Here is a 55,168-nt window from a genome sequence, read left to right on the forward strand (position 1 = left end):
GTCGTGCGAGCAGGCGATGCACTTGGTTTCCTTGAACAGGATGAAGCGGCCCATGAACGCGGAGGTGTATCCGGAGGCATAGCCGGTCAGGCTCCAGCACACGGGATCGTGCTGGAGCCCGAAGGCTTTCATGTGGGCGTCGGCCTCCCAGGAATTGCGCCAAATGAATTCGCCGCGCAACTCGCCCTTTTCGGCATCCATCTCGACCTGCACCGGAATCACCTGCACCCCGCCCTCCAGCATGTGCATTTGGGGGCCGGTGGCAAAGGCTTCTTCCAGTGACATCGTGCCGCGGATCTTGCGGGCCAGCTCCGCATCGCGCTTGCCCGACGCATAGCCCATCCGCGTGAACATCCGGCGCGTGTATTCCTCCCCCACCGTATTCATCATTTCCTCGCGCAGGCTCGCGAGGGAGGCCGCATGCAGCAGCAGCATGCGGCTCTCCGACAGCCAGATCGAACCGTCTTCCGCCGAAAAACGGATCAGGCGGCGCAGGTCCAGGTCCTGGGGATACTTGATCATCTTGTCTCCTCACGCGAGTCCCCAAGGCACCCGCAAAAATCTCGATATTTTTTGTTTTCCTGATTTTAACCATTTCATCAGCCCATCAGGCAAGCGAAAAGTGTGAAATCACCAAATGGTTAACATTCCCCCAGCGAAACATTTGACGCTGCATCGCAGCATCCAGCGCCCTTCCAGACGCCCTATTCCATAGGCGGTCTTCCCCTGTTGCGGCGCATGAGACGGTGATCGTTTTCACGCCTGGCGAGGCCTGGCAACGGGCTGGCACGCGGCTTGCAAATATCCCATGCAAAACACACACACAGGAGACAGGCATGCACCCGGATACCCACCCCGGGCCCGTGATGGACGTCGGCAAGCGCTACGTCCGCATCACCGGCGCCCACGACGGATTCGTCGAATTCGACTTCGCCATCGGCGATCCCGACATCACCGTCGAACTGATCCTGCCCCGGACAGCCTTTGACGAGTTCTGCCGCGCGAACCAGGCCGTGCAGCTTCAGACGATGACCCACAACAGTCCGCAACAGACGAGGACGACCAGCGAGGAGATGACATGACGATCGAACTCAAGACCCAGAGCATCAAGCCACTGCGCCATACCTTTGCGCACGTGGCGCGCGAGATCGGCGGCGACAAGCCGGCCTCGCGCTACCAGGAGGCGACGCTGGGAACCCAGCCCACCGGCCCCTTCCATTACCGCCCGATCTGGGCGCCCGAGCACGAGATCTTCGACCCCGGCCGCACCGCGCTGAAGATGAAGAACTGGTATGCGTTCAAGGATCCGCGCCAGTACTACTACGGGAACTGGACCCAGACCCGGGCCCGCCAGCAGGAAACCATGGAAGCGAACTTCGCCTTCGTCGAGTCGCGCGGCCTGGTGTCGCAGTTGCCGGGCACGGTCAGCGCCGCCGCGCTGGACCTCCTGATGCCGCTGCGGCACGTGGCATGGGGCGCCAACATGAACAATTCCAGCATCTGCGCCTATGGCTACGGCAGCACCAGCACCGCACCGGCCATGTTTTGCGCGATGGACCAGCTGGGCATTGCGCAATACCTGACCCGCATCGGCCTGCTGCTGGCGGATACGGAAGCGCTGGACCAGGGCAAGCGCGACTGGCTGGAAGCGCCGCGCTGGCAGGAACTGCGCCGCTACGTCGAAGACACTTTCGTCGTGCAGGACTGGTTCGAACTTTTCGTCGCCCAGAACTTCGTGCTCGACGGCCTGTTGTACCCCTTGGTCTACGGCGCCGTGATCAACGACTGGCTGTCGCAAAAGAACGGCACCGCGGTCGCGATCCTGACGTCCTTCATGAGCGACTGGACCCTCGAGCAGGCCAAGTGGGTCGATGCCCAGGTCAAGACTGCTTGCGCCGAGTCCGAGGAAAACCGCGCCCTGGTCGCGGGCTGGACAGACGCATGGCGCGACCGCGCCCTCACTGCCCTGCGGCCCATCGTCGAGCACGCGTTCGAGGATCCGGCGCATACCGGCGCCGTGCTGGAAGAAGTCACCGAACAATTCAACGCCCGCGCCGCCAGGCTCGGGCTGCCCCGATAAGGACACCCCATGTCGACCGTATTCATCGCATTCCAGGCCAACGAAGACACCCGCCCGATCGTCAACGCCATCCTGCGCGACAACCCGGGGGCCGTGCTGGAAGAAGCGCCGGCCCTGGTCAAGATCAACGCCGAAGGCCGCCTGACGGTCCGCCGCGAAACCGTCGAGGAAGAACTGGGACGCCCCTTCAACCTGCAGGAAATGCACGTCAACCTGATCACCATCACCGGGAACATCGAGGAAGACGACGACCAATTCACGCTCACCTGGGCGCACTGAGACGCATCGAGGATAAAGGAGAACGCCATGGATATGAAAGCCACCGCCAAGAAGCTGGGCCTGAAGGAACGTTATGCCTGCATGACCCGCGGCCTGGACTGGGAAACCAGCTACCAGCCGATGGACAAGGTCTACCCTTTCGACAAATTCGAGGGGATCAGGATCCACGACTGGGACAAGTGGGAAGACCCGTTCCGCCTGACGATGGACGCCTACTGGAAATACCAGGGCGAGAAAGAAAAGAAGCTGTACGCCGTAATCGACGCGTTCGCGCAGAACAACGGGCACCTGAACGTGACCGACGCGCGCTACCTGAACGCGGTCAAGCTGTTCATCCAGGCCGTCAGCCCGCTCGAGTACATGGCCCATCGCGGCTTCGCGCACGTGGGCCGCCAGTTCCGCGGGGCCGGCGCGCGCGTGGCCTGCCAGATGCAGGCGGTCGACGAGCTGCGTCACGCCCAGACCCAGATCCATACGATCTCGAACTACAACAAGTACTACAACGGCATGCATTCGTGGCGCGACTGGTACGAGAACGTCTGGTACCTGTCGGTGCCGAAGTCCTTCTTCGACGACGCCATCACCGCCGGGCCCTTCGAATACATCGTCGCCGTCAGCTTCGCCTTCGAATACGTGCTGACCAACCTGCTGTTCGTGCCCTTCATGTCCGGCGCCGCCTATAACGGCGACATGTCGACCGTGACCTTCGGCTTCTCGGCCCAGTCCGACGAATCCCGCCACATGACGCTCGGCCTGGAAGCCATCAAGTTCCTGCTCGAGCAGGATGCCGCCAACGTCCCGATCGTGCAGGGCTGGCTCGACAAGTGGTTCTGGCGCGGCTACCGGCTGCTGACCCTGGTCGGCATGATGATGGACTACATGCTGCCCAAGCGCGTGATGAGCTGGAAGGAAGCCTGGGAGATCTACGCGGAGCAGAACGGCGGCGCGCTGTTCAAGGACCTGGCGCGCTACGGCATCCGGCTGCCGATGGGCTGGGAGCAGGCCTGCAAGGAGAAGGACCACATCAGCCACCAGGCCTGGGGCACCTTCTACAACTACACCGGGGCGGCCGCCTTCCACACCTGGATCCCGGGCCAGGACGAGATGGCGTGGCTGTCGGAAAAGTACCCGGACAGCTTCGACAAGCTCTATCGCCCGCGCCTGGAGCACTGGGACGCGCAGGAAAAGGCCGGCAATCGCTTCTACAACCGCACCCTGCCGATGCTGTGCACGACCTGCACCATCCCGATGCTGTTCACCGAACCGGACGACCCGACAAAGATCTGCTACCGCCACTCGGAGTACAAGGGCAACCAGTACCACTTCTGCTCGGACGGCTGCAAACACATCTTCGACAACGAACCGGAGAAATACGTGCAGGCCTTGCTGCCCCCGCACCAGATCTTCAAGGGCCGCAACTTCAAGCCCGGCGTCGACCCGGGCGCTCCCGGCTTCGACCCGCTCGCCGCCGTGCTCGACTTCTACGGCGTCGAGGTCGGCCGCGACAACTTCGATTTCAAGGGCTCGGAAGACCAGAAGAATTTCGCCCAGTGGAGCGGCAAGGGCGCCGATCCCGGCCAGTCGCGCTAACAGGCTAACCGCTAACAGGAGGAGACCATCATGCCAGTCAAGGCCATCAAACCCTATGAATTCGCCCCGCAGGACGCGCTCGAGCACTTCCACGGCAAGCAGCTGCTGTACGTCGGCTGGGACGAGCACCTGATGTTCTGCTCGCCGCACACCCTGCCGCTGGCGCCCGAGATGCCGTTCGCGGCCCTGGTCGGCGAGGTCCTGCCGGCGGTCTACGGCTACCACCCCGACTTCGCACGGATCGACTGGAACACGGTCGAGTGGCTGAAATCCGGCCAGCCCTGGCGTCCGGAGATGGACAAGAGCCTGGCCGGCAACGGCCTGCGCCACAAGGACGTCCTGCGCTTGCGTACGCCGGGCCTGAACGGCCTGCAGGGCAGCTGCAACTGAACGCCGGGAACGAAAGGAGAACGCGATGGCTTACGAACTTACCATCGAGCCGCTGGGCGTGACCATCGACGTCGAGGAAGGACAGAACATCCTCGACGCCGCCCTGCGCAATGGCATCTACCTGCCGCATGCCTGCTGCCATGGCCTGTGCGCGACCTGCAAGATCCAGGTGGTGGATGGCGATATCGAGCATGGCGACGCCTCGCCGTTCGCGCTGATGGACTTCGAACGCGACGAAGGCAAGGCCCTCGCCTGCTGCGCCACCCTGTGCAGCGACGCCACCCTGGAGGCCGAGATCGACGAAGAGCCCGACGCCGAAACCATTCCGGTGCGGGACCTGCTGGGCAGCGTCGTCGCCCTGGAGCAGCTCACGCCCACCGTGAAGGGCGTGTTCATCCGGCTGGACGAGCCGCTGCGCTTCCAGGCCGGCCAGTACGTCAACCTGCACATCCCCGGCGCCGGCTGCACCCGCGCGTTCTCGATCGCCAGCCATGGCGGCGATCCGACGCTCATCGAGCTGAACGTGCGCATCGTCCCGGGCGGCGTCGGCACCACCTATGTGCACGAGAAGCTGGCCGTCGGCGAGCGCGTGACCATCTCGGGGCCTTACGGGCGCTTCTTCGTCCGCAAGTCGGCGCGCGCGCCGATGCTGTTCATGGCCGGCGGTTCGGGCCTGTCCAGCCCGCGCGCAATGATCCACGAGCTGCTGCGCGAGGATTGCACGCTGCCGATCACGCTGGTCTATGGCCAGCGCAGCCGCCAGGAGCTGTACTACCACGACGAGTTCCTCGAGCTGGCCCGGCGCCATCCGAATTTCACCTATGTGCCGGCGCTGTCGGATGCGTCCGGGGATGCCGGCTGGGATGGCTACCTCGGCTTCGTGCACGAGGCGGCAAGAGAGCACTTCGACAACGACTTCCGCGGCCACAAGGCCTACCTGTGCGGCCCACCGCCGATGATCGAAGCCTGCCTCGCCGCCTTGATGCAGGGCCAGTTGTACGAGCGCGACATCTATACCGAGAAGTTTATCTCGGCCGCAGATGCGCAGCAGGTCCGGAGTCCCCTGTTCAAGCGTGTCTAGGAGCGCCCATGGAGACCAAGATCGGACTGCAGGCGAACGCGCTGACGGTCAGCCTGGTGGAGACGAGCGAAAGCTTCCAGTGCCGCGACGGCGAGACCCTGCTGCAGGGCCTGGCGCGCCTGGGACGCAAGGGTATTCCGGTCGGCTGCCTGAACGGCGGATGCGGCATCTGCAAGGTGCACATCCTGTCCGGCGATGTCGAGTGCGGGGCGATGAGCCGCGCCCACGTCGGCGAGGACGAGGTCTGCCGCGGTGTGGTGCTCGCATGCAGGGCACGGCCGCGCACGGACGTGCAGTTGAAGGTAGTCGGAAAGATGTGCAACTCGGTATTCCGTTGCACGGGCAAGCAACACCCATAAAACACAACAAGGAGGAGTCATGGGAGTCATGAGAATCGGCCATATCAGCCTGCGGGTCATGGATATGGAAGCCGCCGTCAGGCATTACGAAAACGTCCTGGGCATGCGGGTCGTGCACCGCGACGGGAACGAAACGGTCTACCTGAAGTGCTGGGACGAATGGGACAAGTATTCCGTCCAGCTGACCGCTTCGGATTCCGCGGGCATGAACCATGTGGCCTACAAGGTCGAGCGCGACGCCGACCTCGACGCCATCAAACAGCGCATCGAAGCCTATGGCATGCAGGCCGAGCTGCTACCCGAGGGCCAGCTGCCCTTCTGCGGCCGCTCGCTGCGCTTCACGATCCCGAGCGGGCACCTGATGCACCTGTTCGCGCAGAAGGACTTCGTCGGCAAGGATGTCGGCACGGTCGACCCCGAACCCTGGCCGGATGGCCTGAATGGGGTCGGCGCGCACTGGCTCGACCACTGCCTTCTGATGTGCGAGCTGAATCCGGAAACGGGCGTCAACAAGGTGGCGGAGAACGTGAGCTTCTTCAAGGAGACCATGGATTTCCACCTGGCCGAACAGGTCGTGGCCGGTCCCGAAGGCGAGATCCAGGCCGCCGCCTTCATGTTCCGCACCTCGACGCCGCACGACATCGCCTTTGCCGGCGGCCCCAGGGCCGGGCTGCACCACATCTCCTTTTTCCTCGACAGCTGGCACGACATCCTGAAATGCGGCGACATCCTGGCGAAGAGCCGTACCAGGATCGACGTGCCGCCCACCCGCCACGGCATCACGCGCGGCGAGACGATCTACTTCTTCGACCCGTCGGGCAACCGCAACGAGACCTTCGCCGGCCTCGGCTACCTCGCCCAACCCGACATGCCGACGATCACCTGGACCGATCCGGCCCGCGGCATCTTCTACCACACGGGAACGATGGACGAGAACTTCCTGGCGGTGCACACCTGAGCGGCCGCCGAACCGTTTTGAATCGAAAAACCCTCACTCTGGAGCAGGAAATGGCTGAAGCAAACAATCGTGAACAGAACAATCCGGAAATCGCGCACAGCGTGGTCGCGAACGGCATCCGCACGAATTACCACGACGTCGGCGCCGGCGAACCGGTCCTGATGATCCACGGCTCGGGTCCGGGCGTGAGCGCCTGGGCGAACTGGCGGCTGCCGATGCCCGAGCTGGCGAAGCGCTTCCGGGTGATCGCCCCGGACATGACCGGTTTCGGGTATTCGCAGCGGCCCGAGGGCATCCGCTACGACCTCGATACCTGGGTCGGCCAGGCGGTCGGCCTGCTGGACGCGCTGGGCATCGCGCAGGCCAGCGTGGTCGGCAACTCCTTCGGCGGCGCGATCGCGCTGGCGCTCGCGATCCGCCACCCGGAGCGCGTCAAGCGCCTGGTGCTGATGGGCAGCGTCGGCGTCTCCTTCCCGATCACCGAGGGCCTGGACGCGGTCTGGGGCTACCAGCCAAGCGTGGAGAACATGCGCGCCCTGCTCGACATCTTCGCCCATGACCGCAACCTGGTGAACGACGAGCTGGCGCAGCTGCGCTACAAGGCCAGCATCCAGCCCGGCTTCCAGGAATCGTTCTCGGCGATGTTCCCGGCGCCGCGCCAGGACGGCGTCGAGATGATGGCCAGCCCGATCGAGGACATCCGCAGGATCGGGCACGAGACCCTCGTCATCCATGGCCGCGAGGACAAGGTGATCCCGCTGCAGAACTCCTACGAGCTGCTGCAGGCGATCCCGAACGCCCAGCTGCACGTGTTCGGCAAGTGCGGACACTGGACCCAGATCGAACACGCCGCGCGCTTCTCGCGCCTGGTCGGCGACTTCCTGGCGGAGGGCTGAAGCATGGACAAGCACAGCATCACCCGGCTCGGCGACGAGCTCTACGAGGCCCTGGCCGCCAGGAGCATGGTGGCGCCCCTCACCGAACGCGAGCCTGGCATCACCATCGACGATGCCTACGCCGTCCAGCAGCAGCTGCTGCGGCGCCGCCAGGCATCCGGCGCCCGCGTGATCGGCAAGAAGGTCGGCGTGACCAGCAAGGCGGTGATGAACATGCTGGAGGTCTACCAGCCGGACTTCGGTTACCTGCTGGACGACATGCTGTACAACGACGGCGACTCGATCCCGCGCGACAGCCTGATCCAGCCGCGCGCCGAAGGCGAGATCGCCTTCGTCCTGAAACACGACCTGAACGGACCAGGCGTCAGCGCAGCCGACGTGCTGCGCGCCACCGACTTCGTCATGCCCTGCTTCGAGATCGTCGATTCGCGCATCCGCGACTGGAAGATCCGGATCCAGGACACGGTGGCCGACAACGCTTCCTGCGGCGTGTTCGTGCTCGGCAATGGCGCCGTCGATCCGCGCCGCATCGACCTCGCGACCTGCGGCATGGTGCTCGAAAAGAACGGCGAGATCGTCGCCACCGGGGCCGGCGCCGCCGCCCTGGGCAACCCGCTGAATGCGGTGGCGTGGCTCGCCAACACCATGGGCCGCCTCGGCGTGCCGCTGCGCGCCGGCGAAGTCGTGCTGTCCGGCGCGCTGGCGGCGATGTTCCCGGCCGCGGCCGGCGACCACTTCCGCGTCACCATCGGCGGCATCGGCGGCTGCGGCATCCGCTTTCATTGAATCGACAGGGAGAACCAGATGAACAAGATTCGTTGTGCGGTGATCGGGCCGGGGAATATCGGCACCGACCTGCTGTATAAACTCAAGCGCAGCCAGGTCCTCGAACCGGCATGGATGGTCGGGGTCGACCCCGCCTCCGAGGGCCTGGCAAGGGCCGCGGCGATGGGCATCAAGACCACCGCCGACGGTGTCGACGGCCTGCTGCCCTTCCTCGAACAGGACGCGGTGCGGATCGCCTTCGACGCCACCTCGGCCTACGCGCATCCCGAGAATTCGCGCAAGCTGGTGGCTGCCGGCGTCAAGGTCATCGACCTGACCCCGGCCGCCATCGGACCGTATTGCGTGCCGCCGGTGAACCTCGACTCCCAGCTGTCGAACGGCGCCATGAACGTCAACATGGTGACCTGCGGCGGCCAGGCGACCATCCCGATGGTGGCCGCGGTGTCGCGCGTGCAGGCGGTTGCCTACGGCGAGATCGTCGCCACCGTGTCGTCCCGCTCGGTGGGCCCCGGCACGCGCAAGAACATCGACGAATTCACGCGCACCACGGCCGGCGCGGTGGAACAGGTCGGCGGCGCAAGGAGCGGCAAGGCGATCATCATCATCAACCCGGCCGAGCCGCCGCTGATCATGCGCGACACCGTGCACTGCCTGCTCGACGCCGAGCCGGACCGGGACGCCATCACGGCCTCGGTGCAGGCGATGATCCGCGACGTGCAGAAGTACGTCCCCGGCTACAAGCTGGTCAACGGCCCGGTTTTCGACGGCAAGCGGGTCTCGATCTTCATCGAAGTCGAGGGACTCGGGGACTATCTGCCGAAATATGCGGGGAACCTGGACATCATGACCGCGGCTTCGGCCCGCACCGCCGAACTGTTCGCCCAGCAGATGCTGGACCAAGCCCACGCCGCCGCGGCGGCCTGAAGGAGGACACACCATGACATTCTCGAATCAACGCATCACGCTGCATGACATGACGCTGCGCGACGGCATGCACCCGAAGCGCCACCAGATGACGCTGCAGCAGATGAAGGACGTGGCGCAGGGACTGGACCGCGCCGGCGTGCCGCTCATCGAAGTAACCCACGGCGATGGTCTCGGCGGCGCTTCGGTCAACTACGGCTTCCCGCGCCATACCGATGCGGAATACCTGATGGCTGTGATTCCGCTGCTGCAGCAGGCCAGGGTATCGGCCCTGCTGATCCCCGGGATCGGCACCGTCGACCACCTCCTGAGCGCGCGCGAACTGGGCGTGCACACGATCCGCGTGGCCACCCACTGCACCGAGGCCGACGTCTCCGAGCAGCACATCACGCTGGCGCGCAAGCTGGGCATGGACACCGTCGGCTTCCTGATGATGAGCCACATGGCGTCGCCGGACAAGATCGTCGAGCAGGCCAGGCTCATGGAAAGCTACGGCGCCAACTGCGTCTACTGCACCGATTCAGCCGGCTACATGCTGCCCGAAGACGTCCGGCAGCGCATCGGGCGCCTGCGCGAGAGCCTGAAGCCGGAAACCGAGATCGGCTTCCACGGCCACCACAACCTCGCCATGGGCGTCACCAATTCGATTACCGCGGTCGAATACGGCGCGACCCGCATCGATGCCGCCGCCGCGGGCCTGGGCGCCGGCGCCGGCAACACCCCGATGGAGGTGTTCGTCGCGGTCTGCAAGCGCATGGGCATCGAGACCGGGGTTGACCTGTTCTCCATCACCGACGTCGCCGAGGACCTGGTGGTGCCGATGATGGACCAGCTGGTGCGCATCGACCGCGATTCGCTCACGCTCGGCTATGCCGGCGTGTATTCGTCCTTCCTGCTGTTCGCCAAGCGCGCCGAAGCCAAGTACAAGGTCCCCGCGCGCGACATCCTGGTCGAGCTGGGCCGCAAGGGCATGGTGGGCGGCCAGGAAGACATGATCGAGGACACGGCGCTGACGCTGGCGCGCGAGCGCGCGCTGCAGGCATAGCGCTGCGGCCGACACAAGAACATCGAGGAGACAAGCATGAAGCAAGTCCATGCGGCCACACTGGCCGCCGCGCTGCTGCTCACGGCGCCTGCCTTCGCCACCGAAGGCGGCGGCGGCATCTATCCGAACGGCGCAGAGAATTTCCTGTCCGGCGCCATGCCGCCGCCGGGCTTTTACAGCCTCGTCTACGCCACCCGCTACCGCGCCACCGAACTGCGGGACGACGCGGGCAGAGACCTCGCGCCGGCGCTGGGCGGTTTCCGGGCCGAGGTCGATGCGGTCGTGCCGCGCCTTATCTGGGTGACGCCGCAACAGGTGCTGGGCGGCCAGCTGGCTTTCCACGCGATGCTGCCGCTGGTGGACGTGGACGTGCGGATCGGCCCGGTCCGCCAAAGCGAGCGCGGGATCGGCGACCTGAACCTGGCCGTGGCGCTGGGCTATCACGCGTCCGCGAAGTTCCATTACGTGCTCGCACTGGAAGCCAACGCGCCGACCGGCAGCTACGACAGCAAGCGCATCGCCAACACCGGACGCAATTACTGGAACATCGAACCGGTGCTCGCGCTGACCTACACCCAGCCGGCCGGCATCAACGCCGACCTCAAGATCATGGCCGACCATAACTTCCGCAACCGCGACACCGGTTACAGGTCCGGCAGCGAACTGCATGCCGACTATGCGCTCGGCTGGGGCTTCGGGAAGGGCTGGGTCGCCGGCGTTGGCGGCTATGTCTACCGGCAGCTCACCGACGACCGCGTCGCCGGCGCCACGCTTGCCGGGAACAAGGGACGGGCATTCGCCTTCGGGCCGTCGCTCAAGTACCAGGGCAAGGGCGGCTGGTTCCTGACCGCGAAGTTCGAGCGCCAGTACGGCGTGCGCAACCGTCCGGACGGCTCGGCATTCTGGATCAAGACCATCCTGCCGTTCTGAGTCAGGACGGCGGGCCGCCCGCCAGCCACGCCAGCGCTGCCACCACCATGGTTTCGATCCCGGTCTCGAGCGTCGGGTGCAGCACCGGCGCGAAGAACGGACTATGGTTGCTCGGGATCTTGTTGACTTCGCCCGCCGCCTTGGCCTTGGCATGGACCGCCGGATCGGTGCCGCCGACGAACCAGAACACCGCCGGCACCTTCCATTCGAGTCCGAAGGAGCCGAAATCCTCGCTGGCCGAGGTCGGACCGGTCTGGTGCACCCGCTCGGCGGCGAAGTATTGGCGGAACACCGCGCCCACGCGTCCGCTCGCGTCGCCGTCGTTGACGCCCATCGGGTAGCTGTCGAGCATCGTGAACTCGGGCGGCTTCGGCGCGCCCGAGGCGGCCGCCTCGGCGTTGACGATGCGCTCGATGGCATCCAGCACGCGCTTGCGCACCTGGGGATCGTAGCTGCGGACGTTCAGCTTGATGATCGCCTCGTCGGGAATCACGTTTTCCTTGGTGCCGGCCTGCAGCGAACCGACGGTGACGACCGCGGCCTCGTTCGGCGACAGTTCGCGCGACACGATGGTCTGCAGGCGCATGACCGTGGCTGCCGCCATCACCACTGGATCGATGGCCGCCTGCGGCATCGAGCCGTGCGCGCCGCGCCCGAACAGGCGGATCTGCATGCTGTCGGCGGCAGAGGTGATGGTGCCGGTGCGGCCGCCGACCTCGCCCGCCGAAGCGACCATGACGTGCTGGCCGAGCACCACGTCGGGCTTCGGAAAGTATTTGTACAGGCCGTCATCGAGCATGGCGCGCGCGCCTTCGGCGGTTTCCTCGCCCGGCTGGAACACCGCCGCCAGCGTGCCGCTCCAGGCCTGGCGCGCCTGCGCCAGCAGGGTCGCCGCGCCGGCGAGCCAGGCCACGTGCATGTCGTGCCCGCAAGCATGCATCACCGGCACCGTCTTGCCCTCGCGGTCGGTGGCCGTGACCGTGCTCGCATACGGCAGTCCGGTCGCCTCGGCGATCGGCAGCGCATCCATGTCGGCGCGCAGCATGACGGTCGGGCCGGGGCCGTTGCGCAGCACCCCCACCACCCCGGTGCCGCCCACGCCGGTCGTGACTTCGTAGCCCGCCGCGCGCAGGCGCTCGGCAGCCAGCCCGGCCGTCCGGTGCTCCTGCATGGACAACTCCGGGTGCGCGTGCACGTCGGTGTACAGCGCCTCGAGCGCCGGCAGCAATCCGCCTAGCGGCGCAAGCACCTGGCTTGCGGCTTGCCTCAGCTGGTCGTTCATATGCCCTCCCGCCTGATTGTTCGGCGAGTATAGATCCACGCGTAGCGGCGCGGCGCGCGCACAAGGCCGCCGGTCCGCGCGCAGCCCCCGCCCAGTCTCTCCATACCTTTTCAGCATGGAAGCGATACCAAAACGGTGTTGGACACCCGTCACCCGCGGGAATATCGTCTCGACACCGCAATGCATCATGCCTATTGCATATGGTGCGGACGTCGACAAAAACAACAGGCAGCCTTGGAGCAGACAATGGAAACGAGACTGATGATCATCGGTGCGATCACGGCGGGCTACTTCGCCCTCATGTCGTACATCACCTACAGCGTGCGCAGGCACGCCAACAGCAGCGACGGCATGACCGCCGGCGGTCGCAACTACCCCGCTTACCTGATCGGCGCGCTCCTGCTGTCCGAATTCATCGGCAGCTCGGTCAGCATCGGCACCGCGCAGAAAGGTTTCGAGCTGGGCATCTCCGCGGTCTGGAACCTGGTCGCGCTGGCGGTCGGCTTCCTGCTGCTGGCGCTGGTCCTGGTCCGCAAGTACAAGGAGAGCGGCAAGTCGACCATTTCCGGCATCCTGGCCGATGCCTACGGCGAGCCGATCCGCTATGCCGCTTCGGTGCTGACCATCGTCGCCCTGTCGATCGTCGCGGTCGCGCTGTACGCCGGCGGCGGCGCCGTGCTCGCCGCGGTCCTGCACATCGACAAGACCGTCGCGATCCTGCTGGTCGGCGCCATCACCGTGGCCTACGTCAGCCTCGGCGGCATGCGTTCCGTCGTCTACACCAACTTCGCCCACTCGATCATGAAGTACCTCGGCATGATCCTGGCGCTCGCGTACGCCCTCGAAGCGAGCGGCGGCATCGGTACGCTGCAGGCCCGCCTGCCGGCGGCGATGTTCGACTGGACCGCGATCGGCTGGGGCCAGATCTGCGCCTGGATGATCGGCGGCATCGGCTCGATCTTCGCGACCCAGTACGTGATCCAGGCCCTGGTGAGCACCGACAACCCGGCCGTCGCCAAGCGGGCCTGCTTCTACGTCGCCTCGCTGATGATCCCGTTCGGACTGATGGCGGCGCTGGTCGGCATGTGCAGCGCCGTGCTGTATCCGGGCGTGAAATCGATCGACGCCTTCCCGACCCTGATCGCCCACATGCCCGCGTTCTCGGCCAGCGTCATGGTGGTCGGCCTGGCCGGCGCGCTGTTCGGCGGCATCGCGGCGACGACCCTCGCCTCGGCCACCCTGGCCATGAAGGATTTCTACGACCCGATGTTCAACAGGGAGAAGAACGACCGCAAGTCGGTGCGCTTCATCCGCATCGCGATCCTGGTGGCGGGCCTGCTGCCGCTGGTGCTGGCCCTGTCCGCCGAAAAACTGCTGATGATCGCCTTCCTCGGCAAGGCCCTGCGCGCCACCCTGGCGGTGCTGGTCCTGATGGCCTTCTACGCGCCGACCTTCGGGACCCCGCGCGGCGCCTTCAGCGGCGTGATCCTGTCGGTGATCGCGACCATCGGCTGGTTCCTCGCAGGGAATCCATACGGTGTCGACAGCTCCTACCTGGCGCTGGGCGTTCCTCTGCTGACCATGGGTATCAGCCATGTGTTCAAGCAGCCTCCGGCCCAGGCGCCCAACGTGCCTGCCGGGCGGTCGACGGCTTCCCTGCCCTAGCATCATGTGGCTTTGGCGCGAGCTCGCGTCATCCCTCTCTGCAGACCAACTCCGGGCACTGGTACGCCGCCAGGCAGACAGGCTGGCGCTGCTCGAACACCGCAACCGGAAGCTGGAGGCGGAATTGCTGGAGCAGCGCCGCCGGAGCGAAGAATGGGACTGGGTGTTCGAGCACTCGGTCGACCTGATCGTCGTACGCAACGAGGACGGCAAGGTCGTGCGCGTGAGTCCTTCGGTGGAGCGCATCCTCGGCTATACGCCGGAAGAATACATCGGCTTCGACCTGGATGCGCTCATCCATCCGCAGGACTTCGCCGAGACGCTGGAGCACCTGGACGAGGTCAGGCAGGGCACCGATGTCACCAATTCCGTTACCCGCCTGCGGCACAAGAACGGTGACTGGCGCTGGTTGGCGTGGGCCGCGCCGGCGCACACCGGCTCCGAGGCGAGACCACGCCCCTCGTATGTGCTGGGCCGCGATATCACGGCAAGCAAATTGAACGAGCTGCAGCTGCTGCATCGGGCCCAGCACGACGGACTCACAGGGCTGGCCAACCGCGCCAGCTTCGAGCCGGCCCTGCAGGCGGCGGTGGAACGGGCGCGCGCCGGCGGCGCGACCGTCGCGCTCATGCTGCTGGATCTCGATGGATTCAAGCAGGTCAACGATACCTACGGCCACCAGGCCGGCGACGCCGTGCTCAAGACCGTCGCCGAGCGCCTGTGCGCCGCCCAGCGCAAGGCCGACCTGATCGCGCGCCTCGGAGGCGATGAGTTCGCGTGCCTGATGGAAGGCGCCGACGTGAATGCCACCACCGCGGTCGCCAAGAGGATTCTTGCCGCAATCCGGCAACCGATTTCCTACGGCGATGTCGAATTATCGGTCGGCTGCAGCATCGGCATTGCCGATACCGCCGGAGACCGACTCGCTGCCGCAGTCCTGTACGAACGCGCCGACCTGGCCATGTACGAAGTCAAGGCCGGCGGCAAGTTCGGCTACCGGCACTACCAGGCACGACCGCCGCAGCGATGACGGCGCCGGCCGGCCTCGCCGCCTGGGGCCCTTCCAGCCAGACCGCGCCAGGCCGCCACGAAAGGCACCCGCGATAGCCGGAACAGGGATGCAGGTTCCAGTACCATGATGATGATCGCGATCACCGCCGACGCCGGGCTGGCGCGGGCGCGCTGGTGTTGACCATCCGGGACAATGGCAGCGGCATGGGCGCCGGCGCCGGGTGCGGGGACGACCTGGCGGATCGAGATCAAGGCAACGCAGGCAGCGGATCGCTTAGCGAACTGGATGGCGGAGGCGAGGACGGGCGTCGAGCCATGGGTTCGCCCCTTCCCTTGCCAAGGCCCAGCTCGTCTCCGATATCATTTGCTCAAACGTTCGATATTCGGCATGAACACGATTTTCGGATATTGTTACTTGGTACAATTGCTGCCTGCATACAGCCGTCGTACCCTCGGCTGATACTTTTCGGGTACGCCACGACGACGTCATGAGTTTTTCGCCCTGCCACTCCGTTCTGCGCCTGCTGCTTCTGCTTGTCTTATGCTGCAGCGCGATGCCAGGCCAGGGCGCAGTGCGGCCGAGAGTATTGCTGCTGATGCCGGGGGGCGCCACCTCGCCCTGGTCCATGTTGCTGACCGACGCCCTGCGCGCCGAGCTGCTCCGCAAGCACCCACGGGCTGAACTCTATCTGGAGGTCCTGCAACAATTACCGGCGAACGCGGACAGGCCTCTGCCACACTGGCTCACGGAAAAATTTGCCGGCCTGGCGTATGACGCGATTGTCCCGCTATCCCGCGAACAGGTACCGATGGCGCTGGCCTTGCGTGATCGCCTCTGGCCAATGGCAGCGGTGGTAGCGCCGGACCTCGATACGGCCCGCGCCGCGGCCTTGGCGCGGGTGCCGCGCTTGACCGGCTTGCTGAGGCACGACCTGGTTTCACGCAACCTGGCGCTGATATTCACCCTGTTGCCCAGGACACGACATATCGCCGTCATCAGCGCAGGACTCGACCAGGACCGGATACGGCCGAACTGGCGCGCAGCGCTGGCGCCATGGCTGCAGCGCGCCGAGTTGATCGACTTGAGCGGCATGGATCCTGGCGCCTTGATGCAGCATGTCCAGCGACTACCTCCTTACACCGTGTTGTACTTCGCCGCCCCCGTTACGATCGACAACACGGCGGTGATGAATTCGGACGACCTGATGCGTGCCCTGGCCCTGAAGACAAACACACCCATCGTCGTCGACGTCAGCACCTTGATCGGCGCCGGTGATATCGGCGGGTGGGTGAGTTCACCTGCGGCATACGCGCACGACATTGCTTCGCAATTGAATAGATTGCTGGATGGTGTACCGCCCGATCGCATCGGCTTCGAACCGCACAGCGCACCGCATCTGCAGCTCGACTGGCGAGCGCTGCAACGGACAGGGATTCGCGGCGCCGCCCTGCCGGCAGGCGGTGAGCTGCTGTTTCAGCCTCCCGGGCTGTGGGACGCGTATCGCAACGTGGTGTTGGGTACGGCGCTCGTGCTGGCGATCCAGAGCGCCCTGATCGGCGCCCTGTTGCTGGAGCGGCGTCGCCGCAGGAACGCCGAACGCCAGACCCGGCAGCATCTGAGCGAGCTTGCCCGACTCGACCGCATCGGCACCATCGGCGCCTTGTCGGCAGCCCTGGCCCATGAAATCAACCAGCCGCTTGGCGCGATCCTGAGTAATGCGGAGACTGCCGAACTGCTGCTCGAACTCCCCGATCCTCCGAACGACGAACTGCGCGAATTGATATCCACCATCCGTGCGGATGACCAGCGCGCCGCGGCGGTGCTGGTTCGGCTGCGCGCATGGATCGCCGACAGCGCCAGCGAACCGCAGCGCGTAGCGCTCAACCCGCTGCTGAACGAAGTGGCGAGCATTCTGCGTGTGGAAGTCCGCATCCGCGATACTGAATTGCGGCTGCAGTTGAGCGATGCGGTGCCCGACGTCGTGGCGGATGGCGTGCAGATCCAGCAGGTCACGCTGAACCTGGTCCTGAATGCGCTCGACGCATTGCAGCAAGTGGCGCCCGAGCAGCGCCGCGTCACCATCACCAGTGCCCGAAACGCGAGCGGCGGCGCCGACGTCTGCGTCACCGACAGCGGGCCAGGCTTGTCAGGCGTTGCCCCCGAGCGCCTGTTCGAACCGTTTTTCAGCACCAAACCGAATGGCCTGGGTGTCGGCCTGTCGATCAGCCGCAGCATCGTGGAGCGGCATGGCGGCACGCTACAGGCTGAAGAACCAGGCAGCGGCGGTGCACTGTTCCGCTTCAGCCTGCCGGCTGCGGCGGGGTTCCCGTCATGACGCCGGTCCTGCACCTGGTCGACGATGACCTTGGTTTCCGCAGTGCGCTGGCCCGATTGCTGCGTACGCTCGGGCATACGGTCCAGGAGTATGACAATGCCAAGGAGTTCCTGGCGACGCCGGCACCGGCGGCAGGATGCCTGCTGCTCGATGTGCACATGCCGGAGCTGTCGGGTCTGGAGTTGCAGGCGCACCTTGCAACGCTCGACAATTGCCTGCCCGTGATCTTCATTACCGGGCATGGCGATATTCCGATGAGCGTGCGTGCGATCAAGGCCGGCGCAGAAGACTTTCTGACCAAACCAGTCAGCCGGGTGGTCCTGAGCGAGGCCATCGAACGCGCCCTGGCGCGCGGCGCCCAGGCCATGGCCGATGCCGCACGACGCCAGGCGCGTGAACAACAGCTCGGACGGCTCAGCAGCCGGGAGCGCGAGGTGGCATTGCTGCTTGCCAAAGGCCAGCTCAACAAGCAGGTAGCGGCGGCGCTCGGCACCACCGAACGTACCATCAAGGCGCACCGGAGCCGGATCATGGAAAAGCTGGAAATACGCTCAGCCGTGGAGCTGGCGCGCCTGCTGGACCAGGCTGCTCCCGCAGTAAAACGCGATACTTCCGCGTAGACTGCGGGATTTCAGCGTGCAGGCTTCAAGGGCGCTTGCAGCCCGCTTTTCGTCGCGGACTAGAAGCGGTCCAGATCGCGCGCCAGCTTGACGGGACCGCGGTACGTGGGGCTGATCCCTTTGGTGTAGCCGCCGGAATCCCGCTCGCCATCCTCGCCGGGCACGACGTGGGTGAGCACGACGGCCTTGACGCCTGCCGACGCCGCGATCTTGCCGATTTCGGCCGGGGTCAGGTGATCTTCTTCCATGTGCTTGATCATTGGCGGCAGCATCGCGGGCGGCAGGTTGCCTGCGCGTTGCAGGATCTGCCTCATCTTGTCCAGGTCGATGACTTCGCTGACCAGGACATCGGCGCCCTTCGCGAGTTCTTCCAGGTGCGTCGACGGTCCGGTGTCGCCGGTGTACACATAGACCCGGTCGGGCGTCTCGATCCTGAACGAATACGAACGCGAAAACGCCGCCGCCGGACTGCCCACGGCAAAGTGGTAATGCTCGTTTGTCACCGCCAGCACACGGATATTGTCGTCCTTGTACACCTCGGTCGGCCGGTCCATCGTCGCAGCCAGGTCCCGCGCGTCGACGGTCCTGGCGATCGCGATCTTGCCCCGGGGTCCCGCGCTGCCGATCGGCGACAGCTCGACGGGACGCGAGGCCTGCGCCAGCGCCCCCACCATCTCCACCGTCCCCGGCGGACCGATCACGGGCAGCGCTTGCACACTGTTGAACATCCACCGGCTGTCGATCAGCTGGCCGAGATCGGCGTTATGGTCGATGTGGTGATGCGAGATGAAGACGGCGCGCACGTTCGCAAGCGCCAGGCCGGCGCCGACCATCTGGCGCTCGACGCCCGACCCCGTATCGAACAGATACACGTCCTTCCCGACGACGATGGCGTTGGCGGGTTCGGCCCGTTCGCGCCGGATCACCGGTCCCCCGCCCGTCCCCAGGGTCACGAATTCGGAGCGCGGCGCGGCGGGTGCGCCGGGCGCCTGGGCGAAGGCTGCCGCGCACGACATCGTGGCAAGCGCTGCGATCATTGGATTCTTCATGGTCTCTCCGTTAAAAGCTGTCCAGGTCATGGGCAACGCGTACTTCGGCGCCGAAGGCCTGGCGTGCGCCGGCTACCAGCACCGGCGCGACCTTGTCGGTCGGCCCGTCGATCGCCAGGTGGGTCAACACCAGGCGTTTCGCGCCGGCCTGCTGCGCGAGGGCGCCGGCCTGTTGCGGCGTCAGATGCTGGGTTTTCAGGTGCTCGATCAGACCCTTGCGCATCTCCGGCGGCATCGGGGAATGCGGGCCGTTGATGTTGGCGATCGTGCCATCGAGGTCGATCACTTCGCTCACCACCATGCCGACGCCCTTGAACAAGCCCGTCACGGCCGGGCTCACCCCGGTATCGCCGGTATAGCCGATCGCATCGGCGGCGCCGTCGAAGCGATACGACAGCGAATCGGTGCTCGAGGTCGCGGGCACGCCTGCCTGAGTGTCGAAGTGGGAATTGCGAACGGTGCGGACACGAACATCGTCGACACGAATATCGCTGCCATCCTCGAGGATGACGACCTTGACGGTGTCTTCCGGCCGGCGGTGCGCTTTCCCGCCTTGCAGCGCAACCGTGACGCCGGCCGACGGCTGCATGGAATGCACGATGCCCGCCACCAGGGCATCCGTCCCGCGTGGCCCGTATATCGTCAAGATGCCGGGTGCATTGGTCATCCAGCGCAAGCCGATCAGTCCCTGCAGTCCTCCGATGTGATCCATGTGCAGATGGCTGATGAAGACATGGCTCACCTTCGCCGCCTGCAGGCCGGCCGCGGACAGGCGCTCGACCGCGCCGTCGCCGCAATCGACCAGCCACGACGCCGCATGCACCTTCAGCAAGTTGGCCGGCTGCGAACGCTCCGCATGCGCGACCGGTCCACCGGCCGTGCCCAGCGTGGTCCAGGTCATGGCACTTCCCGGCGTCATATTGTCGGCATGCGCCAGATTCGCCGTTGCCGCGGCACACAGCAGCAAGACAGCATTTGCAATGCTTTTATAGTTCATCATTTTCTCCAGTTCATATTTTTAGATATCGCCGTTCCACGCCTCTAGAACGAATGGCGCAGTCCGAGCATGACGCCCCTTACGGAACCGTCGACCGGCACCGCCACACCCTCGCGTGCGCTCGGCGATACCGCCGCCGGCCGTCCGTTAAAACCGGCATGTTCATCGCTCACGCGGCCTGCACGCACATAGGCGACGGTTCGCCGCGAAAAGTCGTAATTGACGCCGACATTGAAATAATCATTAGTGCCGCGCGCCTTTCGATTCCCGGTCGAATACTGCAGGCTGTTATCCCTGGCACGCCCCAGTTCGAGATTCAAGCGGATCACGGGCACCACGCGCCACGCGCCGCCGACTGCCAGCACCGTCACGGTCGGCTCGGTATCGTTCGGGAGCCTGTTCCGATGCGTCCAGAGAATCGAGCCCAGTTCGAATGCGTCGAATCGGTAATTCGCGCCGGCGGAAAATATCTTTTGGGTGGCGCTGCCGCCGGCATTCAGGTTCTGGCCGCCGCCCTGATAAGCGAGCGAGCCTTTGAAGCCGCCAAGCTGGTATTGCAGCATTGCCGATGTGCTGTTCCTGACGGTACCGGCGCCGGCATATTGCGGATTCGTCAGATTCGGTGCGACGCTGGCGCCTTCGGCCAATGCGCCGCCGAGTGCCAGCGACCATCCTGCCCATTCCGGCGACCAGTAAGTGATCGCATTGTCCAGGCTGGTCTGCTCGAAGTTCGCCAGTTGCATCGCCAGCGCAGGCGAATAGGGCGAAAAGTGATCCGGATCGTAGACGGCGAGCGCGGTCTGCATGAACGAGTACTGGCGCCCGATCCGCAGATCGCCATAGCGCGCCGAGCCGATGCTGACGAAAGCCTGGCGTCCGAACAGACGGCCGTCCGGCGGCAGGCTGCCCGAATCGACGAAAATCGGCGCTTCCAGCACGAATTTGGCCCGCATGTCATTGCCGAGATCTTCGGTGCCGGCAAAGCCGATCCGCGAAGGCACATGCGCCGTCTTCATCATCAGCGTCAGGCTGGTACCGTTGCTTGCACTTAAGTGTTCCAGTCCGGTATCGAGTACGCCGTAGATCTTGACGGATGATTCGGCATGCGCGGCGCCGGCAATAAGCGCGGCACCGGCAGCCGCTGCAATGCGATATTTATTCATTTTTTGTCTCCAATATTTTTTTCAGGTCCGCTGTTTTTTGTTTTGCGGCATAACCCGGCTTCCGGCACCTCGCGGCGATGACAATAAAAGGCCGTTTCCCTCGAACCGGACTCTTCGAAAGGATGGGGCGAATTCATTCCCGACGAATGCGCAATCCCGTCGAGCGCGCCTTCTTCGAGATGAAGAAATCAATCGGATTCGAGAACGCTGCTGTAACCCAGCGGAAGTTAGTGTCCGTTCATGGAACTGATGCCGTGCCGACTGGATGCAATCCGTCGGCAGGATGGGTTGAAACCTTCGATGCCATGCATGTCTCCGTTATTGTTTTGGAGCTCTCATCATCGGCATGAATGCAGCGGGCGGCTATTGTCTCTTGGTACAGTATCGCCGCGATGACGGCCGGCTGAGAAAGCCGCCACTGTGCCGGATGTCCGAGCGCTACGCGCCCGGGTGTCCCGGCGATTCCGGCTCCGTTCCCGGGTCGTCCCCGAGCACCGCGCGCACGACACCGCGCAACCAGCGGTTGGCCGGGTCGCGATGACTGCGCTCGTGCCAGTACATCGCCAGCTGGAGCGGCGGCAGCGTGACCGGTGTGTCGACGGCCTCGAGACCGAGGTCGTCGGCCAGCGAATGCGCCAGGCGCAGCGGCAGGGTCGCCACCGCATCGGTATGCAGGACGATATGCGCGGCCGCCGTGAAGCTCGGAACGTGGCACAGCACGGACGACGGCGGCAGCAAGGCGTCGAGTATGCGTCCGGCTGCCGCATACTGATGGTTCACGTCGCCCATCGCCACCAGCACATGGCGCTGCATCGCGAACGTGGCCCGGTCCAGGGTTCGGACGCAGGGGTGATTGCGGCGCATGACGGTGGCGTAACTTTCCGTCCATAGCGGCCGCTGGTGCATGTTGTTCAGCAGATGGGGAAAGGAACCCAGGGCGAGGTCGATCCTGCCGTGTTCCAGCTGCTGTTCCAGCTCCTGCGGGTCGCACTGGACGGTGCGGATGGCCACCCGGGGCGCGATCCCCTGCATGGCCTGCAGTACGCGCGGCAGGACGTGAACGACGCCGCCGTCCACCATGTAGAGACGAAAGCTGCGCTCCGAGCTTGCCGGCTCGAAGGCTGCCGACCCGGCCTGCAGCTGGCGCACCCCCGCGAGTATCGCCGTCAGTGGTTCGGCCAGCTCCAGCGCCCGCGCCGTCGGCTGCATCCCCTGCCCCACGCGCACGAACAGCGGATCGCCGAAATGCTGACGCAAGCGCGCGAGGATCCGGCTTACCGTCGGCTGCGACATGCCCAGCAGGTCGGCCGTGCGGGTCAGGCTGAGCTCGCGCAAAAGGCTGTCGAGCACCTGCAGTTGCATCAGGTCGAGCATCATGCCGTCTGCTCCATCCTGGTCAGGATATCCGCCAGCCGGTCGAGCGCCGTGTCGATGTCGATGCTGTCGATGGCGCCGAAGCCGAAGAACAGTCCCTGGCGCTGCGGCTGCGCCGCGTAGAAGTTCGATAGCGGGTAGATGCCTACCTCGACGCGTCGGGCAAGCCGGCACAGCAGGTCGACATCGATTTCCCTGCGCAGCCAGGCGCTGAGGTGGAAGCCGACCGTGGTCGGGATCGCTTCGAGCCAGGGCGCGAGATCGGCGCCCAGCCGCTGCAGCAGGCGCTCGCGGCGGCCGGCATACACGTCGTGGCAGCGCCGGATGTGGCGCGTCAGGCCGCCGTTCTCGATGAACAGGCCCAGGGCGCGCTGGTTGAGCGTCGCGTTGTGCCAGTCGCTCAGGTGCTTCGCGGTGACGACCGCGTTCATGAGTGTCGGCGGCACCACCAGATAGCCGATCCGCAGCTCGGGCATCAACACCTTGGAAAAGGTCCCGACGTAGGCGACGCACCCGGTCCGGTCGATCCGCTGCAGGCTGTCCTGGGCCTGGCCCGCATAGCGGAAAGCGCTGTCGTAATCGTCTTCGATCACGAAGGCGCCCTGCGCATGGGCTCGCTCCAGCAGCGCCTGGCGACGCGCGCCGCTCATCGGCATACCAAGCGGAAACTGGTGCGAAGGCGTCACGTAGACCAGGCGCGCTTCCGGCGGAATCGCGTCGACCACCATCCCTTCGCCGTCGACCGGCACCAGGGCCACGCGCGCTCCCTGGCTTTCGAACAGCAGGCGCGCCGGCGGATAACCCGGCTCCTCGACCGCCACCACGTCGCCGGGCGCGACCAGGATCCGCGACATCAGGTCCAGCGCCTGCTGGGCGCCGTTCGTCACGACGATGTCGGCGGCCGTGCAGCGCACGCCGCGGCTGAAGCCGGCAAATTGCGCGATCGCCTGGCGCAGGGCCGGCACCCCTTCCGTGTCGGCGTAGCGCCCGTGCGTTTGCGCTTCCGCGCGCAGTGCGGCCAGCAGGCAGCGCCGCCATTCGTCGTGCGGGAATGGCGTCCGGCTGGCGTAACCGCCGATGAATTCATAGCGCGACGCGCCTTCGGGCATGGGATGCCGCAGCGGCGTCGGCAGCTCGCTCCAGCGCCGCACCAGGCCCGCGCCCGCCGGCATGGTCGCTTTCGGCGCCAGGGCGACCGCCGTCCTCACATCGGCGACAAAGGTGCCGCGACCGACCCGGCTGACCAGCAGGCCATCGAGTGTCAGCCGCCCATAGGCTTCGGCCACGGTCTTGCGCGCCAGCCCAAGCTGGTCGGACAGCAGGCGCGAAGGCGGCAGCTGTTCGCCGGCGCCCAGCCGGCCGCCGCGGATTGCGTCGCGCAGCTGGCGGTACAGCTGGCCGGACAAGTCCTTGCGTCCGTCCAGCACGATATGCAGTTCCATCTGAGTGGACTCCTCGAATAAGCTGAGCGGACTCGTGCAAAGCAGTGCCCGATCATATCATTTGGTAGGCGCCGTGGAAGCGCCAGGCCCGCCGAAATGCGCCTATACTGCGCTCAACTGCCTGTAGTCTAGTTGCCGCAGTCCGTCGTCATCCCGAAGGGCCGTCATCATGTCCAGCCAAGCCGATACGCGTCCACGCTTCGTCAGCCGGTCTGAGTTCGATCAGCTCGTGCCCGAGCGCCTGACGCCCGGCCATCCCGCCGCGTTCTGCATCGTCAACCTGGTCCATTTTCGCGACATAAACTACGCCCTGGGTCACGTGATCGGCGATGCTTTCCTGGCCCAGGTCGAGGCGCGCCTCACCGCCCTGCTCCCGCCCTCGGCCCTGGCGGCCCGGGTCGGTTCACGCTTTCCGGTGCTGCTGCCCGAGCACGACCGCGCGCAGGCGCTCGCCTTTGCCGCCAGCTTGCGCAGCGATTTCGAAAAACCCTTCCAGGTACAGGATTTCGGCTGCGAGCTCAGCGCCCACGTCGGCATCGCACTTGCCCCTGAGCACGGTGACGGCTACCGTATCTTGTTGCGCAAGGCGGACGTCGCGCTCTACCAGACGCAGGAGCTGGGCATCGCGGTTGGCGTGTACGATCCCCGGCGCGATCCGCACACGCCGGCCCGCCTGGCCCTGCTGACCGAGCTGCGCGGGGCGATCGGGCGCGGCGAGCTGCAACTGTATTGCCAGCCGAAGGTCGACATGCGCAGCGGCGAACTGGCCGGCGCGGAGTCGCTCGTGCGCTGGCATCACCCGCAACGCGGCGTCATTCCGCCGGTCGACTTCGTACCCCTGCTCGAGAACACGGACTTGATGATGCTGCTCACCGAGCACATGCTGCGCGCCAGTGCGCAGCAAAACGCCGCCTGGACCGCGCAGGGGCTCGACATCCCGCTTGCGGTGAACCTGTCCAGCCGCGATGTCTCGACCCTCCGGCTGTCGCAGATCCTGCCGGGCATCCTGGATACCGAGGGCGTCGACAGCACCGCCCTGGGTCTGGAAGTGACCGAGAGCGCCTTGCTGCACAATCCCCAGGACAGCATCGCCGAGCTGGAACGATTGCACGCGCTTGGCTTCGAACTCTACGTCGACGACTTCGGCACCGGCTTTTCGTCCCTGTCCTACCTGGCCGACCTGCCGGTGCAGGTGCTGAAGATCGACCACGGTTTTACCAGCCGCATGCTGCACGACAAGCGCTCGGCCAGCATCGTGCGCGCCACCATCGGCCTGGCCCATGAGCTCGGGCTGACCGTCGTGGCCGAAGGCACGGCAGACCGCCCGATCTGGGACGCACTATACGAACTCAAGTGCGATATCGCCCAAGGCTATTTCGTCGCCAAGCCTTTCCCGGCGCAGCAGATGCGCGACTGGCTCGCCGCCTCGCCGTACGCGCCGTCGCGCCCGAGCTGAGGCCCCCGCCTCAATCGAAGCTGCGCTGCATGGCGAGCACGACCGCTCCCGCGAAGCCGATCCAGGCCATCATCCAGAACAGGTCCAGACTCCCCAACAAGCCCGCCTGCTGGGACTGGACGGCAAACGTCGCCGACGCCACCTCGGCCAGCCTGGCCGCATGCACCGCCGTACGTTCCTGCATCAGGACGCTTGCGCCGCCGGCCCCCAGCGCGATGCCCACCTGGCCGAGCATGTTCTTCAGCTGCTGCGCATGCGAAAACAGGACGTTGTCGCCCTGCAGATCCTTGAACGAGTGCAGTGCGGTCGTGGCCATGCCGAGAATCACGAAGGCGCCGAACAGGCCCAGCCAGGGGACAATCCCGGACCAGGCCGGCGCCGCGGGATCGAAATGCGCGAAGTGCCATCCGAAGGCGCACAACAACAGGAAGGCGGTGACATGGAATTTCGTCGCATGCGGATGCGTGCGCACGATCAGCAGCATCACGGCGAATACCGGCAGTGCAGCCGCCAGGCCGACCGCCTGGAGCGTGCCGGCGGACGCCAGGGGGACGCCAAGCACGCGCTGTACCAGTTGCGGGAGCACGGTGTTGAATGCGCCCAGCAGCGCATAGCACAGTGAAAAGACCAGCAGCCCCGTCACGAAACGCCTGCTGCGCAGCATTTCCAGTTTCAGGAACGGCAGCTTGCGCCGTGCGTGGGCGCCCAGGAACCACGCAACGGAGCCCAGACCGGCCAACAGCCCGGCGAGCACCCTGTGGCGTTCGCCATGCCAGTCGTAGCCGAGACGCTGCAGGGTGTACAGCACCAGGAAGGCCGCCATCGCCAGCGCGATGCCGTCGCCCAGCTGGAAGCCGCTGGACGTGCCGTCGAGGGTCGCGGCGTCGGCCGGCAGGTAGCGCCAGGCCAGCACGCCTGCAAGCGCAGCCGGCACCGCCAGCACCAGGAACAGCGCGCTCCAGGCTTCCCGCCCGACCAGGGCGCCCGCGAGCCACGGCGCCACGCTCATCCCGCTGGCGAGCGCGGCCCCGAACGCGGCGATGCCGGCGATGCGCTGCGGGGACGGTGGAACGAGGTTGACCAGCATGCGCGCCGCCGTCATGAATACCCCGCCGCCCGCGGCCATCAGTACCCTGCCCGCACCGAAGCCGAGCACCGTCGTGCTGGCGGCGCAGGTCCAGGTGCCGATCAGGAACAGCAGCACGGATCCCAGCAGGTAGTCGCGCCAGCCCAGGCGCTGGATCAGGACGGTCATCTGCGATATCGACAGCACGGCGACGCTGGCGTACAGGGCGCTGACGAGGGTGTATTGCTCGGGCGATGCACCAATTTTCCCCATGGTCGGGGCTGCCGCGAAGACGACCATCCCGGACTGCAGGAACTCGATCAGGTTGAACAGAAAGATGGTGGCCAGCAGGGCTGGACGGGGTACGGTGTTGGCAGTCATGGCATCCTCATCGCTCGCCGGTTTTCAACGCGCGGCCGTTTCGCGCCCGCTGTCATTGCCCAATACCCGCGCAACGACGGCCTCCGCCCCCGCATCCTCGCGCTCGAATACCCGGGTGTCGTATTGCTGACGGTGGTTGCCGCCCTGCATCAGGCCCGGGCCGCTGCGCGTGCTGGTGTCGATCTCGGCGCGCATCGACAGGCCGAGGCGCAGTGGATGGCGCGCCACCTCGGCGGGGTCGAGCGCGATGCGGACCGGCACCCGCTGGACCACCTTGATCCAGTTCCCGGTCGCGTTCTGGGCCGGTGCGGCCGCGAAGGCGCTGCCGGTGCCCGCCTCCTGCCCCACCACCCGGCCATGGAACACCACGCGATCGCCGTAGACATCCGTGGTCATCGCCACCGGCTGCCCCAGCCGCACATCCTTCAACTGGTTTTCCTTGAGGTTGGCGGTCACCCACAACTGGTTGAGCGGTACGATCGCCATCAGGGGCGCTCCTTGCGCGACACGTTGGCCGATCTGCACGTTACGCCGCGCGACGATGCCGCCGACCGGCGCCGCCAGCGAGGTGCGCGACAGGGCGACGGTGGCATCGCGTACCTGCGCAATCGCGGCCAGGACGTCCGGATGATTGTTCACCGACGTGCCTTCCACCAGCGACTGCGCCGCGCTGACCTGCTCCCGGGCGGCGGACAGCGCCGCGCGCGCCGCGGCCGCGGCGTCCTCGGCGTGGCGCAGGTCTTCTCCGGATACCGCCCCGCTCTCGACCAGGCCACGCCGGCGTGCCAGGTCGGATTCGGCCCTGGTCAGATCCGCCTGGCGCAGCACGACGTTGGCGCGCAGCTGGGCGACATTGGCGAACTGGGCGCGCACCTGGCGCGCCGCTTTCGACAGCGATGCCTCGGCACGGTCCAGCGCGAGCTGGGCGTCGAGGCGGTCGAGCTGCACCAGGGTTTCGCCGGCGGTGACGACGTCGGTGTTATCCGCCGCGATACGCGTCACGGTGCCGGAGGTCTGCGGGGTCACCTGGACCAGATTGCCTTCGACAAAAGCGTCTTCGGTGGCCTGGCCGTTCGCCTGGTAGTGCAGCAGGCCCGGCGCGGAGACGGCAATGCCGACCACGATGAGGGGAATCGCGGCCTTCAAGCCCAGCTGCAGGACAAGACGGGTGCGGGTGGCGGGCTGGACTTTCGTATCGGATGTAGGCTGGGTGCTCATGAGCTGCTCCATGGATCAGTGGGCTGAGGATTCGGATGCCGGCGGCGGGGCGTAGCCGCCGCCCAGCGCCCGGACCAGGTTCAGGTCGAGTTCATTGGCCCGGGCGTCCACCTCGGCACGGCTGCGCCGCTGCGCGATGACCTGGGTATCGGCGATGAGCACTTGCAGGAAGTTGCCCAGGCCCGAGCGGTAGCGCAGTTCGGCCAAGTGGTAAGCCTGTTCCGCGGCGTCGAGTGCGGCATCCTGCTCACGTCGCTGCTCGTCCAGCCAGTGCAGGGACGTCAACTGGGCGACAACATCGCGCATGGCCTCGATCACGGCCGCGTTGTATTGCGCAACCGCGACGTCGAAATCCGCGTGGCGCAGCGCCAGGTTGCTGCGCAGGCGGCCGCCGTCGAGCAGGGGTAGCGTGACCAGGGGCCCTGCCGCCATGGTCCGGCTGCTGCCCTCCAGCAGGTGGCTGAAACCCAGGCTTTGCAAGCCGATCAGTGCAGTCAGATTGATCGTCGGGTAGAACTGCGCCTTGGCGACGTCGATGTCGCCGCTCGCCGCTTCCACGCGCCAGCGCAGCGCCACCAGTTCCGGACGCCGGCCCAACAGCGCGGACGACAAATCGGCCGGCACGCCGGGCGCCCGTTGCAGGGACAGGCGCGGGCGGGCAATCGCGGCGCCCGCATCCGGGCCTGCGCCTTCGAGCGCGGCGAGTTGCCCACGGGTCAGCGCGATCGCCTCCTCCAGCGATGCGAGCTGTGCACGCGCCAGCGGGACGGCGATTTCGACCTGCTTGAGGTCGGCGTTCGAATCGATGCGCGCCGCGACCCGCCGCGCCACCAGGTCGCGCAGCTGCTCGCGCTGGTGCAGCGCCTGCCCGGCCAGGTCGCGCTGTACGAACAGCTGGTCGAGCTTCAGGTAAGCCTGTACGACGGCAACCGACAGGGCGAGCGTTGCCGCCTGCTCTTCCGCCAGCTGCGCATTCACCCTGCCCGCAGCCGCGCGCACCGCGGCGCCGTTCTTGTCCCAGAAGTCGACTTCGTAACTCAAGCCGACGCTGGCGTCGTTGAACCAGGCCCAGTTGCCGGCCAGCGGCTTCGGCACGTTGCTGTTGGCGCTGAAATGCTGGCGCGTGCTGCGCACCCCGAGGTTGGCCTGCGGAGCAAGCGCTGCCTCGGCCAAGCCTTCCAGGGCGGCGGCCTGGCGTACTCTTGCCTGCGCCAGCGCGACGGTCGGGCTGCCGGCGCGCGCACGCTCGACCAGGGTCGTCAGCTGCGCATCGCCATACGCCTTCCACCAGTCCTGCCGAGGCCAGGCGGCCTGTCGGACGGCCAGCGCGGCCAGCGTGTCCTGGGCGGGCAGCGCTGCGCCATCGATGACATGCGCCGGCGCCCGTTGCTGGCCCATGCTGGCGCAGCCGGCCAGCAGCAGCGCGGCTGCCAGCGCCGACAGCCTGGCCATGGCAACACGCGGCGGGCGGGAATCTGACTTATACATTGTCTGCCTCGAACAGGTAATGGATTGAGCGCAAGCTTAGGATTCCGTGACGCAGCTGGCGATGACGGGGCAGACATATGCCTCATTCGGAATCTGCATGTCCGAATAAGGGAGCGATTTCCTACCGCCGGTTGAAAGACTTGATGCGAATTGCCGGCTAGTACGGGGGTCTGCGGCGGCACATACTGGCTTCGTCGCAATCACCACTTCACCCATCCTCATCAAGGAGAAACATCATGAGCAAGGCACTCAACGGCAAGATCGCATTCATCAACGGCGGCTCGCGTGGCATTGGCGCGGCCACTGCCCGGCGCCTGGCAAGCGAAGGCGCCACCGTCGCCATCGGTTACCAAAGCTCGGCCGCGGCAGCCAGCGCGCTGGTCGACGAGATCCGCGCCGCCGGCGGCAGTGCGATCGCGGTGCCGGCGGACGCGACCGATTCGGCCGCGCTCAAGCTGGCGATCGACGGCGTCGCCGAACGCTTCGGCCGCATCGATATCCTGGTCAACAGCGCGGGCGTGCTGCTCATGGGTCCGATCGACCAGTTCTCGCTCGCCGACTTCGACAAGACGGTGGCGGTCAACGTGCGCTCGGTGTTCGTCGCGACCAAGGCAGCCGTGGCACACATGGGACAGGGCGGCCGCATCATCAACATCGGCAGCACCAACGCCGGCCGCATGCCCTTCGCCGGCGGCGCCGCCTACGCGATGAGCAAGTCCGCCCTGGTCGGCCTGGTCAAGGGCCTGGCGCGCGACCTGGGCCCGAAAGGCATCACCGTCAACAACGTGAGCCCGGGCCCGGTCGACACCGACATGAATCCGGAAACCGGCGACTTCGCAGCCGCCCTGCACGGCCTGATGGCACTGCAGCGCCACGCACGTCCGGAAGAAATCGCCGGCATGGTCGCCTACCTGGCGGGGCCCGAGGCCGGCTTCGTGACCGGCGCCGACCTGCTGATCGACGGCGGCTTTGCAGCCTGATGACGGTGCCGACATGGTCCTCATTCGGATTCCGCATGTCCTTCACGACACGGTAATGATCTAATAGACCCCGGAGGCTGGCCCTCGTCGATCACAACCGATTCATTCAGGCGCTTCGCCTATTGCGCACCATGGCCCCACTTGACGGCAACCTGACACTTGCAACGGCCGAGACCCGGCATGGACCCGGCCGGCCGCGTATCGATTCGCTCGGCGGGCGGAGAAAGCGCCTGCTCGACACCGCGCGCCGGCTGTTGATCGAACGCGGCCTCGGCGGCGTAGCCATGGCGGAGATCGCCAGAACCGCCGGCGTGGCGCTGCGCACGATCTACCTGCAATACGAAAGCAAGGAAGGGCTGCTTCGTGCATTGATCGACGACGAGAAGGAACGCCATGAGGCCGAACTGGCGGCCCTGCAACTGGACGAAATACCCTGGCGCGAGCAACTTGCCCGTCTTGCCTCGCATGTGGCCCGTCGTACCGCCCGGCCGGACTTGATGAGGCTGTGCGACATCGTCATGGCGTCCGGAGAGGCGGCAATGGTCAGGGCGCTCAAGGATGCGGGGCCGGGCAAGGCCAGGGAAGCACTCAAGCGCGCGCTGGCCGGCGTGGTGGGCCCAGAACCGCTGCACGGGCTGCACTTGAGCGAGGACGTATGCGAACACTTCATGGCGTGTATCGCGGGAGGGCGGTTCGGAACGGGCACGCACCCGGCCGAACCCGACGAACGCGCCCGTCGCGGACTCGACCTTTTCCTGCGCCTGCTGCAGGCCCGCGCTGAGAGCCCCTAACAAAACGTTCAGAGCAAGGCGCGGCGCTGAAGACAGTACGAACGTACGGCGAGGCGCTGCAACGCAGCTATGGACGTTTTGTTAGGGGCTCTTGGCGCCCGAGAAGCGTTGGGCGTTGCCGCTGCTTCGAAACGCCTCGACGATGTAATCGACGAAAACCCGGGTCTTTGCCGGCAGCAGCTTGCGGCTCGAATAATAGACCGACAGCGGTCGCGTTTCCGCATACCAGTCCGGCAGGACGCGAACCAGCTCGCCGCTATCGAGCATTGGCGCCGCGTGCGGCAGCGGCAGCATCGCGATGCCGATGTTGCAGGCCGCCGCGCGCGCGATCGCTTCCGGATCATCGAATACGGCCACCGGGCGGATCTCCGCCACCATCTCCTTGCCGGTTTCGTCCCTGAGTGTCCAGGCCACCAGGCGGCCCGAACCGAGGGAGCGCCGAAGCAATCCGCGGTGGCGCGAAAGTTCATGGGGCGATTGCGGCGACCCATGCCGCGCCAGGTAATCAGGTGATGCGGCAAGGACGATGCGCACGCGCGCCAGTTCGCGCGCGACGAGGCCTTCGGACAGATCCAGGCCGCCGCCGATGGCGACGTCGTAGCCCTCGGCGATCAGGTCGACCTGCCGGTTCTCGAAGTACAGGTCGGGCACGATGTCGGGATACCGGCGCAGGAATTCATCGAGCAAGGGCACGAAATAATTACGCCCGACCGCCAGCGCCATCGATATCTTGAGCGTGCCGGCGGGCTTGCCTGCTCCCTGGCGGATGCCGACCAGCGCTTCATTGATCTCGTTCCACGGGTGCCGGATCTGCTTGTAAAGAAGCTCGCCGTCCTCCGTCAGGCTCAGGCTGCGTGTACTGCGCTGGAACAGCCGCACACCGAGCCCGGACTCGAGACGCGCCACGCTCTTGCTGACCGCAGCCGGTGTCAGGCCGAGTTTGCGGGCAGCCGCCGAGAAGCTGGCTTCCTCGGCAGAAATCACGAAGGCGTCGATGTGGATGCGCAATTCGGCCTGCATACGTATTCCCGGAATACTGCCTCGAAGATCGGACCTTCATTCTATCTCAGCCCTTGCCGCCTGCCGGCATGTCGGCGTCCGCTTCCGTCACAAGCGTCGCGGCGCGGATGACATCGCCCAGGAAGCGCATGAAGCGCGCCACGTTCTCCGCCTCGCCCTGCTGCACCAGACGATCGTGCACACGTCCCACGCTGGCCTGCAGCGCCGGAACAAGTTCCTGGGCCCGCTCGGTGAGCAGGACGCGCACCGAGCGCCTGTCCTTCTCGTCGGGACTACGCACCAGCAGGCCTTTTTCCGCCAGCCGGTCCAGGAGCCTCGTCATGGCCCCGCTGTCGACGCCGGAAAAGCGCGACAGGGCGCCTGCGGTATTCCGGCTGCCGCCATGCAATCGCAGGATGATCATGCATTGGACGGTCGATACGCCAAGCGACGCCAGTTCCGCCTCCAGCATCCGCAACACGGCATGCCGTGCCCGTGCAATCAGCAGCGGCAGGCTTTCTTCGGTGCTTGTCGGGTTTCCCGCTTCCTTCGATGGATACATGGCTGCCTCGGCAGAATTTGATCGATACAGGGGAGATTAGCCATCGGCGATACGTCCAGCCATGTCGGCGTTGCCATGTGCTCCATGCAGAAACCGAATGGCGCGCGGCCCCGCAGCTTGCAGGCCGGGCCTGAGTCCGACTTTCGATGGGAACGGGACCTTGCCGCCGGATCTGATCGCGGCGGTTGAAACTCTCGATGCCGGCGACTGGCTACCGGATCGCGGTGCGCGATTCCATACTGCTTCCGTTGCCTCACCAACCCACTTACGAAAGGACACATCATGAGCAAGCAACTGAACGGAAAAGTCGCATTCATCAACGGTGGCTCGCGCGGCATCGGCGCCGCCACCGCACGGCGCCTGGCAAGCGAAGGCGCGGTCGTCGCGATCGGCTACCAATCGTCCGCGATCGCGGCGGAGGCCCTGGTCGCCGCGATCGAAGCGTCCGGCGGCAAGGCGCTTGCGATCCATGCCGACGCGACCGATGCCGGCGCGTTAAAGCGCGCCATCGACCATGTCGCCGAACGCTTCGGCCGCATCGATATCCTGGTCAACAGCGCGGGCGTGCTGCTCATGGGTCCGATCGACCAGTTCTCGCTCGCCGACTTCGACAAGACGGTGGCGGTCAACGTGCGCTCGGTGTTCGTCGCGGCCAAGGCGGCCGTGGCGCACATGGGACAGGGCGGCCGCATCATCAACATCGGCAGCACCAACGCCGGCCGCATGCCCTTCGCCGGCGGCGCCGCCTACGCGATGAGCAAGTCCGCCCTGGTCGGCCTGGTCAAGGGCCTGGCGCGCGACCTGGGCCCGAAAGGCATCACCGTCAACAACGTGAGCCCGGGCCCGGTCGACACCGACATGAATCCGGAAACCGGCGATTTCGCAGCCGCCCTGCACGGCCTGATGGCACTGCAGCGCCACGCACGTCCGGAAGAAATCGCCGGCATGGTCGCCTACCTGGCGGGGCCCGAGGCCGGCTTCGTGACCGGCGCCGACCTGCTGATCGATGGCGGCTTCGCTGCCTGACCCCGGGAAGAGTCGTGCTCGCCGGTCATCCGTGAGCCTGAGCTGGTCTCCGGTTGTCCGATGCGACAGCCCCAGCCCCTCCCACCATTTCATCATACATAGGAAGACACTCATGAAACAACGTACCTACCTGATTACGGGCGCGACCAAAGGAATCGGGCGCGCACTCTCCGAGAATCTTGCCGCTCAGGGTCATCTGGTCATCGGCCTGGCGCGCAACATTGACGATACGGATTTTCCGGGAATCCTTGTAAGCGCCGACCTCGGCGACGAGCGCGCAACGGAGAGCGTTCTCGAGAGACTATGCCGCGATTACACCATCGACGGCGTGGTCAATAACGTCGGCTTCGTTCGTCTTGCGAAGCTCGGCGACATCGATCTCGACGACCTGGACGAGAGTTTCAGGCTCAACCTGCGTCCGACCGTCCAGATCGTGCAAGCTGTGCTCCCCGGCATGCGTGAACGCGGCTGGGGCCGTATCCTCAACATGTCCAGCCTGGTCGTCCTGGGGATGAGCGACCGCACGGCCTACGCGGGGTCAAAAAGCGCCATCATCAGCTTTACACGTACATGGGCGCTCGAACTCGCGCGGACTGGCATCACCGTGAACGGCGTGGCCCCAGGGCCAACTGAAACCGAACTGTTCCGCAAGAACACGATCCCCGGCAGCGAAGCCGAACAGCGCTTCCTTTCCGTCGTTCCGATGGGACGCTTTGGCAAACCGGAGGAAATCGCTGCGGCAGCTGCCTTTCTGTTGTCGGAAGATGCGGGTTTCATCACCGGCCAGACCCTGTTTGCCGATGGCGGCGCGTCCGTTGGCAGAATGCCGGCTTGATCGAAGGCCCCTCCCCACCCGATGAACCGCTCAAACCCGGGGCATGCCCGGCAAGGCCGGGTGTGATCGAACAACAAAAGCGATTGCCTCTACCGGTGTCGAGAACGCGCAGCCGACGCCAGCGCAAGGTCCAGAAACGCATCGGGGCCGAGCGCCGGGCTGAACAGATAGCCCTGGAAGACCTTGCACCCTGCGCTTCGCAGCCATGCGTGTTGCGCCGCATTCTCGACGCCCTCGGCGACCACTTCGATCCCCAGGCGCCCGCCGAGCGCGAGGATGGCCTCGGCGATCAGCCTGTCCCGCGGCTCGCTCGGCAATCCCCCCACAAAGGCCTTGTCGATCTTGATCTGGTCGAAGGGCAGCTGACGCAGATACTCGAGCGAAGCATGTCCCACGCCAAAATCGTCGAGCGCCAGTCTGACGCCGGCATGCTTGATCTGCTGTAGCTTGTCGAAGGCGTCGCGCAAATCGCCCAGGCCTGCGGTCTCGGTGATTTCCAGAGTCAATCGACGCGGATCGATACCATAATTGCCGAGCAGCTCCAGGGTGCGCGGCACGAACGCGCGGTCACGCACCTGTACTGCGCTGACGTTGATTCCCAGGGAATCCAGCACGAGACCGCGACGGTCCCACTCGATCAGTTGCTTGCAGGCCTGCTCGATGACCATTGCGCCAAGCTCGACGATCAGGCTGTTGCGCTCCGCAAGCGGAATGAATTCTGCTGGCGGCACCAGGCCACGCGTGGGATGCCGCCACCGGAGCAGCGCCTCGCCGGCACATATCCTGCCGTCGGCGCAGATCTGCGCCTGGTACTCGAGGAAGAACGCGCCGGTGCGCATTCCTTCGCGCATCGCTTGCGAGAGTGCGCGCCGCGACAGCACGGGATGCTGCATGCCCGGCACATAGGCGCGCACGACGTTACGTCCCTCGGCCTTGGCATGGTACATCGCCACGTCGGCATGCTTGAGCAAATCCTCGAAACCACTCAGTTCCGCGCCAAAAACGACCAGCCCGATGCTCGGCGTACAGGAATGTTCCCAATTCTGGATCGCGAACGGCACATTCAGGCTGGACTGGACCTTGGCGGCGGCGCCCCTGGCCTGTTCCTGCGCACGTTGGTAATCCGGGTCGAGATCTTCGAGCACGATCACGAACTCGTCGCCGGCCAGGCGCGCTACCGTGTCGGATGCGCGCATGCAGGCCAGCAGGCGCTCGCCCACGCCCTGCAGGAGAAGGTCGCCGGCTTCGTGGCCGAGACTGTCGTTCAGGCTCTTGAAATTATCGAGGTCGAGGAACAGCAAGGCATTGTGGCGCCCGCTGCGTTCGGCGCGCCGCAAGGCATGCTGCACCCGCTCGGCAAGCAGGCGGCGGTTCGGAAGTCCGGTCAGCGAATCATAGTAGGCCAGACGGACCGCCTCCTCTTCGGCCTGCTTCTGAAGTGTGATATCGGTCTCGATGCCGACATAGCTGGCGACATGGCCGTCGGGCCGCGTCACGGCGGTCAGCATCACGCGCGCCAGGTAGATTTCCCCGTTCTTGCGCGTCGAGTAGATCTCACCGGTCCAGTGTCCATCCTGCCGCAAGGATCGCCACATCTGGGACAGCCAGGATGCGTCGTGCAGTCCGGGGCGCAGCGCCGGCGGCAGGCGTCCGATGATCTCTTCAGCGGAGAACCCGGTGTTCCGGGTGTAAGCCAGGTTGACCTTGACCACGCGCCGTACCGGATCCATGATGAACATGCTTTCCTTCGAGGAGAACGCCGTCGCCGTGACCCGCAACTCATCCTCGATGCGCTTGCGATGGCTGATATCCCGGCTCGACGCGCAGACATAGACAGTTCCCTCGTGGCGACTGGACGCGGCCAGCACCTCGACAGGGACCGGGCGGCCATCCCGGCGCAGGTGTACTGCCTCGAACACCACCGGACTGCCATCCGTCGCCGCCAGCCGTGCCCAGCGACGATCCGCCGACCAGTTCGGATCCCAGGACGATACGTGCATGCCCAGCATCTCTGCGCGTGCGTAGCCGAGCATCCGGCAAAATGCGTCGCTGGCATCGACCAGGACACCCTCGTGGTCAAGGACATGCAGGCCGTCGGACGTCGTGCGCATGAGTAAGCGCTTGCGGATGCTCGACGACTCCAGGGCGAGCGCAGTCAGCTTCTCCTGCGTGATATCGACCACAAACCCGGACCACGCAGGACTGGTGTCCCCACGCGGCATGACGCTCGCACGCAGCCAGGCCAGCGCTTCCGGGCGTCGAAGCGGGTACTCGTATTGCCATGGCAGCCCGGCGTCCATTGCGGCAAGCAGGGACCGGCGATACGCCTCGCCGTGGGGAGCGTCGACGCGTTCGAGCAGACGGTCGATGGCGAACGGCCCTGCCGCTTCGAGTCCGTGCAGTTCGAACCAGTCCCGGTGCGCGGAATCGACGAGCACGGCCCCGTCTGCGCGGCGCACCATGGTAAAGGTCGCACGAGCGAACCGGTGTTCTGCAGGCGCCGGCACAGGCTGCGCCGCCAGGCGTAAAACGTCCTCGCGGCTCGCTTTTTCGTTGTTCATGATGTTGACTATCCGTTCGAAGGACGCTGGCCGTCTCGAGCTGGCCGATGCCAAGCTCTGCAGGCCTGCCGCGGAGGCGGCGCGTATTCAGATTGGCCGGATCAGGCCAGGCGGATGCGACTCGCTTGTCAGACAAGCCCCCCGCGCGGCACCGGCACGCCTTGCATGATACGTACGGCCAGGCCGAGTCGAGGATGCCAATTCGAGAGATTTGCTGTAGTCCACGCCCATCGATTCAGACCCCGCAAGGATCGGTCTCGAAGCTTGCCGTCCCTGGCCTCCTGAAAAATGCGGGAATTGGCCTCCTGCGGCAGAACCACTGGCCCCTAACATGTGGACTTCTATCCACCAACGAGGAGCACCACCATGAATGCACGCGCCGATTTCTACACCGCTTCCAAGGAAGCCGTTTCCGCCATGATCGCCCTGGAAAAGGCGGGCTCCGGCCTGGGTATCGATCCGCGACTGCTCGACCTGATCAAGCTGCGCGCCTCGCAGATCAACGGCTGCGCCTTCTGCATGGACCTGCACACCAGCGATGCACGCAAGGCCGGCGAAAGCGAGCGCCGCCTGGCCACCGTCTCGGCCTGGCGCGAAACCCCGTTCTTCACCGAGCGCGAGCGCGCAGCCCTGGCCTGGACCGAGAGCCTCACCAACATCGCCCAGACCCATGCGCCGGACGCCGACTACGACATACTCGCCGCCCAGTTCAGCGCCAAGGAAATGGCCGACCTGACGCTGGCCATCGTCACGATCAACGCCTGGAACCGCTTCGCGATCGGCTTCCGCAAGATGCCGGCCGCCTGAGAGAAAATCCATGAAGACCATATTCACGGCAGCGGCTTTCGTCGCAATGGCCGGCCTGGCCGCAGCGGCCTGCGCACATGGGCCCGCAGGACACGAGGAGTCCCTCGACGTTCTCCAGCATCAATCCCTGCCCGGCTCGCCCGGCAAGCAGGCGGTCATGCTGAAGGTCAGCTATGGCCCGGGCCAGAAATCGGCGGGGCACATGCACCCGGGACCGGTGTTCGCCTATGTCCTCGAGGGCGAGGTCGAATCGCAGCTGCAGGGAGAACGGCCGGTCGTGTACAAGGCCGGCCAGTCCTGGTACGAGGCGCCGGGCGCGCATCACCTGATTTCGCGTAACGCCAGCACCACGAAACCGGCCACCTTGCTGGTCTGGATGGTGAAGGGTGAGCGGGACGCGCCGGTGCTGCCCCTATCGGGAGAGGCGCGATGAACAAGGCGAACCTGAGCTTCATCGTGCACCTGCCGGGTCGCCCCGGGCAGCGTGAGCAACTCGAGACGCGCGTGCGCGATGTCCTCGTCGCGATGTCGGCCGAACCCGATTTCGTCCACTGCACGCTGCATCGCTCGCAGGATGCAGCCGACACGCTGGTCGTGTACGAAACCTGGCGCTGCAGCCGCGCCGACTTCCTTGCCAATCATCTGGGGAAGCCCTACCGGCAGGTCTTCGAGCAGACGCTGCCCGACATGCTGGCCGGTCCGCGCCGTATCGAGTTCCTGGACGAGGTCGATCCGCCGCTGTCGCTTGGCGCGGCCAGCGCCGCGCAGGCCGCCACCTGATCAGTTGTCGGCAGGGAGCTCTCAATAAGGAGGCCTGCCGAACGCCTCCTGCAGCCAGCCCACGAGCGCGCGCAGCTTCGCCGAGGGATTGCGGCCATCGGGATGCGCCATGCGGCCACGAACGTCACCGAACTGGTCATTCCCGATGCCGGACACTGGCTGATGGAGGAGGCGCCGGCGGCAAGCATGGCTGCCATCCAGTCGTTCATCGGACGGGCGGAGTGAGCCCGTCAAAACCGGGGACGGTTCGATTCGAGTCGCCACTCAGGCATACCGATGGTGCTGGCGCTGAAAAAGTTCGCGAAGGGCGGGAACGCGGCAAACGATATTCTCGCGTCCGGTCCCGACAGCCCTACAAGCCTGGATTGTGCTGGGTGGCGGGGAAGCAGCTCATCAAGCGCGCCGGCTGTTCGTCAAACGCGCTTGCGATCAAATGGGGATTCGGCAGGTACAAAGCACATCATTTCGCCACGCGAAGCGACATTATTGCTGTCGCATCTTCTCGGCCTTTTTGACTTTCTTGTCCGCCTTCTTTTCCTTCGGCGTTTTTGCCGGTTCTTTTTTCGCGGATTTCTTCGCGTCTTGGCTTTTACTCATGATTTCCTCGAATTAATACAGATTAGATTGCAATGTCCGATGGCAAGCTAATGAATGGAATATCCGCGCAGGGTTGGCAGCGGCACGAGCGAAACGGCCACTTCGCCCTCGGGCGCTTCATCGGTTTTCCACTGGATCCACCCGAGCACTTCGGCGATGCTCGCCAGACCGCTGTGCAAGGCCGCGCGTGCCACGTGGTATTCGTGCAGGTCGGCCTCGTCTTCAACCGGCGCGGCGGTCATGGAGCGCGTCGCTGAACGCATCTTCGTTTCGAGGTCTTCCAGGTCGTCCGTCAAGGCCGAATGAAGGGCATGCAGGGCTGCCTCCACATCGTCCACATCATGGGTTTCTCGATCGTATGTTGGCATTTTGTTTCCAGACTCCTGATTTATATAAACAGCTGGAAATGGGTAATGGAAAAGACACAATGCCCGGATCACACCAGCAAGATACAGCAATTCGCAAAACGCTGCCTGGCGATTCAGGAACAGGATTGTCACAAGCAGTTCTCGAAAATCACTTTTAAAAAAATCGCGAAATATCCACGCAAAAGCGTAGAACCGTGTATATTGAATGCCGCACTACATCAAGTCGTTGTTATTGTTGGTCTTTCTTTCCCGTCTCGCCTGTCGGCGGTCCTGTTTGATTTCCTTCGTTATGCTCCCCTTGGTCGAACGTGCGTTTCGGGCACTTGCCCATGCATTTAAATAGGACTAAAAATGACTACTCAAACCGGCACCGTAAAATGGTTCAATGACTCCAAAGGCTTCGGCTTCATCACGCCTGACGCAGGCGGCGCTGACCTCTTTGCCCATTTCCAGGATATTCAATCGCAGGGCTTCAAAAGCCTGGCCGAAAACCAGCGCGTTTCCTTTGTGCGCTCGACTGGCCCCAAAGGCGAGAAAGCCGGAGAAATCCGCGCGATCTAAGCACTCGATCCGATAGCGTGCTTGCCCCATGCAGCTGGCATGGGCGCACCACCGCTGCGGCGCATTGCTGAAAAAAAACGGATTCGCGTTCAACGTGAATCCGTTTTTTGCATGGAAGCTCCAGATCCGGCAGGCCGTTTGATCACGGCCACTACCGGCAATTCAACCTTGATCAGAAGCGATACGTCAAACTGGCCCGGATCGTCCGGCCGAACAGCGGCCGCGCCACGCCGCGGTTGCGCGTACCGTCCGGCGACAGCAGGTCGTTGTACAGGGGGTCGCCTTCCGTGAACGTGATCGAGTTGCTCAGGTTCGCCACGTGCAGCTGCGCCATCAAGCGTGGAGTCACCTCATACTGCGCTCCCAGGTTGATGATGTGGTATGCCGGCAGCAGCGTCACGTTGGTGTCGGTGGCTTCGGAAAAACGGTCGCCGATGTACTGGTACTGGCCATAGATCGTCAGCGGCAGGCCGGTGGCCGCCCGCAGATCGTATGATGGCATGAAGTTGGCCATCAGCTTGGCCAGGCGGCGCGGCCGGCGCCCGTCTTCGCTGACCGGCACATAGTGGTAGCCGGTGATTACACCGTCAGGCGTTTTGTCCTCCTGGGTGACGGTGTAGTTCGCGCCCTCGACCTTCGGTTGCTGGACCAGGAAATTCCCCTTCAGTTCCAGTCCCTCGATGAGCGCCGGCCGATAACTGAGCTCGACCTCGGCACCGACGTTCTTCACGCCGCGCTTGTACAGTTGCGCCACCTCCGGACAGGAATTGATCTGGGTAATACCGCCCAGGGTGGCGCACTGCGCCGATTCGATATCCCGGTACACGTTGACCGCGCTGCGTGGCGAGAATTTATTGTAGAACACCGCCACCGAGGCGCCGACGCCGCGCGCCTGGTAGCGTACCCCGCCTTCATACTGGCGAATGCGTTCGACGGCGTCGATATCGACCGCCCGCCCATTCACGATCTGCGTGCTGGCGGCAGCCAGGTCGATCAGGTCGCCCACGCTCGGCAAGCGGAACGAGCTCGATGCCAGCGCATACACTGCAAGCGGCTTGCTGATCGCATAGTTGGTGCCCACCGACCAGCCAAGCGCATGGAACTTCTTGTCCAGCAGGCGTGCCTCGGCGAGGAAATAGATTTCGTTATCCGCCGTGGTGTCCTGGGTCGACCCGACCACGACATTGGCGGGTGTCAGGGCGACCACCGTATCGCGGTTGCGGCGCACGACGTTGGCGTCCAGGTTCTGCCAGCGCACCCCGGCATCGATCCTGAGCCGCTTCTGCAGGGTTTCCCAATGGTCGAGCAGGTAGACCGCCTTGCCGTTGCCCTGGAAGTGGCTGTCATGCCCGCCCCAGCCAGGAAGGATGGCGCCGTCCAGCGTCAGCGACGGCCCGACCTGGTTGCCTGCCGCATCGACCGCGTACAGGTCGGCCAGGCGCCCATGACCGGCGCTTTCGCCGACCAGCAGCGAATTCTGCAGGTTCAGGTCGAAGGTATAGTGGCTGCCGTACACCCGAACGTGAGGTCGTGGCGACCGCCGGCGATGAAGCTCTTTTCCGCCTGCAGGTCCAGCACGTCGCTGCGGGCGTTCATCCGCGCGATATAGGGAATCAGGAAATTCATGTAGGCGCCGGTGCCTTCAGGTGGCGACCAGCCTCCGGGCCGAACTTGAGATATTGCGCAGGATAAGGAGGCGCAACCATCTTCATCGGCAGGTCCATGTCCATGTCGGAATTGAGCAGCAAGTTCTCAAGCGCTGGCGTCGTTTCAATGACCGTCCCTTTCTGTAGTTCGTACTTCAGGTTTGCGCTGATCGATATGGCCTGCATCCGCGCGTCGGCTTGCGCCGTGCTTCGGCTTTGATGCTGTCATGCCTGCCCGCACGCATGCCGTTGAGCTGCTGCTGGATCTCCTGACGGATGCTCCAGCATGTTGCCTCCGGGTCCGCCCACCGCGTCCATTCCGGACCGCTGCCAAGTGCCTGCTACCAGGCCTCGAATGCGCCCTTATTTCGGAACTGGACCGGGTACGGGCGGCCATGCAGCCTGCCGACGCGGCTCTTCGTCAAGGCCGGGCCGACTTCTATGCGCTCCACCGCGGGGGCGTTCGGGTAACTACTGTTTGCGGGCCTGAAAACGATGTCCATTCCCGCAGGCTTTTCGTTGGATACGTGCTTGCGCATGCTCTTCCCTTTTTTGCCCTGTCTGCTGGCAACCAAAGGGAAAATTTAGAACCCGCTCGTCAGTTCACATTGAGATTAGTCAAGCTGAGCAAAATCAGCACATGCACAGAAAGTTGTTCGCCCTGGCGCTACCCGTCAAGGTAACAGCAGAGCCTGGTTCTTGCTCATTATCAAGGTCGTCTGAAAGTACATGGTTACCTTAACCGATGGAAAATTTGATAGCAGTTACATCATCGGAGGCAATACATGGACGGAACCCAAGCGATCGCGGCGGGCGCTGCGCTATCGGCGTTCGGTCTGGATGCGCAGCACGATCGCCTGATGCGCCTGGGCTTCCCCCGCAACGACGGTCCGGAACGCATCCTCCTGCCGAACCGACTCAAGGCGCACGAGGAAGTCTCGCGCTGCTTCCGCTTCGAGGTCGAACTCCTGTCGGACGACGCGCGGATTCCCCTGAAGGCGATGATGGCCAGGATGGTCACGATCTCTCTCGTGCGCGAGGACGGATCACTGCGCTACTTCAACGGCTACGTCACCGAATTCCGTTTTCTGCGTGCCGATGGCGGCTTCGCGTTCTACCACATGGTGCTCGAGCCATGGGTGGCCTTCACCAAGCTGCGCAAGGACAACCGTTCGTTCCTTGGCAAGAGTGTCATCGAAATTACCGAACTCACCTTTGCCCAGTACCGCCAGAACGACTGGCACCCAGTCATCGTCGGCGACTATCCGCGGCTGACCTGCGCCAACCAGTACGACGAGACCGACTACAACCACTTGCACCGGCGCTGGGAAGAGCTCGGGCTGCACTATTACTACGAGCACCGGGCGGACGGGCACACGCTCTTTCTCAGGGACAGGAGCACGCTGGCCCAGCCCATCGACCCGACCGGCATTGACGATTCGGGCGAAATCCCGTTCCGCGACAAGGCTGGCTCGCTCGAAGACGACGGCATCCGTGAATGGATTCCCATGCGCCGCCTCGGCTCCGGCCAGACAACGCTGGTCAGCTTCGACTATAAGAACCCGGTCGCGCAGCGCTCGACCGCCGAGTCTCTGAATAACCAGGGCGACGTCTATCCCTACGAAATCTACGAAGACACGGGCGCGTACGGTTTCCGCACGCACGATGAGGGCGAACAGCTCGCGCAGCAGCGCATGGGCGAGCGCGATGCGAACACGCAGACTTTTGAAGCCCACGGCAACGATCGCACCGCCCAGCCGGGCCGGTGCTTCAAGCTTGCCGACCACTTCAGCGCCGAGCTGATAGTTCCCAAGCGCGGCGAGCCGGCCAAGCCCAGCATCCGCGACCGCGACTACCTGATCCTTTCCGTCGACCACGAAGCCAGCAATAACTACCAGGCCAGGCCGGGTGCGCCATCGAACTACGAGAACACGTTCCGCTGCGTGCGCAGGGATATCCAGTGGCGCCCGGGTCGCCACTACAACAGTCAGCCCTGCACCTATCACGGCATCCAGACCGCCATCGTGGTCGGGCCGGCCGGCGCCGAGATCCATACCGATGGCTACGGGCGGGTCAAGATTCAGTTCCACTGGGACCGGCTGGGCAAGCGCGACGAGAACAGCTCGGCCTGGGTGCGCGTGATGTCGCCCGGTGCCGGCGTCGAGTTCGGGAACATCCGCCTGCCGCGCGTTGGCGAGGAAGTGGGGGTGGTCTTTGTCAACGGGAACATCGACCATCCGCTGATTCTGGGTGTGCTGTACAACTACACACACATGCCGCCGTGGCAGCTACCGGAGCAGCAGGCCCTGAGCGGCCTGCGCAGCCGCGAGTTGCAGTCGGGTGAAGCGAGTGGGCGCGGCAATCACTTGGTGCTGGACGATACGCCCGGAAAGATCCAGGCGCAGCTGAAGAGCGATCATCAGTGTAGCCAACTGTCGCTTGGTCATATCACTCGCATTGAAGATCACCAAGGGCGCCAGGATGAACGAGGTGAAGGCTGGGAAATCGCTACCGATGCTTGGGGTGTTGCCCGGGCAGGCCAAGGCCTCCTAATCACCACTGAAGCGCGCTGCAACGCGACCTCCGCGGTCAAGGACATGGGCGAAGCCGTTCAACGTCTCGTCTCCGCCCAAGGAAGACAAAAGAATCATGCGGAAGTAGCGGAACAAAACCGAGCGCAAGAAAACGACCAGCAATCACGTGTAGCGGCGTCGATCAAGGCGCAAAACGACGCGGTTCGGGGTGCAGGCGCCAGTTCCACAAAACGTAGCTTTCCGGAACTCTCCGAGCCTCACTTAATTCTGGCGAGCGCCGCTGGAATCGCTACTACCACGGCTCAGTCTACGCACATCGCAAGCGAAGGCGACACCGCGATCACAACGGGGAAAAGCGTCGCGATTGCAGCCGGTGACGGTTTTTTCGCGAGTATCGTCACTACGCTCCGCCTGTTCGTTCAAAGAGCTGGCATGAAACTGATTGCTGTGGCAGGCGATATCGACGTGCAGACCCTCTCCGACAGTATCAATTTACTCGCGAAATTGAACATTACACAAACGGGAAACCGAATTGTTATCAATGCCAAGGAAGACATCGTCATCAACGGCGGTGGCAGCTATGTCAAGTTCAGTAAGGCCGGGATTGAACACGGCACAACCGGTACATTTGTGGCTCATGCCGCTACCCATAGCTTCATCGATCCAAAGAGCCTTGCGCTTGCCTCAAACGAAATGGAAAAGGGTCACTTCGATCAGACCCCGATCTTGCGCGATCTCGACGGGCCGTTAGCAAATCGCAAGTTCGAGCTGACGCGCGAAGATGGAACGATCATCAAGGGCGTTACTGATGCCGAGGGTCGTATGCCGGTGCAAAAAGGCATTGCGATGGCGACGGCAAAACTACGGATACTGAGCGACTAATATGACCGACAGTACTAAAGATGTTAAAAAGATGACGCAGAGTGTGGGTGGGGCGATGGAGGGTGAATTTGACCTAACACCAAGTCACACCGAACAGCGCGAAACTATATTCATGATGCCGCCGAGCAGAGTGATTCCAATTATTTTCTTGCCGGGGGTTATGGGGAGTAACCTTCGTATGAGCAGGGCTCGCACTGCGAAGGTTGGTGACCAAAACGATATTGCTTGGCGGCCGGATACGCTGGGTGCAACAACACTATTCACCAATGTCAAAACAGCCTCATTTTTGACACCTGAAGAACGGCAATTAAAACTCGATCCAGATGAGACCGAGGTTGACTACTATCGATTTACCGAAAACCAGGGAAGCTTCGACCCAATCGGCGATCAAACCCAAACGTCGGATAATCGGCACAGTAATGTTCCCGATTCTCTCCGAAACGTCGGCATGTTAACCACCGACCGCGCTGCGTGGGGCGCCGACAGTGCAAAGAAAAAGGCGGGCGCGGCTACCGCAGCACAAAAAGCACGCTGGCGTGGCTGGAGCGAAATCGGGTTTAACGATTACCGGGACGCACTTGAGATCCTAGAAGCCCGACTCTATCACATCACGGACCCCTATTATGCGCAGATTTCGCATAATCCATTGCATGAAGTCTGGGTGTCTGGGAAAGATTTTGGCAAATCGGTCACAGGTGTCAATCTCGCTAAATGGGGCGCCCCTGCTGGCAAGGCATTGGAAGAGACCGAAGTTTTGCGCATAGCGAATTGTCTCTACCCTGTTCATGCGATGGGGTACAACTGGCTGCAGAGTAATGCAGTATCCGCTCGGAAAACGGCGGCGCGGATCAGGGCGTTAATCAAGTCCTATCAAGATCATGGACAAAAATGCGATAAAGTCATATTGGTTACGCATTCGATGGGAGGCATACTGGCGCGTGCAATTATTCATCCGGAAATGGGTGGGCTGAACGACGCCGTACTGGGAATCTATCACAGCGTTCAGCCCGTGCACGGCGCAGGCGCCGCTTACAAGCGCGTTCGCAGCGGCGTTACGGGTCATTCGCCAGCTGCGCTCGTCATTGGCAATACGGGCCAGGACGTCACCGCCGTTTTTGCCAACGCACCTGGTCCTCTCGAGCTGCTGCCAACTTCTGCATATGGCCAAGGCTGGCTGAAGGTAGTCGATCAAAATGACAGAGTGCTTGCACAATGGCCATCAAGTACTAAGGATGTTGGTGGCCAACTAGGAACATCGGATGCCGCGCAAACGGATGGTTTGTCGCTCAAAGATATATACCTCCAAGGCGACGGCAAATGGTGGCGTTTGTTTAACCCAGACTGGATCAATCCAGCCGGCAAGAAGTTTAAAAAAAGCTCCGCTTGGGAAATGGTGAAAAAACGAGTTTTTAACGCGCAACATTTTCACGATAAGATTAAGGACACATTTCACGAAAATACTTATGCGAGCTATGGCACAGACGCCGCTGACAATAACCTGACCCATGGAAACGTCGTATATAAAGTGGATTCGCTATCGAGCGACTTCGACGATATTGCGTCCTCCATATCGCCAGGACGTGGCGCGCCATCGACTTGGAAAATCATCAACGAAGATGGAAAAGGCGATTTAATTGTTATGTCGGCGGAAAAGCGAAAATTCAAGCTCAAGTTACTATCTCCAAAAGATCCTGGAGACGGAACAGTTCCAGCCGATTACTCAGCTGCAAAAGTTAAGGCCAAGATACACTTCAAACAAACTGGCTACGATCACCAAGGCAGCTATCACAACGACTTTGTGTTAGCGTCAATGCTGTATTCTGTGGTCAAAATTGCCAACACAGCGGAAGGTTGGAAAAAATAGCATAGTCCGCATTAAGCCGCTACGCGCCCGGCAAACTGAGTGTTTTCCATTATTCTTGCGAACATTTCTATTCTCATCAAACCAAATGGCCATATTCAATAGACGAGGCTCCGGAAAAGCGGGCGTCCGTATCGCAGCGATCGCATTTATCGCCTTCTTAATTCTACTATTTTTGTTCAATTACCAGAAATATTCGTATAAGGAGCGGGGCGTGCCAAATAGAATTGAACCATCTCGAAAGCTGTGCGAACTGTTTTCCAAAACTAAATATGTTTGTTTCGGCCGTTATGTATTGACCGTGCCGGCCGAAGCGCGTCTTGTTTTTGGCTATCAGGAATTCCCGGCTGAAATTACTACTCACAAGAATGCAGCAGGACAAGCAAAACATTTAGCTGATGCATTTATTGCCGATTTAAAAAAGGAGGACGATGACACAGAGGTGACGTACTTCGGTCCCGGACCAGTCCCTTCGAGCGTCCAAATTCGCTTCTTTGCTGGTGCGTTCTTAAAGCAGGAAGGCGCCCAAGGGATCAGAAACTTCGATCAAATCGGCGATCATGTCTTTGAATATGGTTGGGGTTCAGGCGAAGAGGAGTCAGCGAACCAAATCATGAAGCGCATGGCTGAGATTGCCCGTAATCTTCGTGTCCGCGACAACGCAGAGGTCCCGAAAGAGCCGGGAGTATGCATTGACGAAGGATTTATTGCCGACAACACGAGCAACGATCAGGAGATCTTCGGCGCGGGGATCTCTCTGCCAAGCATCCCGGATGTGAGATTCTCGATCAGGTCGAACAAGAATGCGAGTACCGAGGGGCCGAACGGTGTCGGCCTTATTGAACGCCATAAGGGCGCAATGACAGCTCAGGGCATTGTCTTCCCCGTAGTCGCGGACTTGGCGAGGTTGCGAATGGGCAGGCACATGGTGAATACCTGGGATGGTGAGGAGGTATTACTTCGGCATAATGGGGAGGAAGGCGCGATTGCGCACGAATTCTTATGGGCATTCGTGGGGAAAACCGGGGACAGGGCCAAGCCAGCCAGCGTTGACATTCGTCTGGACACCGGGGTTGCCCACGACACGAAATTTGCGACTAGGGGTTCACTGTCAGATGATGAGGCCGTAGCTTTATGGGACAAACTTCTTAGCGGCCTGCGCTTCCGGAATTGAGCCTGGGGCGTGGTCGAAATAATGAAACCGCTGCGGAGAGGGTACGAAGCATGTCAATGAAAATCATCGTCGTGGGCGATTCTACCGATCATGGCGGCAAAGTGATCAGCGGCTCGCCACAGCACGACGTAGACGGGAAGCCCATCGCGCGGCTTGGCGACCAGGTGGATTGCCCTCAGCATTACCCAGGTGGGAAACCACACGGAGTCAACAAGATCATTACCGGCCACTCCAGCGTGACTGTGGGAGGTATAGCGGTAGCCGTGGAAGGCTGTGTCACGGAATGTGGATGCAAGTTGATCGGCTCGCACCGGGCCAGCGTGGGCTGACGGGCTCGATCACTATGCCGCCAGCTCGCCATGTGACGTACTTGTAACGTGACTCCCGCACAAGTACGTGCCCTGCGCATCGGAAACAACAACGCCGAAAGCGATCCGTAGGACCGAGCCCCCCTACTTAGTGCGCACCTGCTAGTCCTTCGTGGCCAGCGCTGTAGCCACTGCTTCTGCGTACGGGCTGTCTGCTCTGCTCAGACTTCTTCTGGTGGCCTTGATCAACGTCAGGTTCGCGTTCGGTTAACTCCAAGAAATACCCAGGTTTTCGGCGTTAGGGCCTGCCTGCGCGACAGATTGAATTGCTCCGCCTACTCCGCCGTCGCGCTGAAACCCAGGCGGTCGGTCGCGAGCGCCTTATCTACGCGTTCAACAACTAACCCAGTGGGCGACCGTATGGTAGCTATTGCTCAGACAAACTGATCAGTGTCGATTAGTTGCATATTATGCCGTCCCTTTGTCGTTTCTCACCCAACTGGTTTACGGTAATGCATGCAGTGCGGACAAATTGCTGTGCGTTACAGCTATGCCAAGGCCAAACTGATTGATCCTGGTCGAGCTACACCAGGATGTAGACGGCGATTTGGCCGTCTACAGCGGCGGTGCACCGCGAATTTCGTGCGGTTTGAAACCAGACTGAACCGGTCTTGAAACGCTGTCTTACTAGGGAGTAGTGGAGGCGAGGACGGGAGTCGAACCCGTCTAGACGGCTTTGCAGGCCGCTGCATAACCGCTTTGCTACCTCGCCCGAGGAGACTTGACGATGCTGGCGTGGCGGGTTATCGAACCACATCAGCACGGGAAGACGGGCTTCCCTGAATTCTGGAGCGGGAGAAGAGTCTCGAACTCTCGACCTCAACCTTGGCAAGGTTGCGCTCTACCAACTGAGCTACTCCCGCATGGAGTTACTGCTTGTCGTGAATTACCTGGAGCGGGAGAAGAGTCTCGAACTCTCGACCTCAACCTTGGCAAGGTTGCGCTCTACCAACTGAGCTACTCCCGCATGGAGTTTTTTCACATCATCCGTAAAACACTGGAGCGGGAGAAGAGTCTCGAACTCTCGACCTCAACCTTGGCAAGGTTGCGCTCTACCAACTGAGCTACTCCCGCATGGAGTCTTACTTTTACTACTTACTGCTGCCCCAGCCTCGGCTTGCGCTGACTGGAGCGGGAGAAGAGTCTCGAACTCTCGACCTCAACCTTGGCAAGGTTGCGCTCTACCAACTGAGCTACTCCCGCATCGCTGGAAGCTGCGATTATAACTTATTGCAATCAACACTAGCAAACTTTGGAGCGGGAGAAGAGTCTCGAACTCTCGACCTCAACCTTGGCAAGGTTGCGCTCTACCAACTGAGCTACTCCCGCTTCGTTTCGTTTGCTGCAATGTCGTTCGCAACAGGCAGGCATTATAGAGATGCTGAGCTATGTGTCAAGGATGGCTCAATAGAAATCTCTATAGAAATTTTACAGCGCACCCGATTTTTCCTTGATCAGCGGCCAGGCGCGGCGCAGATAGTAGAACATCGACCAGACCGTCAGCACGCCGGCGATCCACAACAGGATCCCTCCTGCCGTCTGCATGTCGAGTACGACGAACAGCGGATCGTGGAACAGCAGCATGGGGATGGCGACCATCTGCACCGCGGTCTTGATCTTGCCGAGCGAGCTGACCGCCACCGACTTGCGCGCGCCGATCTCGGCCATCCATTCACGCAGGGCCGAGATGGTGATCTCGCGGCCGACGATGATGAAGGCGATGATGGCGTTGACCCGGTCCAGCTGCACCAGCACCAGCAGCGCGCCGGCCACCATCAGCTTGTCCGCAACCGGATCGAGAAAGGCGCCGAAGGCCGAGGTCTGGTTCCAGCGGCGCGCCAGGTAGCCGTCGAACCAGTCGGTAACGGCGGCGACGATGAAAACCAGGGTCGAGGCCAGGTTGCGGTCGGCGAGAGGCAGCCAGGGTTCGGGCAGGTAATAGACGCCGACGACCAGCGGGATCAGGGCGACGCGTAACCAGGTCAGGAGAATCGGGATGTTAAAAGGCATAGTGCGGCGTGGTGGACATAGCGCCGCTAGTCTACATGGCTCTTGCCATTTGAACCAGTTGAACTCATCCGGAACCGCCGCCGCCCGCGACTTTGTTCGTCGTCCCCGCGCTTTATTCGTCGTCCCCGCGCAGGCGGGGACCCAAGTCAATGCAGCTGGCGATAAATCTCTTCCGCCAGCGTGCTCGATATGCCTTCCACCGACATCAGGTCCTCGACGCTGGCGTCGATCACGCCGCGCAGGCCGCCAAAGCGCGCCAGCAGCTTCTGGCGGCGCTTGGCGCCGATGCCCTCGATCTCTTCCAGGCGCGAGGCCTGGCGGGCCTTGGCGCGCTTGGCGCGCATGCCGGTGATGGCGAAGCGGTGCGCCTCGTCGCGGATCATCGCCACCAGCATCAGCGCCGCCGATTCCTTGCCCAGTTCCTGCGGATCGCGGCCGTCGGCAAAGATCAGGGTTTCGAGGCCGACCCGGCGCCCCTCCCCTTTCGCCACGCCGACGATGCTGCTGACGTCCAGGCCCAGTTCGGAGAATACCTGGCGCGCCATCTCGACCTGCCCCTTGCCGCCGTCGATCAGGGCGATGTCCGGCATCACGCCGTCGCCGCCCGCGACCTTCTCGTAGCGCCGCATCAGCACCTGGCGCATGGCGGCGTAGTCGTCGCCCGGCGTGATGTCGTTGATGTTGTAGCGCCGGTATTCGCCGTTCTGCATCTGGTGGTGGTGGAACACCACGCAGGAGGCCTGGGTCGCCTCGCCGGCCGTGTGGCTGATGTCGAAGCACTCGATGCGCAGGTTTTCCAAACTCGCCAGGTCTTCGCTGTCCAGGCCCAGGACGTCAACCAGCGCGCGCGTGCGCGCCTGCTGCGAGCCCTGCTCCGAGAGCAGGCGCGCCAGCGAGATCTCGGCGTTCTTCTGCGCGAGTTCGAGCCATTGGCGGCGCTGGCCCTGCGGCTGGAACACCATGTTGATGCGGTGCCCGCACTGCTCGGTCAGGGCATTCACCAGCTCCGGCATGTCGAAGAAGGTGTTCAGGATGAAGGTGCCGGGAATGAACTTGTCCGCGTAGTGCTGGGCCAGGAAGGCGGCCAGCACCTCGACCTCGATCGCGTTCTCGCCCAGGTCGTCGCCCAGGGCCTCGCCGATCGACTCGCCGACCTGGGTCGGGAAGTAGGCGCGGTCGCCCAAATGGCGCCCGCCGCGCACCATCGCCAGGTTGACGCAGGCGCGCCCGCCCTGCACCACCACCGCGATGATGTCGACGTCGGCGTCGCCGACCGTCTCCATGCTCTGCGCGTGCAGCACCTTCGAGAGCGCCTGGATCTGGTTGCGCACGCTGGCGGCCTGCTCGAACTTCAGGTCTTCGGCAAAGGCCAGCATCTTCGCGTTCAGGTCTTCCAGCACCTCGGTCTGGCGCCCGCGCAGGAACTTGGCGGCGTTGTCGACGTCGCGCCGATAGTCCTCGGGGGCGATCAGGTCCACGCAGGGACCGCTGCAGCGGCCGATCTGGTGCAGCAGGCAGGGCCGCGTGCGGTTGTGGAACACGCTGTCTTCGCAGGTGCGCAGCTTGAACACCTTCTGCAGCAGCTGCATCGATTCCTTCACCGCCCAGGCGCTCGGGAAGGGTCCGAAGTACTGGTTCTTCTTGTCCAGCGCGCCGCGGTAATAGGCCATGCGCGGCGCGTCGCCGGCCGTGATCTTCAGGTAGGGATAGGACTTGTCGTCCCTGAAGAGGATGTTGTAGCGCGGCTTGAGGGTCTTGATCAGGTTGTTTTCCAGGATCAGGGCCTCGGCCTCGCTGTGCGTGACGGTGGTCTCCAGGCGTGCGATCTGCGAGACCATCATCGCGATGCGCGGGCTCGACAGGTTTTTCTGGAAGTAGCTGGAGACGCGGTTCTTCAGGTTGCGCGCCTTGCCGACGTAGAGGACCTTGTCCTCGGCGTCGAAATAGCGGTACACGCCGGGCAGGCCGGGCAGCTTGGCGACCGTGGCCAGCACCTGCTCGCGCATCGCGGCATCCGGCCGCGCCGTGCCCTGCGCATCCTTCTGGATGGTGGCGTTGAGCTCTTCCTTCATCGCCTGCCAGGCGTCCGGACGGGCGCGCGGCGAGCCTTCCGGCTGGCCCTCGGCCTTGGCGCGGTTGCTGGCGGCGCGCGTGCGCCTGGACGGCGCCACCGGGGCCGGGGCCGGCATCGCGGCGCCGCCGGCGGCAACGTAGGCGACGTGCGTCTCCTGTACTTCCGGAGCGGCCGGGCTTTCCGGCTGCTCGTCTGGTCGAACTTCCTTGGTCACTTGGGTCCTGCTAGATAGGTTCGGGCGCCTGGGTCACGATCACGAAGGCGACGCCATAGTCGGCTTCGTCGCTGATCGTCACCTGCGCCGTGAGACGGTGTTCACGCATGAATTCCTCGAGCGCCCCGCTGCAGACGATGACGGGCTTGCCGCTGGGCGCGTTGAGCATCTGGGCCGAGCGCCAGGTCATGGGCATGCGCATGCCCAGCCCGATCGCCTTCGAGAACGCCTCCTTGGCCGAGAAGCGCGTGGCCAGGAAGCGCAGCCCGCGCACTTCGTGCTTGGCGCGGCGGGCGTGGTATTTGACGAGTTCCTGCGGTCCGAGGATCTTTTCGGCGAAGCGGTCGCCGTTGCGCGCGAGGGCAGCCTCCACGCGCGAGATCTGGACGATGTCGGTGCCGATTCCGTAGATCATGCGCACGAATCTCCTGTGACCCTGCTCAGGTCTCCGACGAGGGATTGCCGAGCGAGACGCCCAGTCGCGCATCGACCATGATCGCCTTCATCTCGCGCACCGCGTGCTCCCAGCCGACGAACAGGGCATGGGCAACGATCGCGTGGCCGATGTTCAGCTCGTGGATCTCGGGGATGGCGGCGATCGGCTGCACGTTCGTGTAATGCAGGCCGTGGCCGGCGTTCACGCGCAGGCCATGCTTGATGCCGGCGCGCACGCCCAGCTTGATGCGGGCCAGCTCGCGCGCGACCTCTTCTTCCTCTTCGGCCTCGGCATAGCGGCCGGTGTGCAGCTCGATCACCGGCGCACCGACCGCGGCGGCGGCGGCGATCTGCTGCTCGTCGGCGTCGATGAACAGCGAGACGCGGATGCCCTCGCCGGCCAGCTGCTTCACCGCGGCTTCGACTTCCTTGTAGTAGCGGATCACGTCCAGGCCGCCTTCGGTGGTCACCTCTTCGCGGCGCTCGGGCACCAGGCAGACGTCCTGCGGCCGGACCTGGCAGGCGAAGTCGACCATCTCCCGGGTGACGGCGGCTTCGAGGTTCATGCGGGTCAGCAGCTGCGGACGGATCGCCAGCACGTCGGCATCCTTGATGTGGCGGCGGTCTTCACGCAGGTGCAGCGTGATCAGGTCGGCGCCGGCCTGTTCGGCCAGCAGGGCCGCGCGCAGCGGATCCGGGTAGACGGTCCCGCGCGCATTGCGGACGGTGGCGACGTGGTCGATGTTCACGCCAAGGTCGATGACCTGGCCTTTCGGTTGCAGGAAGCTCATGGTTTTTTTCTTAAAGCTGCATCAAGTCGATGAGAATCTGGCGCGTATTCAGCGGCGCGCCACCCAGGTGATAGGCCAGCAGGAAACGCATCAGCTGCTTGCTCTGCGCCTGCGTCTGCAGGTCGCCGTAGTGTTCCTTCTCCATGTCGATCAGGGTCTTGCCGCTCACCACGGGCCAGGTATCCCCCGCCTGCGCACGGCGCGCACCGCGCTCCGGATCGACGACATACAGGCCGCCGGCGTCGACCGGGGCCCGGGTACCGGTGTCGCGCGTCAGGTCGGCGGCGACCCCGGTCTCCTTAAGTAAGGCCCGTTCGAACTTTCGCAAGACGATCTGCACGGGTTCATTGTGCGCCAATTCGTTGAGCGTCGCCACGTAATGGTCGAACAGCGCCGGGTGCGGGTCGTCCCGCGCCAGCAGCTTGACCAGCAGCTCGTTCAGGTAA

53 protein-coding genes, 6 tRNA genes and 1 pseudogene (2 of these 60 running past the window's edge) are annotated in these 55,168 nt (G+C 63.9%); 32 read left to right on the forward strand and 28 right to left on the reverse strand.

Annotation, left to right across the window (positions count from 1 at the left end; genetic code table 11):
• Window positions 1-522 carry the start of a sigma-54-dependent Fis family transcriptional regulator gene (locus AM586_RS05895; protein ID WP_052233676.1) on the reverse strand. Its footprint begins 1,179 nt before the window's first position, so 522 of the gene's 1,701 nt are visible here — the first part of the coding sequence; it begins with the start codon at window positions 520-522; its stop codon lies beyond the left edge, outside the window.
• 314 nt (window positions 523-836) lie between these two features.
• Here AM586_RS05895 and AM586_RS05900 point away from each other — a divergent pair, with 314 nt between their 5' ends.
• Genes AM586_RS05900 through AM586_RS05960 form a run of 13 tightly spaced genes read left to right on the forward strand, consistent with a single transcriptional unit; the run spans window position 837 to window position 11,318 of the window.
• On the forward strand, window positions 837-1,082 hold the full coding sequence (locus tag AM586_RS05900; protein ID WP_197416422.1) for a phenol hydroxylase subunit: 246 nt from the start codon (window positions 837-839) through the stop codon (window positions 1,080-1,082).
• Window positions 1,079-2,080: an aromatic/alkene monooxygenase hydroxylase subunit beta gene (locus tag AM586_RS05905; protein ID WP_052233865.1), complete on the forward strand. Its 1,002-nt coding sequence runs from the start codon at window positions 1,079-1,081 to the stop codon at window positions 2,078-2,080. The genes AM586_RS05900 and AM586_RS05905 overlap by 4 nt, the downstream gene beginning before the upstream one ends.
• A 9-nt stretch (window positions 2,081-2,089) precedes the next feature.
• The gene (locus AM586_RS05910) at window positions 2,090-2,359 is read left to right on the forward strand and encodes an MmoB/DmpM family protein (RefSeq protein WP_052233675.1); all 270 of its coding nucleotides are present in this window, start codon (window positions 2,090-2,092) and stop codon (window positions 2,357-2,359) included.
• Window positions 2,360-2,386: 27 nt separating this feature from the next.
• Window positions 2,387-3,949 carry an aromatic/alkene/methane monooxygenase hydroxylase/oxygenase subunit alpha gene (locus tag AM586_RS05915; protein WP_052233674.1) on the forward strand — a complete coding sequence of 521 codons (1,563 nt, stop codon included), beginning with the start codon at window positions 2,387-2,389 and terminating at the stop codon, window positions 3,947-3,949.
• A gap of 30 nt (window positions 3,950-3,979) precedes the next feature.
• Window positions 3,980-4,339 (forward strand): phenol hydroxylase subunit P4, encoded by a 360-nt coding sequence (locus tag AM586_RS05920; RefSeq protein ID WP_052233673.1) that lies wholly within the window; start codon window positions 3,980-3,982, stop codon window positions 4,337-4,339.
• A 25-nt stretch (window positions 4,340-4,364) separates the two neighbouring features.
• Entirely contained in the window at window positions 4,365-5,420 is a 1,056-nt protein-coding gene (locus tag AM586_RS05925; protein WP_052233672.1) for an NADH:ubiquinone reductase (Na(+)-transporting) subunit F, read from the forward strand.
• 8 nt (window positions 5,421-5,428) lie between these two features.
• Window positions 5,429-5,779, forward strand: coding sequence for a 2Fe-2S iron-sulfur cluster-binding protein (locus AM586_RS05930; protein WP_052233671.1), 351 nt, complete (start codon window positions 5,429-5,431; stop codon window positions 5,777-5,779).
• A 19-nt stretch (window positions 5,780-5,798) separates the two neighbouring features.
• Complete coding sequence (locus AM586_RS05935; protein WP_060566965.1) at window positions 5,799-6,737, forward strand: catechol 2,3-dioxygenase; 939 nt, start codon at window positions 5,799-5,801, stop codon at window positions 6,735-6,737.
• 50 nt (window positions 6,738-6,787) lie between these two features.
• On the forward strand, window positions 6,788-7,633 hold the full coding sequence (locus AM586_RS05940) for an alpha/beta fold hydrolase (protein WP_047824812.1): 846 nt from the start codon (window positions 6,788-6,790) through the stop codon (window positions 7,631-7,633).
• Between the two features lie 3 nt (window positions 7,634-7,636).
• Entirely contained in the window at window positions 7,637-8,419 is a 783-nt protein-coding gene (gene dmpE, locus AM586_RS05945; RefSeq protein ID WP_047824811.1) for a 2-oxopent-4-enoate hydratase, read from the forward strand.
• Between the two features lie 18 nt (window positions 8,420-8,437).
• Window positions 8,438-9,343 carry an acetaldehyde dehydrogenase (acetylating) gene (locus AM586_RS05950; protein ID WP_047824810.1) on the forward strand — a complete coding sequence of 302 codons (906 nt, stop codon included), beginning with the start codon at window positions 8,438-8,440 and terminating at the stop codon, window positions 9,341-9,343.
• Between the two features lie 13 nt (window positions 9,344-9,356).
• On the forward strand, window positions 9,357-10,388 hold the full coding sequence (gene dmpG, locus AM586_RS05955; protein ID WP_047824809.1) for a 4-hydroxy-2-oxovalerate aldolase: 1,032 nt from the start codon (window positions 9,357-9,359) through the stop codon (window positions 10,386-10,388).
• Window positions 10,389-10,424: 36 nt separating this feature from the next.
• Window positions 10,425-11,318, forward strand: coding sequence for a transporter (locus tag AM586_RS05960; protein ID WP_047824808.1), 894 nt, complete (start codon window positions 10,425-10,427; stop codon window positions 11,316-11,318).
• A 1-nt stretch (window position 11,319) separates the two neighbouring features.
• Here the strand turns inward: AM586_RS05960 and AM586_RS05965 are convergent, their stop codons facing one another.
• Window positions 11,320-12,600, reverse strand: a complete 1,281-nt coding sequence (locus AM586_RS05965) for a M20 family metallopeptidase (protein ID WP_047824807.1) — start codon at window positions 12,598-12,600, stop codon at window positions 11,320-11,322.
• Between the two features lie 246 nt (window positions 12,601-12,846).
• Between AM586_RS05965 and AM586_RS05970 the strand changes: the two genes are divergently transcribed.
• From AM586_RS05970 to AM586_RS05985, 4 genes are all read left to right on the forward strand, one after another.
• Complete coding sequence (locus tag AM586_RS05970) at window positions 12,847-14,265, forward strand: sodium:solute symporter (RefSeq protein WP_047824806.1); 1,419 nt, start codon at window positions 12,847-12,849, stop codon at window positions 14,263-14,265.
• 124 nt (window positions 14,266-14,389) lie between these two features.
• On the forward strand, window positions 14,390-15,295 hold the full coding sequence (locus tag AM586_RS05975; RefSeq protein ID WP_052233670.1) for a sensor domain-containing diguanylate cyclase: 906 nt from the start codon (window positions 14,390-14,392) through the stop codon (window positions 15,293-15,295).
• Between the two features lie 469 nt (window positions 15,296-15,764).
• Window positions 15,765-17,612, forward strand: a complete 1,848-nt coding sequence (locus AM586_RS05980) for an ATP-binding protein (RefSeq protein WP_084777108.1) — start codon at window positions 15,765-15,767, stop codon at window positions 17,610-17,612.
• Window positions 17,609-18,232 carry a response regulator transcription factor gene (locus AM586_RS05985; RefSeq protein WP_047824804.1) on the forward strand — a complete coding sequence of 208 codons (624 nt, stop codon included), beginning with the start codon at window positions 17,609-17,611 and terminating at the stop codon, window positions 18,230-18,232. Before AM586_RS05980 ends, AM586_RS05985 begins: the two co-directional genes overlap by 4 nt.
• Window positions 18,233-18,291: 59 nt before the next feature.
• Here AM586_RS05985 and AM586_RS05990 read toward each other — a convergent pair whose 3' ends face one another.
• The 3 genes from AM586_RS05990 to AM586_RS06000 form a co-directional block, all read right to left on the reverse strand.
• Window positions 18,292-19,281, reverse strand: a complete 990-nt coding sequence (locus AM586_RS05990) for an MBL fold metallo-hydrolase (RefSeq protein WP_047824803.1) — start codon at window positions 19,279-19,281, stop codon at window positions 18,292-18,294.
• Between the two features lie 10 nt (window positions 19,282-19,291).
• Window positions 19,292-20,182, reverse strand: coding sequence for an MBL fold metallo-hydrolase (locus AM586_RS05995; RefSeq protein WP_162600524.1), 891 nt, complete (start codon window positions 20,180-20,182; stop codon window positions 19,292-19,294).
• Between the two features lie 140 nt (window positions 20,183-20,322).
• Complete coding sequence (locus tag AM586_RS06000) at window positions 20,323-21,441, reverse strand: porin (protein ID WP_052233667.1); 1,119 nt, start codon at window positions 21,439-21,441, stop codon at window positions 20,323-20,325.
• 146 nt (window positions 21,442-21,587) lie between these two features.
• Between AM586_RS06000 and AM586_RS28050 the strand changes: the two genes are divergently transcribed.
• Window positions 21,588-21,791: a hypothetical protein gene (locus tag AM586_RS28050; RefSeq protein ID WP_162600525.1), complete on the forward strand. Its 204-nt coding sequence runs from the start codon at window positions 21,588-21,590 to the stop codon at window positions 21,789-21,791.
• An 88-nt stretch (window positions 21,792-21,879) separates the two neighbouring features.
• On the opposite strand, the gene AM586_RS06005 is transcribed toward AM586_RS28050, so the two are convergent.
• Together AM586_RS06005 and AM586_RS06010 are read right to left on the reverse strand one after the other, a co-directional pair.
• Window positions 21,880-22,818 (reverse strand): LysR family transcriptional regulator, encoded by a 939-nt coding sequence (locus AM586_RS06005; RefSeq protein WP_047824802.1) that lies wholly within the window; start codon window positions 22,816-22,818, stop codon window positions 21,880-21,882.
• The gene (locus tag AM586_RS06010; protein WP_047824801.1) at window positions 22,815-24,257 is read right to left on the reverse strand and encodes a PLP-dependent aminotransferase family protein; all 1,443 of its coding nucleotides are present in this window, start codon (window positions 24,255-24,257) and stop codon (window positions 22,815-22,817) included. Before AM586_RS06010 ends, AM586_RS06005 begins: the two co-directional genes overlap by 4 nt.
• A gap of 169 nt (window positions 24,258-24,426) precedes the next feature.
• On the opposite strand from AM586_RS06010, the gene AM586_RS06015 reads away from it, so the two are divergent.
• Window positions 24,427-25,713, forward strand: a complete 1,287-nt coding sequence (locus AM586_RS06015) for a bifunctional diguanylate cyclase/phosphodiesterase (protein WP_052233666.1) — start codon at window positions 24,427-24,429, stop codon at window positions 25,711-25,713.
• Between the two features lie 10 nt (window positions 25,714-25,723).
• Here AM586_RS06015 and AM586_RS06020 read toward each other — a convergent pair whose 3' ends face one another.
• From AM586_RS06020 to AM586_RS06030, 3 genes are read right to left on the reverse strand one after another with little or no spacing between them, the layout of a single operon-like run.
• A complete protein-coding gene (locus AM586_RS06020) occupies window positions 25,724-27,160 on the reverse strand; it encodes an MFS transporter (protein WP_047824800.1) in 1,437 nt (478 codons plus the stop codon).
• A 24-nt stretch (window positions 27,161-27,184) separates the two neighbouring features.
• The gene (locus AM586_RS06025) at window positions 27,185-28,378 is read right to left on the reverse strand and encodes an efflux RND transporter periplasmic adaptor subunit (RefSeq protein ID WP_082439687.1); all 1,194 of its coding nucleotides are present in this window, start codon (window positions 28,376-28,378) and stop codon (window positions 27,185-27,187) included.
• Window positions 28,379-28,393: 15 nt separating this feature from the next.
• Window positions 28,394-29,830, reverse strand: coding sequence for an efflux transporter outer membrane subunit (locus AM586_RS06030; RefSeq protein ID WP_047824798.1), 1,437 nt, complete (start codon window positions 29,828-29,830; stop codon window positions 28,394-28,396).
• A 272-nt stretch (window positions 29,831-30,102) separates the two neighbouring features.
• Between AM586_RS06030 and AM586_RS06035 the strand changes: the two genes are divergently transcribed.
• Together AM586_RS06035 and AM586_RS06040 are read left to right on the forward strand one after the other, a co-directional pair.
• Window positions 30,103-30,846, forward strand: a complete 744-nt coding sequence (locus AM586_RS06035) for an SDR family oxidoreductase (protein ID WP_047824797.1) — start codon at window positions 30,103-30,105, stop codon at window positions 30,844-30,846.
• A gap of 131 nt (window positions 30,847-30,977) precedes the next feature.
• Complete coding sequence (locus AM586_RS06040) at window positions 30,978-31,637, forward strand: TetR/AcrR family transcriptional regulator (RefSeq protein ID WP_052233665.1); 660 nt, start codon at window positions 30,978-30,980, stop codon at window positions 31,635-31,637.
• A gap of 81 nt (window positions 31,638-31,718) precedes the next feature.
• Here AM586_RS06040 and AM586_RS06045 read toward each other — a convergent pair whose 3' ends face one another.
• Both AM586_RS06045 and AM586_RS06050 read right to left on the reverse strand, forming a co-directional pair.
• Entirely contained in the window at window positions 31,719-32,657 is a 939-nt protein-coding gene (locus AM586_RS06045) for a LysR family transcriptional regulator (protein WP_047824796.1), read from the reverse strand.
• A 46-nt stretch (window positions 32,658-32,703) separates the two neighbouring features.
• Window positions 32,704-33,198 (reverse strand): MarR family winged helix-turn-helix transcriptional regulator, encoded by a 495-nt coding sequence (locus tag AM586_RS06050; RefSeq protein ID WP_052233664.1) that lies wholly within the window; start codon window positions 33,196-33,198, stop codon window positions 32,704-32,706.
• Window positions 33,199-33,480: 282 nt separating this feature from the next.
• On the opposite strand from AM586_RS06050, the gene AM586_RS06055 reads away from it, so the two are divergent.
• Both AM586_RS06055 and AM586_RS06060 read left to right on the forward strand, forming a co-directional pair.
• Complete coding sequence (locus AM586_RS06055; protein ID WP_047824795.1) at window positions 33,481-34,224, forward strand: SDR family oxidoreductase; 744 nt, start codon at window positions 33,481-33,483, stop codon at window positions 34,222-34,224.
• A gap of 112 nt (window positions 34,225-34,336) precedes the next feature.
• A complete protein-coding gene (locus tag AM586_RS06060) occupies window positions 34,337-35,059 on the forward strand; it encodes an SDR family oxidoreductase (RefSeq protein ID WP_047824794.1) in 723 nt (240 codons plus the stop codon).
• Between the two features lie 89 nt (window positions 35,060-35,148).
• Here the strand turns inward: AM586_RS06060 and AM586_RS06065 are convergent, their stop codons facing one another.
• Window positions 35,149-37,620 carry a bifunctional diguanylate cyclase/phosphodiesterase gene (locus tag AM586_RS06065; RefSeq protein WP_082439689.1) on the reverse strand — a complete coding sequence of 824 codons (2,472 nt, stop codon included), beginning with the start codon at window positions 37,618-37,620 and terminating at the stop codon, window positions 35,149-35,151.
• A gap of 366 nt (window positions 37,621-37,986) precedes the next feature.
• On the opposite strand from AM586_RS06065, the gene AM586_RS06070 reads away from it, so the two are divergent.
• From AM586_RS06070 to AM586_RS06085, 4 genes and pseudogenes are all read left to right on the forward strand, one after another.
• Window positions 37,987-38,427, forward strand: a complete 441-nt coding sequence (locus tag AM586_RS06070) for a carboxymuconolactone decarboxylase family protein (RefSeq protein ID WP_047824793.1) — start codon at window positions 37,987-37,989, stop codon at window positions 38,425-38,427.
• 10 nt (window positions 38,428-38,437) lie between these two features.
• The gene (locus AM586_RS06075; protein WP_047824792.1) at window positions 38,438-38,860 is read left to right on the forward strand and encodes a cupin domain-containing protein; all 423 of its coding nucleotides are present in this window, start codon (window positions 38,438-38,440) and stop codon (window positions 38,858-38,860) included.
• Window positions 38,857-39,207, forward strand: coding sequence for a putative quinol monooxygenase (locus AM586_RS06080; protein WP_047824791.1), 351 nt, complete (start codon window positions 38,857-38,859; stop codon window positions 39,205-39,207). Before AM586_RS06075 ends, AM586_RS06080 begins: the two co-directional genes overlap by 4 nt.
• Window positions 39,208-39,300: 93 nt before the next feature.
• Window positions 39,301-39,432: pseudogene (locus tag AM586_RS06085) on the forward strand (alpha/beta fold hydrolase); the annotation flags it as partial.
• 419 nt (window positions 39,433-39,851) lie between these two features.
• Here the strand turns inward: AM586_RS06085 and AM586_RS28055 are convergent.
• Entirely contained in the window at window positions 39,852-40,304 is a 453-nt protein-coding gene (locus AM586_RS28055) for a hypothetical protein (protein ID WP_162600526.1), read from the reverse strand.
• A 219-nt stretch (window positions 40,305-40,523) separates the two neighbouring features.
• On the opposite strand from AM586_RS28055, the gene AM586_RS06095 reads away from it, so the two are divergent.
• A complete protein-coding gene (locus AM586_RS06095) occupies window positions 40,524-40,733 on the forward strand; it encodes a cold-shock protein (RefSeq protein WP_047824789.1) in 210 nt (69 codons plus the stop codon).
• Window positions 40,734-40,905: 172 nt separating this feature from the next.
• Here the strand turns inward: AM586_RS06095 and AM586_RS06100 are convergent, their stop codons facing one another.
• Genes AM586_RS06100 through AM586_RS06105 form a run of 3 tightly spaced genes read right to left on the reverse strand, consistent with a single transcriptional unit; the run spans window position 40,906 to window position 42,565 of the window.
• Window positions 40,906-42,249, reverse strand: a complete 1,344-nt coding sequence (locus AM586_RS06100; RefSeq protein ID WP_047824788.1) for a TonB-dependent receptor domain-containing protein — start codon at window positions 42,247-42,249, stop codon at window positions 40,906-40,908.
• Window positions 42,219-42,359, reverse strand: a complete 141-nt coding sequence (locus AM586_RS28060; RefSeq protein ID WP_156328167.1) for a hypothetical protein — start codon at window positions 42,357-42,359, stop codon at window positions 42,219-42,221. The genes AM586_RS06100 and AM586_RS28060 overlap by 31 nt, the downstream gene beginning before the upstream one ends.
• Entirely contained in the window at window positions 42,356-42,565 is a 210-nt protein-coding gene (locus AM586_RS06105; RefSeq protein WP_047824787.1) for a hypothetical protein, read from the reverse strand. Before AM586_RS06105 ends, AM586_RS28060 begins: the two co-directional genes overlap by 4 nt.
• 599 nt (window positions 42,566-43,164) lie before the next feature.
• Here AM586_RS06105 and AM586_RS06110 point away from each other — a divergent pair.
• The 4 genes from AM586_RS06110 to AM586_RS06125 all read left to right on the forward strand — a co-directional run bounded on the left by AM586_RS06110 (window position 43,165) and on the right by AM586_RS06125 (window position 49,159).
• Window positions 43,165-45,795: a type VI secretion system Vgr family protein gene (locus tag AM586_RS06110; protein ID WP_060566970.1), complete on the forward strand. Its 2,631-nt coding sequence runs from the start codon at window positions 43,165-43,167 to the stop codon at window positions 45,793-45,795.
• Between the two features lies 1 nt (window position 45,796).
• Window positions 45,797-47,659: a triacylglycerol lipase gene (locus tag AM586_RS06115; protein WP_109370437.1), complete on the forward strand. Its 1,863-nt coding sequence runs from the start codon at window positions 45,797-45,799 to the stop codon at window positions 47,657-47,659.
• An 85-nt stretch (window positions 47,660-47,744) separates the two neighbouring features.
• A complete protein-coding gene (locus AM586_RS06120) occupies window positions 47,745-48,830 on the forward strand; it encodes a T6SS immunity protein Tli4 family protein (RefSeq protein ID WP_162600527.1) in 1,086 nt (361 codons plus the stop codon).
• A 50-nt stretch (window positions 48,831-48,880) separates the two neighbouring features.
• Window positions 48,881-49,159: a PAAR domain-containing protein gene (locus AM586_RS06125; RefSeq protein ID WP_082439690.1), complete on the forward strand. Its 279-nt coding sequence runs from the start codon at window positions 48,881-48,883 to the stop codon at window positions 49,157-49,159.
• A gap of 677 nt (window positions 49,160-49,836) precedes the next feature.
• Here AM586_RS06125 and AM586_RS06130 read toward each other — a convergent pair.
• From AM586_RS06130 to recO, 11 genes are all read right to left on the reverse strand, one after another.
• Window positions 49,837-49,910, reverse strand: a tRNA-Cys gene (locus tag AM586_RS06130).
• A 75-nt stretch (window positions 49,911-49,985) separates the two neighbouring features.
• A tRNA-Gly gene (locus AM586_RS06135) sits at window positions 49,986-50,061 on the reverse strand.
• 28 nt (window positions 50,062-50,089) lie between these two features.
• Window positions 50,090-50,165 (reverse strand) — tRNA-Gly (locus AM586_RS06140).
• 31 nt (window positions 50,166-50,196) lie between these two features.
• Window positions 50,197-50,272: transfer RNA gene (locus AM586_RS06145), tRNA-Gly, on the reverse strand.
• A gap of 53 nt (window positions 50,273-50,325) precedes the next feature.
• Window positions 50,326-50,401: transfer RNA gene (locus AM586_RS06150), tRNA-Gly, on the reverse strand.
• 50 nt (window positions 50,402-50,451) lie between these two features.
• Window positions 50,452-50,527, reverse strand: a tRNA-Gly gene (locus AM586_RS06155).
• A gap of 99 nt (window positions 50,528-50,626) precedes the next feature.
• Window positions 50,627-51,208 carry a CDP-diacylglycerol--glycerol-3-phosphate 3-phosphatidyltransferase gene (gene pgsA / locus AM586_RS06160; RefSeq protein ID WP_047826418.1) on the reverse strand — a complete coding sequence of 194 codons (582 nt, stop codon included), beginning with the start codon at window positions 51,206-51,208 and terminating at the stop codon, window positions 50,627-50,629.
• Window positions 51,209-51,354: 146 nt separating this feature from the next.
• A complete protein-coding gene (gene uvrC / locus AM586_RS06165; protein ID WP_047826456.1) occupies window positions 51,355-53,214 on the reverse strand; it encodes an excinuclease ABC subunit UvrC in 1,860 nt (619 codons plus the stop codon).
• Between the two features lie 292 nt (window positions 53,215-53,506).
• Window positions 53,507-53,911, reverse strand: coding sequence for a holo-ACP synthase (gene acpS, locus AM586_RS06170; RefSeq protein ID WP_047826419.1), 405 nt, complete (start codon window positions 53,909-53,911; stop codon window positions 53,507-53,509).
• Between the two features lie 25 nt (window positions 53,912-53,936).
• Complete coding sequence (gene pdxJ / locus AM586_RS06175; RefSeq protein ID WP_047826420.1) at window positions 53,937-54,722, reverse strand: pyridoxine 5'-phosphate synthase; 786 nt, start codon at window positions 54,720-54,722, stop codon at window positions 53,937-53,939.
• 10 nt (window positions 54,723-54,732) lie between these two features.
• Window positions 54,733-55,168: the final stretch of a DNA repair protein RecO gene (gene recO / locus AM586_RS06180; protein ID WP_047826421.1), read on the reverse strand. Its footprint extends 443 nt past the window's final position; 436 of the gene's 879 nt are visible here — the last part of the coding sequence; its start codon lies beyond the right edge, outside the window — the gene reads right to left on this strand; the stop codon is at window positions 54,733-54,735.

The organism is Massilia sp. WG5 (genome assembly GCF_001412595.2).
Classification (GTDB): domain Bacteria; phylum Pseudomonadota; class Gammaproteobacteria; order Burkholderiales; family Burkholderiaceae_D; genus Telluria.

Excerpts from the sequence above, each read along its gene's own strand:
- AM586_RS05900 (WP_197416422.1), top strand. The coding sequence starts at position 837 with ATGCACCCGGATACCCACCCCGGGCCCGTGATGGACGTCGGCAAGCGC.
- AM586_RS05905 (WP_052233865.1), top strand. The coding sequence starts at position 1,079 with ATGACGATCGAACTCAAGACCCAGAGCATCAAGCCACTGCGCCATACC.
- AM586_RS05910 (WP_052233675.1), top strand. The coding sequence starts at position 2,090 with ATGTCGACCGTATTCATCGCATTCCAGGCCAACGAAGACACCCGCCCG.
- AM586_RS05915 (WP_052233674.1), top strand. The coding sequence starts at position 2,387 with ATGGATATGAAAGCCACCGCCAAGAAGCTGGGCCTGAAGGAACGTTAT.
- AM586_RS05920 (WP_052233673.1), top strand. The coding sequence starts at position 3,980 with ATGCCAGTCAAGGCCATCAAACCCTATGAATTCGCCCCGCAGGACGCG.
- AM586_RS05925 (WP_052233672.1), top strand. The coding sequence starts at position 4,365 with ATGGCTTACGAACTTACCATCGAGCCGCTGGGCGTGACCATCGACGTC.
- AM586_RS05930 (WP_052233671.1), top strand. The coding sequence starts at position 5,429 with ATGGAGACCAAGATCGGACTGCAGGCGAACGCGCTGACGGTCAGCCTG.
- AM586_RS05935 (WP_060566965.1), top strand. The coding sequence starts at position 5,799 with ATGGGAGTCATGAGAATCGGCCATATCAGCCTGCGGGTCATGGATATG.
- AM586_RS05940 (WP_047824812.1), top strand. The coding sequence starts at position 6,788 with ATGGCTGAAGCAAACAATCGTGAACAGAACAATCCGGAAATCGCGCAC.
- dmpE (WP_047824811.1), top strand. The coding sequence starts at position 7,637 with ATGGACAAGCACAGCATCACCCGGCTCGGCGACGAGCTCTACGAGGCC.
- AM586_RS05950 (WP_047824810.1), top strand. The coding sequence starts at position 8,438 with ATGAACAAGATTCGTTGTGCGGTGATCGGGCCGGGGAATATCGGCACC.
- dmpG (WP_047824809.1), top strand. The coding sequence starts at position 9,357 with ATGACATTCTCGAATCAACGCATCACGCTGCATGACATGACGCTGCGC.
- AM586_RS05960 (WP_047824808.1), top strand. The coding sequence starts at position 10,425 with ATGAAGCAAGTCCATGCGGCCACACTGGCCGCCGCGCTGCTGCTCACG.
- AM586_RS05965 (WP_047824807.1), bottom strand. The coding sequence starts at position 12,600 with ATGAACGACCAGCTGAGGCAAGCCGCAAGCCAGGTGCTTGCGCCGCTA.
- AM586_RS05970 (WP_047824806.1), top strand. The coding sequence starts at position 12,847 with ATGGAAACGAGACTGATGATCATCGGTGCGATCACGGCGGGCTACTTC.
- AM586_RS05980 (WP_084777108.1), top strand. The coding sequence starts at position 15,765 with ATGAGTTTTTCGCCCTGCCACTCCGTTCTGCGCCTGCTGCTTCTGCTT.
- AM586_RS05985 (WP_047824804.1), top strand. The coding sequence starts at position 17,609 with ATGACGCCGGTCCTGCACCTGGTCGACGATGACCTTGGTTTCCGCAGT.
- AM586_RS05990 (WP_047824803.1), bottom strand. The coding sequence starts at position 19,281 with ATGAAGAATCCAATGATCGCAGCGCTTGCCACGATGTCGTGCGCGGCA.
- AM586_RS05995 (WP_162600524.1), bottom strand. The coding sequence starts at position 20,182 with ATGACCTGGACCACGCTGGGCACGGCCGGTGGACCGGTCGCGCATGCG.
- AM586_RS06000 (WP_052233667.1), bottom strand. The coding sequence starts at position 21,441 with ATGAATAAATATCGCATTGCAGCGGCTGCCGGTGCCGCGCTTATTGCC.
- AM586_RS28050 (WP_162600525.1), top strand. The coding sequence starts at position 21,588 with ATGCGCAATCCCGTCGAGCGCGCCTTCTTCGAGATGAAGAAATCAATC.
- AM586_RS06005 (WP_047824802.1), bottom strand. The coding sequence starts at position 22,818 with ATGATGCTCGACCTGATGCAACTGCAGGTGCTCGACAGCCTTTTGCGC.
- AM586_RS06010 (WP_047824801.1), bottom strand. The coding sequence starts at position 24,257 with ATGGAACTGCATATCGTGCTGGACGGACGCAAGGACTTGTCCGGCCAG.
- AM586_RS06015 (WP_052233666.1), top strand. The coding sequence starts at position 24,427 with ATGTCCAGCCAAGCCGATACGCGTCCACGCTTCGTCAGCCGGTCTGAG.
- AM586_RS06020 (WP_047824800.1), bottom strand. The coding sequence starts at position 27,160 with ATGACTGCCAACACCGTACCCCGTCCAGCCCTGCTGGCCACCATCTTT.
- AM586_RS06025 (WP_082439687.1), bottom strand. The coding sequence starts at position 28,378 with ATGAGCACCCAGCCTACATCCGATACGAAAGTCCAGCCCGCCACCCGC.
- AM586_RS06030 (WP_047824798.1), bottom strand. The coding sequence starts at position 29,830 with ATGGCCAGGCTGTCGGCGCTGGCAGCCGCGCTGCTGCTGGCCGGCTGC.
- AM586_RS06035 (WP_047824797.1), top strand. The coding sequence starts at position 30,103 with ATGAGCAAGGCACTCAACGGCAAGATCGCATTCATCAACGGCGGCTCG.
- AM586_RS06040 (WP_052233665.1), top strand. The coding sequence starts at position 30,978 with ATGGCCCCACTTGACGGCAACCTGACACTTGCAACGGCCGAGACCCGG.
- AM586_RS06045 (WP_047824796.1), bottom strand. The coding sequence starts at position 32,657 with ATGCAGGCCGAATTGCGCATCCACATCGACGCCTTCGTGATTTCTGCC.
- AM586_RS06050 (WP_052233664.1), bottom strand. The coding sequence starts at position 33,198 with ATGTATCCATCGAAGGAAGCGGGAAACCCGACAAGCACCGAAGAAAGC.
- AM586_RS06055 (WP_047824795.1), top strand. The coding sequence starts at position 33,481 with ATGAGCAAGCAACTGAACGGAAAAGTCGCATTCATCAACGGTGGCTCG.
- AM586_RS06060 (WP_047824794.1), top strand. The coding sequence starts at position 34,337 with ATGAAACAACGTACCTACCTGATTACGGGCGCGACCAAAGGAATCGGG.
- AM586_RS06065 (WP_082439689.1), bottom strand. The coding sequence starts at position 37,620 with ATGAACAACGAAAAAGCGAGCCGCGAGGACGTTTTACGCCTGGCGGCG.
- AM586_RS06070 (WP_047824793.1), top strand. The coding sequence starts at position 37,987 with ATGAATGCACGCGCCGATTTCTACACCGCTTCCAAGGAAGCCGTTTCC.
- AM586_RS06075 (WP_047824792.1), top strand. The coding sequence starts at position 38,438 with ATGAAGACCATATTCACGGCAGCGGCTTTCGTCGCAATGGCCGGCCTG.
- AM586_RS06080 (WP_047824791.1), top strand. The coding sequence starts at position 38,857 with ATGAACAAGGCGAACCTGAGCTTCATCGTGCACCTGCCGGGTCGCCCC.
- AM586_RS06095 (WP_047824789.1), top strand. The coding sequence starts at position 40,524 with ATGACTACTCAAACCGGCACCGTAAAATGGTTCAATGACTCCAAAGGC.
- AM586_RS28060 (WP_156328167.1), bottom strand. The coding sequence starts at position 42,359 with ATGAATTTCCTGATTCCCTATATCGCGCGGATGAACGCCCGCAGCGAC.
- AM586_RS06105 (WP_047824787.1), bottom strand. The coding sequence starts at position 42,565 with ATGCAGGCCATATCGATCAGCGCAAACCTGAAGTACGAACTACAGAAA.
- AM586_RS06110 (WP_060566970.1), top strand. The coding sequence starts at position 43,165 with ATGGACGGAACCCAAGCGATCGCGGCGGGCGCTGCGCTATCGGCGTTC.
- AM586_RS06115 (WP_109370437.1), top strand. The coding sequence starts at position 45,797 with ATGACCGACAGTACTAAAGATGTTAAAAAGATGACGCAGAGTGTGGGT.
- AM586_RS06120 (WP_162600527.1), top strand. The coding sequence starts at position 47,745 with ATGGCCATATTCAATAGACGAGGCTCCGGAAAAGCGGGCGTCCGTATC.
- AM586_RS06125 (WP_082439690.1), top strand. The coding sequence starts at position 48,881 with ATGTCAATGAAAATCATCGTCGTGGGCGATTCTACCGATCATGGCGGC.
- pgsA (WP_047826418.1), bottom strand. The coding sequence starts at position 51,208 with ATGCCTTTTAACATCCCGATTCTCCTGACCTGGTTACGCGTCGCCCTG.
- uvrC (WP_047826456.1), bottom strand. The coding sequence starts at position 53,214 with ATGCGCGAGCAGGTGCTGGCCACGGTCGCCAAGCTGCCCGGCCTGCCC.
- acpS (WP_047826419.1), bottom strand. The coding sequence starts at position 53,911 with ATGATCTACGGAATCGGCACCGACATCGTCCAGATCTCGCGCGTGGAG.
- pdxJ (WP_047826420.1), bottom strand. The coding sequence starts at position 54,722 with ATGAGCTTCCTGCAACCGAAAGGCCAGGTCATCGACCTTGGCGTGAAC.